Below are 56,318 nucleotides of genomic sequence, written 5' to 3'. Positions count from 1 at the left end.
ACTGAATTCGCCTGCATCGAATGTGTCATGACCTGCCTCGAGTTCTGCGATGGCATCGTGTGATGCTGATACAGAGCGAACGCGGGCTTACCGCTTTTGGTTCCGAACGCGCTTCATCCAAAATGATTTGTGAGAACCGGCAGCCGGCAGGTTCAAGCCGCGGCGGCGGAACATTGGGACTGCCTGACGGTTAGCGGTCCCTGAAGCCGGAGCATGACAGTGGGCCCCGGCGCAAATCGAGGACTTTAGTCATGTCTCTAGGCACCATTCTCGTCATTATTTTGATTCTGATTCTGCTCGGCGTCATTCCAAGCTGGGGCCATAGCGCGAACTGGGGTTACGGCCCGTCAGGTATCGTCGGCACCATCCTGGTTATCGTGGTCATTCTTCTGCTGCTCGGCAGAATCTGACCATGGCCAACGTGCGCCGAGAGGTGCGCGAGACAAGGAATCCGGCGGTGACAACACCGCCGGACGAGCGCAAAGAACGACGACCTCGAGCCGTGAGCCGCGCGGACATTGTTTCGTTCTCTTTGGTTGCATTATTGATTATCAGCGTCATTGCCGTTCTGTACGTCGCGCGGGCCTTCTTCCTGCCCACGGTCACCGCCCTGGTGATCGGAACGATGCTCTCCCCCGCCGCAAAATTTCTGGAGCGATACGGAATCCCCCGATCGGTCTCGGCGGTCCTTATCGTGTCCGCGACCTTTGCCGGGCTCGCCTTCATGATCGCGCTGATCTCCGCGCCGGTGATGGAATGGTCGACGCGGCTTCCGGAGCTTGGCCCATCGCTGAAGGACAAGTTTCACGTCTTCGACCGCCCGCTTGCGTTCTGGCATCAGTTGCAGATGCTGTTCGGAGCAACGGCCACGCCCGGGGAGCCAACTTTTTCTCTTCCGAAGATCGAATGGGTCCAGCCGACGCTGGAATTCCTCTCTCCGACGCTCACCGAAATCCTGCTGTTCTTCGCGGTTCTCGTGCTTTTCATTGCAAGCTGGCCCGACCTGCGCCGCGCCCTGGTGCTGAATTTCACCGATCGTGACGAGCGGCTGCGCGTCTTGCGTATCCTGAACGAGATCGAAAGCAATCTCGGCGGCTATCTTCTGACTGTGACGCTGATCAATATGGGCCTCGGCATCGCGACGGGACTGATCTGTGCCGCCACCGGAATGCCCAACCCTGCGGGTCTCGGCGCACTCGCCGCAACGCTGAACTACATTCCGATCATCGGTCCGATCGTGACATTTCTCGTCCTCGCCGCGGTAGGTGTCATCACATCATCCACTCTCGCCGGCGGATTGGCGGCCGCAGGCGGCTTTGCTGTGGTGGCCTTTATTGAGGGGCATTTCGTGACCCCGTCGATCATCGGCCGGCGGCTGGCGCTGAATGCGCTCGCGGTCTTCATCGCACTCGCTTTCTGGACCTGGCTGTGGGGGCCGATGGGGGCGTTTCTGTCGTCGCCGATCCTGATCGTCGGCCTCGTCCTCAAGGAGCACTTGATGCCGGTCAAAGACACCCAGTTACCGGAGGGGTAAGCGATGGAACCTTCGCATCCGCGGTGCGTTTCCGCACCGAGCATGCGGCTATCGGGAGTTTTAGATGTCTAGCACCGACGGTGAAGACGCAATGAAGAACATGACGGACAAAGCCACCTATGAACGCCTTCAGAAGGATGTAGACGCCGTGAAAAATGATATCTCAGCACTCGCAGACCAGATCTCGGATGTTCTCGAAGCATTCAAGGGCGACGCCCGCAAGCAGGCCAAACGGGCCTACAAGCAGGCACGATCGGAGGTCGATTCCGTGATGTCCGATGTCGGCAAGCGCGGAAGCGAAGCACTGGACGCGGCGCAGGAGTATGCCGGCACGCTTGAGGAATCCCTCGAAGATGCGATCACCCAGCGCCCCCTCGCCGCCGTTGGCCTGGCCGTCGGGCTCGGCTTCCTGATCGGGGTGACGTGGCGCCGTTGATGTCAGCAAATTTCTGGCGCTGCCGTGCCCCGCCGGCGGCGCCGATGCATGCTTTCGTTGACGGATATTGATCGGATTCTCGATGCTTCAGAAATTCATGGATGACTTCCGGGAGAGCACCGGCAGCGCATTACGGCTTACCTCGCTGGCGATTGCCGTTGCGGTCTGCCTCTTCATCACGACGGCGTTCCTGTGTGCGGCCGCCTTCGTCTTCGTGCTTCAGAAATACGGCCTGCTGCAAGCTTGCTTCGCGGGAGCCGGAGTGTTTTTCGTGGCGACGATACTGGCTGCGATCAGCTATGCCGTGCGCAAGCGGCAGATCAGGAAGCGGCCCGTTGAGGCGGCGAAGTCCACCATGCAGACAGCGCTCAGCGATCCTATGGTGCTCGCCGCCGGTTTGCAGATCGTGCGAACGATCGGACTCAAGCGCATCATTCCGCTGATCGCGGTCGGCGGCATTGCGCTGGGCGTAATGGCGAGCCGCCGCGCAGCTCCCGACGATGAACCCGAGGAAGGGTAAACCGGGATATCGCAAAATAAAAAAGAGCGCCATCTGGCGCTCTTTTTTATGCCGATTTAGCGGAGGATCAGGTAATGCAGCGCCCAGGCGCAAGCTGTTTCGCAACGGCGGTGAGAACGCTTACAACGGGCTCGCACGCAACAGGGCGTGTCCCCGCGGACGATCCCCTGCCTGTACCAACTGTCGAGGGAGCCTTGCGCACGGCCTCAGCGGCGTCACCCGAAGGCATCCGCACCATGACCGAGGAGTCGGTCATGCCGGGGACCTTGAAGGAGATCGTCACGCCGCCCGGAACAGCCGCCACAGGATCGCGATCGCCCTTGGCCGAACGATCCACGTTGACCGCCATCGATTCACCGGCCGGCATGGTCGCCGCCGCCTCGCCGCGCTGAACCGGACCAAGCAAATCGTTTCCTGCCGAAACTTCAAGATGCACGGCACCCAGTGCCAGCACCGCGGCCACCACTCCGAGAGTTCCAGAAGCCATGTTTGACATCTGCCGCCCCTACGTTGCCATGCCGCACGATCGCGGCTTTGGGATTCAACGTGGTCCGCCCGGCTTTCGTTCCGGGCTCCGCAGCGCACCGCCGGAGAAAAAAGTTTTGAGCGACCGGGAACGCTTTCGTGTGACGGGCGTCATTCCCGAAGCCGGTCAATCCCCCTGCCCCTAATCGACCGGCTCACGGGGGTGTGGTCGTGGTGATGCCGACCGCACCCCTTTCTTTTTTCTCGCTGGAATGCGGTCATACAAAAAGCCGGAACACGGGATGTCCGCGTTCCGGCTTTCTGTCGCATTCCGTGGTGCTCGATGCCTGATGTCTCAGGAAGCCGCCGCCTTGGGCCGGCTGCGCGAGTTACGCTGGAAGAACAGCGCTTGGCTTGCCACAGCCGACACCATGGCCGGCTGGAACGGTTTCGAGATCAGGAAGGCCGGTTCAGGCCGCTCGCCGGTGAGAAAACGTTCGGGATATGCGGTGATAAACACCACCGGCACCTCGAAGTTCTTGAGCAACTCGTTTACGGCATCGAGCCCCGAACTGCCGTCGGCGAGCTGGATGTCAGCCAGGATAAGACCTGGCTTCTTCGAGTTCGCCAGCGCAACGGCGTCGGTGTGGGTCCGTGCCACGCCGATGACATTGTGTCCGAGGTTCTTGACCAGGCTCTCCAGATCCATCGCGATGAACGTCTCATCTTCGATGATCAGCACATCGGTCGCGATTTCCGCGGCCAGTTCGCGGCCGGCGGTATCCGCCAGTTCACGAACATGTGTGATTTCCGTATCGAGGATGTGAGCCACTTCCTCCTCCGAGAAGCCTTCGAGCGAAAGCAGCAGGAAGGCCTGACGGGGAAGCGCCGTGAGATTCGTAAGCCGCTGTTCGGAGGCCTGCGCAGGGCCCCTGTCGGCGCTCTCGTTCAAGGACACGGAATTCCAGATCTGCGTGAAAAGCCTGAACAATCCCACGCGCGGCCCGAATTTTTCTTCCAGCAGCGAGGGGTCTTGCAGCAGGGCTTCAAGCATGGCTGCGACATAGGCATCTCCCGAAGCCTGGCTTCCGGTCAAAGCGCGGGCATACCGTCGCAACAGTGGCAAATGTTCAGCTACGAGCTGAGAACGAGACATACCCCCTCCAATCGGTCTTAAATTCAGGTTTGGCCCGGCAACGCGACTGAAGCGACCGCCGGTTCCCCCGCTTCGGACTATCTACGCATAAATCGGAGAAAAGTTCCTCCCGGTCGGAACTTTCCGCTTACCCCCCCGTTTATGACTGGATCAGGCGGGCTAAAGCTTCGCCGGGGGACAAAAACTCCCGTGTTTCTAGCTAGTTAGCTCATGGGGAAAAACGGATAAAGCCAATGAAAGATCAAAAGCCGCCGTCAAGCAGGCCACCGGGCAAGCCGGGAGGGCTGAATTCCGAAATTCAATCCAGGATCGGACATCAGTTGCGCGCCATGTACGACGATGTCGTGCGTCAAGGCGTACCGGATCGCTTTGCCGATCTGATTCGTCAGCTTGATTCACAAGAGGCGGCTTCACAGATATCCGGAGAACCGACAAAAGATGGGAGGGACTAATGCCTCTCACTGACTCACTTCGCGACGATATTCTCGCCACCGTTCCGAGTCTGCGTGCGTTCGCTATTTCGCTGAGCGGCAATGCCGATCGCGCGGACGACCTCGTGCAGGAAACGCTGCTGCGTGCACTTGCGCATATCGACTCGTTCCAGCCGGGATCGAATCTTCCAGCGTGGCTGTTCACAATCCTGCGCAATCTGTTCCGCTCGGACTATCGCAAGCGGCGGCGTGAGGTTGAGGATGCCGATGGCAGCTATGCCAAGACGCTGAAGTCCCAGCCGGCCCAAAGTTCGCATCTGGAGTTCGAGGAATTCCGGACGGCGCTCGACAAGCTTCCGCAGGATCAACGCGAGGCGCTTATTCTCGTCGGTGCATCCGGCTTCTCTTATGAAGATGCCGCAGCCATCTGCGGTTGCGCGGTCGGCACGATCAAGAGCCGCGTCAATCGCGCACGCTCGAAGCTGAGCGCCCTGCTCTACGTCGACGGTGCGGAAGACTTCGGCCCGGACAACACCATTCGCGCCGTCATCGGCGGAGGCGGCGGCTAGGCCGTCACCTCAACAGACAGAAAAAGCGGCCACCTGAGGTGGCCGCTTTTTATTGTTTGCGATTCAGTTGAGGCCACCAAAGGCCCAAATCAGGATCAGAACGGGAATAGGAATCCCGAGAAACCACAACAGCAGATATCGTCCCATCATACTTTCCTTTGCGTGACAGCGTTTGCTGCTTAATTCGTCGCGGGAAAGTTTGTTCCTCTGCCGGCCGGGTCAGCGCTTCTTCTTCACCGGCTTGGCTATGCGCTCGGTACGGTCCATTTCAGCCTCGTCCACCACCGTCGCCATTGGCGCCGTGAGTTCGTAGACGTAGCTGACATCCGTGAAGTAGCGCTTCGACGTGCCACCCAGCGCTTCCGGCGCAACCCGGTCCAGAAGCACCAGCCCGAACTCGCTGTCGGCGCGGCGCGTCGCCGCGCTGGTGTTGAATTCCTCCCAGCGGAAATGAAAGACCGGGTCGGGTTCGTCCGACACCGTCCAGCCCGCGACAATATGCGGATGCTTGCCGACCAGCGACAGGCCCTCATCCGCATGCGATGCCAGTTCAAAGAAAAGCAGCGACAGGCTTTGCGCCGCGCGGGCGCTGACGGTGATATCCGGCCCTGTAAGCGCAATGCGATCCGCATGGGGAATCGCACGCGACTCGAACAGTCCCTTGAGTTTGACGCCCTGCCACTGGCTTTCACTAAGCAGTGACACGACATGCGACATGGCGTGAATGCGGCCGATCAGGAGCTCGCGTGCAACGTCGATGTCGGCGCCGTGACGCATCGTGCGGGTCACGATCGACTGAATTACCGCAAGGATGTTCTTCACGCGATGATTGAGCTCATCGATGACGGCCGTGAGCCGCCGCTCGAAGTCGATGCGGGTCTGGATCTCCCGGCTGAGCCGGATGTTGTTGTAAGACACGTATCCGAACAGGCCGCAGAAAATGAGGGTCAGCGCTGCGCCGATCAGCATGACAATGCCTGCCAGCTCCTGGGCACGCGTCGCTGCGTTCGTTTTCGCGTAATAGATCAGCGTCCAGTCCCGCGCGCCGAACGAAACGACCCGCAGCAACGGCGGATTGTCCGCATCAAGTTTCAGCGGAACCGATTTGACGTTTCCTTCCGCATCGGCGGTCAGATTGTCCGAGGCATTTCGTGGATCACGCAGCGCCACCGAGAACAGCGACAGTTCCTCATTGGTGAGCATCAGCGGCGCCAGCCGATAGGATATGGTCAGAAAGCCTGCAACGGTGGGGCTCGTATCCGCCCGCACCGGCGAGGCCAGCACGATGCCCATGGGGCCACCGGTACGCAGCAGCACGAAGGGATCGGACGAGACCGGCCTGTCCTCCTCCACCGCACGGTTGAACATCGGCGCGATCACCGGATGGTTGTTCAGCATGCGACCGCCGAAGGTCTTTGTTTCATCGTTCTGCGGCTCGACATCCATCACGACGGTCGCCGGATCGGGTACCGCCTCCGGATTCAATGGCGTGTCGTTGAAGTTCCGGATTGTCGGGTTCGGAAAACCGGCAGCCTTCAGTTCGTTCTGGGCCCGGCCGAAATCGGCGCGCGGGATGCGAGCCACCCAGCTTGCGACAAGAAAATCGGTCTTGAAGGCATAGATCGACGACCGCAGCGGCTGCAATGCATTGGCCATATTGGTCGAGGGCGACCGGAACAGACCGACCGCAACCCGCGCCAGCAATTCGCGCTCGCTCAGACGTTCCTGAACCAGGCTGGCGTGGGTATCGACCGCGCGCGCAAGGTCGCTCCGGCCGAGCGACAGCTCCTGATCGTAAACCTTCATGGCGACGAGACCGGAGAGGACCAGCCCGATGATCGCCATCAGTCCGATGATGAAACCGAGACGGAGCACGCAGTTACTCGAAAAGCGGGGATGAAAATGACCACCGGCAACCAACGCGGCTTTGGTGGAAACGGTAATCGAATGCGGATACCGAACTGATAATCATGGGTGCTCTGATGCTGCCGGTCGTTGGGCGCAATCCGGCCCGGCCTGAATGTCTCGCGAATGGATTAATGTAAGCGTCGCCAAGTGGTTCCCGGAGCGGGAAAATATACCTGTCGTCGCTTATGGTAAATCTGCCACCGCCCCGGTGAGTGACGCAAACAGCATTGGGCTAGCTCACGACCAGCGCCAGCCCAGTAACAACTGCGACGATTCCGAGCAGAATCGCGCCAAGAAAGATGCCGCTATAGTCTCTGCCAGGTGCTGTGAAAACGGACTGCTTCATGCAGGGCTAACACACCGCCCGCGCAAGCGTTCCTGAAAATATCCATGCGTCAGGACTGTCCTGTGGGAAAACGGGTGTCCGGTTCCGGTTCAATTAACGTTCTCTGGAACCGCTGCCCGAAGACCGCCCTTCGCCTCAATAAAGCGGATGATGCGGTCCAGCCCCTCGCTCTTTTTCAGATTTGTCATGACAAAGGGCCGCTCACCCCGCATGCGCTTCGCATCGGTGTCCATCTTCTCCAGCGATGCGCCGACATGGGGCGCGAGGTCGATCTTGTTGATGACCAGCAGATCGGATCGCGTGATGCCGGGGCCGCCCTTGGACGGAATCTTGTCGCCTGCTGCAACGTCGATAACGTAAATGGTGAGATCAGCAAGTTCCGGCGAGAAGGTCGCCGCGAGATTGTCGCCGCCGGATTCGATCAGCACCAGATCGAGATCCGGGAACTTGACCCGCATGTCGGCCACTGCCGCGAGATTCATCGACGCGTCCTCGCGGATCGCCGTATGCGGACAGCCGCCGGTCTCGACGCCCGCGATGCGATCCGGCGTCAACGAACCCGAGCGGACCAAAAACTCCGCATCCCATTTGGTGTAGATGTCGTTGGTGATGGCCGCGATCTCATAGCGCTCGCGCATCGATTTGCAGAGCAGATCCATCAGGGCGGTCTTGCCCGATCCGACTGGTCCGCCAATACCGACGCGCAACGGTCCGTTCATGCTGGTGCTCATAGGGACATCTTTCTCAAGACCGGAACAGCCGGGTGTATTGCGTTTCATGGCGCATGCTGGCGAGATCGGCACGGAACGTCGCGCTGCCGAGATCGTCCAGCGAACCCAGCGAGGATTTTTCCGCCGTCGCGGCGATCGCGCCTTCAAGCGCGGCGAGCACGTGCTGACTGTCGGTCTGTCCGAGAGGGATAAGACGCACGCCCGCCGAAATCCAGTTCGACGTCGCGGCGTGGAGAAACGCATGCAGCGTCGAGCTGAGCGAAATGCGGTGTCCCGCCGCGAGCACGCCGACGGCAACCGGATAGGTGATCGGGCCGGTCACATGCGATGACAGCAGGTCCAGTGTATCGCAGTACCAGGCCGAACGGGCGATCTCGACAAAGGCACGGCCCTGCGCCGTTGTTTCCAGATGCCGCTCGCGCGACGGTGTAAAAGCCGCGGCAAGTTCTGCAATCTCGCCCAGTACCAGCCCCTCGCCCGCCTCGGCGGCGCGCCAGGCGTGGCACAGAAACAGGCCGTCGCAGAATCCGGCTCCCTCCAGCAGCATCGCCGCGAGCCAATCCTGCAATGTCTGTCTGTCGGTGATATCACCGGCCTCAATCGCCCACTCGATACCGCTGGAATAGGAGAACGCCCCCACCGGAAACGACGGCGACAGCCATGTCATCAAGCGGAAGAGCGCAGCCGATTCCTCTGCCTCAGTTGCGATGCCATCCCGACCGCGATCATTTGTGGTCATGAGCATGGGAGTGACCGTGGTGATGATCGTGGTCATGCTTGCCGTGACCATGATCGTGATGTGCGTGATCGTGGTGACCATGATCATGATGGCCGTGGTCATGATGATCATGACCGTGCGACGCATGACCGCCGCCGGAATATGCCCCGCCTTCGGGATCGAACGGCGCTTCGATGGCGATGACGCGCGCGCCGAGGCCCCGCACCATATCCTCGATCACATGATCGCGCCGGATGCGAAGCCCCTTGCCGACAATCTGTGTCGGCAGATGGCGATTGCCGAGATGCCACGCGACGCGGACCAGATGATGCGGATCGGTGCCGCGAATTTCCACCAGAGGCTCCGGCGCCGCCACCACCTCGACCAGCCGCCCGTCTTCCAGCACCAGCGCATCGCCGCCGCGCAGCGCCACCGCTTCCTTCAGATCGAGCAGGAACTCCAGTCCGCGCGTGCCGGTCATCGCCATGCGGCGCCGGTGCCGATCGTCGAAACCGAGGACCACGGTATCGGCGGCCTCGGTCCAACTGCCGGGCGGATGAACCTGCGTCGCGCGGATCATGATGTGAGCTTCTGCACTTCGCCGCCGATAATGACTTCGATGTTGGTCGGCGAGGCCTTGAACGGGCCCGAGAGCGCGCGCCACGCCTTCAAATGCGGCGTGAGGCGATGCGCTGCGAGATCGTCATGACTTTCCCACCGCTCCACGAACACGAACGTATCCGGATCGGACACGCTGCCGTGGAGATCATACGCGACGCAGCCCTTCTCCTTGCGCGTCTCGGCGATGCAGTCCTTCGCACCGGCGACATAGGCCGCGCGGTGCTCGGGCTTTACCTTTGTGGTCGCAACCACGTAGATCATCGGACTTCCACATTCGCTGGCGTGATGACTTCGATCTTCGGCGGCGCTGCGAGGCAATTCACGACCACGCGTCCGAATGTCTTCATGTGCTCGGCCTTGCGATGCGGCACCAGCGCCTCGGCATTTTCCCATTGCTCAACGAACACGAGCTTGGTGGGATCGGTCACGCTCTCATGCAGATCGTAAGCGATGTTTCCGGCTTCCTTGCGGGTCTCGGCGATGCAGGCTTTCGCCGCAGCGATCATGTCCGCACGCGTTTCAGGCTTGATGGTCAAAGTCGCAACAACGTAGATCAAGGGCATCCTCCCGGATTTTGCTATTTCAGGCCGGGGACCCTAGTACATGAAATAGCGCTGCGCCATGGGAAGCACCTCCGCCGGCGCGCAGGTCAGCAATTCGCCGTCGGCGCGCACCTCGTAAGTTTCGGGATCGACCTCGATATTCGGGGTCGCGCCATTGTGAATCATGCTCTTCTTGGAGATGCGGTCGCGGGTGTTTGAAACAGCATACAGCTTCTTGTCGATGCCGAGCTTCTTGGCCAGCCCGCCCGTAATCGCCGCTTTCGAGGTGAAAATCACCGACGATGCGGTCAGCGACTTGCCGTAGGCGGCGAACATCGGCCGGTAGTGCACCGGCTGCGGCGTCGGGATCGACGCGTTCGGATCGCCCATCGGCGCGGCAACGATCGAGCCGCCCTTGACGATGCAGTCCGGCTTCACCCCGAAGAACGCCGGCGACCACAGCACGAGATCGGCCATCTTGCCCTTCTCGACCGAACCGATCAGCTTCGACACGCCATGCGCGATCGCAGGGTTGATGGTGTATTTGGCAATGTAGCGCTTCACGCGGAAATTGTCGTTGTCCTTGCCCTTGTCTTCCGGCAGCGAACCGCGCTGCTTCTTCATCTTGTCGGCGGTCTGCCACGTGCGGATGATGACTTCACCGAGACGGCCCATCGCCTGACTGTCCGACGACAGCATCGACAGTGCGCCGAGATCGTGAAGGATGTCTTCCGCAGCAATGGTTTCCTTGCGGATGCGGCTTTCGGCAAATGCCAAATCTTCTGCGATCGACGGATCGAGATGGTGGCAAACCATCAGCATGTCGAGATGCTCATCGATGGTGTTGCGCGTGAATGGCCGCGTCGGATTGGTCGACGACGGCAGCACGTTTTTCAGACCGGCGACCCTGATGATATCCGGCGCATGGCCACCGCCCGCGCCTTCGGTGTGGAAGGCGTGGATGGTGCGGCCCTTGAACGCCTTGATGGTGTCCTCAACGAACCCTGACTCGTTCAGCGTGTCGGAGTGCAGCATCACCTGAATGTCGTAGTCGTCGGCGACCGAGAGGCAGTTGTCGATGGCGGCGGGCGTGGTGCCCCAGTCTTCATGCAGTTTCAGCGCGCAGGCGCCCGCCCTGATCATCTCGACCAGAGCAGCGGGTCGTGAGGCGTTACCCTTTCCTGAAATGCCGAGATTGACCGGAAACGCGTCGAACGACTGGATCATCCGCGCCATATGCCACGGCCCCGGCGTGCAGGTGGTGGCGAAGGTGCCGTGCGACGGCCCCGTACCGCCACCCAGCATCGAAGTGACGCCGCTCATCAGCGCGTGCTCGATCTGCTGCGGACAGATGAAATGGATGTGGCTGTCGAAACCGCCTGCGGTGAGAATCTTGCCTTCGCCCGCAATGATGTCGGTGCCGGGGCCGATCACGATGGTAACGCCGGGCTGGATGTCCGGATTGCCCGCCTTTCCGATGGCGGAGATCATTCCATCCTTGATCGCGACGTCGGCCTTGACGATGCCCCAGTGGTCAACGATCAGCGCATTGGTAATGACGGTATCGGCCGCGCCCTGCTTATTGGTGATCTGGCTTTGGCCCATGCCGTCGCGGATCACCTTGCCGCCGCCGAATTTCACTTCCTCGCCATAGACGGTGAAATCCTTCTCGACCTCGATGATGAGATCGGTGTCGGCGAGCCGAACCTTGTCGCCGGTGGTGGGGCCGAACATAGCGGCATAGACGGAGCGGGAAATTTTGGTGGCCATTAACGTGCCCCTGCCTTGAAAATGATGCCGTTCACAGCTTGCCCATCACGTCGCCGCGGAAACCGTAGATCGTCCGTTTGCCCGCGAGCGCAACAAGATGGACCTCGCGGGTCTGACCCGGCTCGAAGCGAACAGCAGTGCCCGCTGCAATATCGAGCCGCATGCCGCGCGCTTTCTTGCGGTCGAACTTCAGCGCCGGATTGGTCTCGAAGAAATGATAGTGCGAGCCGACCTGGATTGGCCTGTCGCCGGTGTTCGCCACGGTCAGCGTCACCGTCTTGCGGCCGGAATTGAGTTCGATATCGCCGTCCTTGATGAAGAGTTCACCGGGGATCATTGTCGGGCTTTCTCCGTCCAGAATTCATCGGGCATTTCAAAGTAACTTTTATGCTTGGAAACATACTCAAACAGCTTAACGCCCATCTGCTGCAGCAAGTCCAAAAAGCCGTGTTCGAGCTCGAATATCCTATTCAATTTATCTTCGTTCAGAGATTTCACGCGATCCCAGCGAGCTTGGTCGTCATACCAATCAACATCAGCGCCAATGATCGAAACTGCATCTTCGAAACGGACGCGCATCTCATCTGCACCAATTTTCGTGAGTGCGCCGGGCAAATAAGGAGTAAAAACACCACTCGAATTTGTGAAGAACTGCTTTATTCCACCATTGTAAGCTTCCAACTGGAGGCGATACACCGAGAGGTAAATGGCCTCTGGTTCCGACAACCCTTCGACTGAAGACTCGAACATGAAATTCTCATGTAGAACTGCGAGCCTGTGATCCGCTTCCGATGGACTGATCATGCAAAATTCCAGAGAAAATCACCGTATCGGTTCGTGAACGGTGACCAGCTTCGTCCCGTCGGGGAACGTCGCTTCGACCTGAATGTCGTGAATCATCTCGGCGATGCCATCCATGCACTGCTCGCGGGTGATGACCTCCGCACCGGCCTTCATCAGGTCGGCGACGGTGCGGCCGTCGCGTGCGCCTTCAATGATGAAATCCGAGATGATCGCAATCGCTTCAGGATGATTGAGCTTCACGCCTCGTTCGAGGCGGCGCCGCGCGACGATGGCGGCCATGGAAACCAGGAGCTTGTCTTTTTCGCGAGGAGACAAATTCATGCGGGCAGTATCCGGTTTATCTGAATTCTAGTTAAGCCAGAGTCGCGGCAAGCCCGATGGGCTCACACGTTCCAGCACTTTCATCATATCGGCGCGAAGCCGCGCCGCATCCTGGGCGCAGAAACGCGCCATTGCAAATCCGTTCCACGCCGAAACGCCAACTTCCGCACCGAACGCATCGGACACCTCGCGAATATGCTCAACGACAGCCTCGTCGCCGGGCACGATCAGCGCCGTTCCGATGGCGATGCCACCGTTCGCGACCGCGCGACTTGCCAGCTTCCCCGAAATGTCACCGTCGAGCCGGATGGTTTCGGCGAAAGCGAGTCTGCCGCCGATCCGTAGCCGCCAGCGGTCGGTGAAGCTGCCGTGCGCCATGACCTCGCCCATGGCGGCGCGGCCAAATACAACGATTTCGCAGAGCAGAAGCGATGCGCTCTGTGACAGATCGATGTCGATCCGCCGCATCACACGCGCCCGATCGAACAGGATGGTTTCCTGCGGCAACCACGCCAGACGCGCATCATCGCCCGCGCGCAGCGCGATATTCACCTCCGCCTCTGGTCCATGGGAGCGGTAAATCTTTTCGGCGGCTGCGGTGGTCACGGTGAGATGTGCCCCGTCCCCGGCCGCGATACCGATGTCGAAACGGTCGCCACCCGCGATGCCGCCCGCCGTGTTGACGAACACCGCCGACAGACCCTGCTGCTCCGGTGAGGGAAACCGCACGCGGAGCGAGCCTTCTTCATGCAACTGGCGGCGGCGCGTCGCGCCGTCCTTGAGATGCACGTCGAACTTCACCCTGCCGACCGCTCGGTTGGCAGCGAACATCTCCGCTTCTGAGGCACTTGTCCTGCTCTGCATCCGCCCCGGCCAGTTCAGGTCACGCGATCCCGCTTCACAGCGCCATCTGGCGGCTGATTTCGGCGGGATCGAGATTGCTGCGGTCGCAGGTGAACTTCACCGCGCCGCGGTCCATAACCGCGAAATTGTCGCCGAGCTCGCAGGCAAAGTCGAGATACTGTTCGACCAGAACGATGGCCATGGTGCCCAGGCTGCGCAGATAGGTAATGGCGCGGCCGATGTCCTTGATGATCGAGGGCTGGATGCCCTCGGTCGGCTCGTCCAGCAGCAGCAGTTTCGGCCGCATCACCAGCGCACGGCCGATCGCGAGCTGCTGCTGCTGGCCGCCGGAAAGGTCGCCACCTCGCCGCCCCAGCATGGTGTTCAGAACCGGAAACAGCGAGAACACGTCGTTCGGAATGGTGCGGTCTTCACGCTTGAGTGGCCCAAAGCCGGTCTTGAGATTTTCTTCGACGGTCAGCAGTGGAAATATCTCGCGGCCCTGCGGCACGAAGCCGATGCCCTTACGTGCACGCTCATAGGGCTTCAGCGGGCCAAGATCCGCGCCATCGAAGGTGATCGAGCCGTCCCTGATCGGATACTGGCCGACCATGGCGCGCAGCAAACTGGTCTTGCCGACGCCGTTGCGACCGAGCACACAGGTCACCTTGCCGGGCTCGGCAGTCAGCGACACGCCGCGCAAGGCCTGCGCCGCGCCGTAGTAGAGAGTGATGTTTTTTACGTCGAGCATGGCAGTATCGCCTCCGTCGATCTTCCCATTCTGGTTCCCTCCCCCCTTGCGGGGGAGGGACAGGGTGGGGGGTAAGCCGCGAAACCTGAGCGCCGTTTCACCCCCCTCCCCAACCCTCCCCCGCAAGGGGGGAGGGAGAAGTTTCGAGGTGCACGCAAATAATGTTGCGAAGCCTGAAACATCACCGCCCCAGATACACTTCGATGACGCGTTCGTTGTTCGAGACCTGATCCAGCGTGCCTTCCGCGAGAACCGAACCTTCATGCAGGCATGTGACGCGAACGCCCAGTTCGCGCACGAACGTCATGTCGTGCTCGACGACGACGACAGTCTTTTCCTTGTTAATCTCTTTGAGCAGTTCGGCGGTCTGGTGGGTCTCGACGTCCGTCATGCCCGCGACCGGCTCGTCGACCAGCAACAGTTTCGGGTCTTGCGCCAGCAGCATGCCGATCTCGAGCCATTGCTTCTGCCCGTGAGACAACGCACCCGCGAGGCGGTCGCGCGAATCCTTGAGGCGGATGGTCTCAAGCACGCGCTCGATACGCTCGCTTTCATCCGGCGTCTCGCGCCAGAACAGCGTGCCACGCACCCGATGATCGACATTCAGCGCCAGCAGCAGATTGTCCTCGATGGTCTGGCTTTCGAACACCGTCGGTTTCTGAAACTTGCGGCCGATGCCAAGCTCGGCGATCTGCGTCTCGTCAAGACGTGTCAGATCGGTCTTGCCGTCGAACAGTACGTCGCCTTCGTCCGGCCTGGTCTTGCCGGTGATGATGTCCATCATCGTGGTCTTGCCGGCGCCGTTGGGTCCGATGATGGCCCGCATCTCACCCGGCGCGATGGTCAGCGACAGGTTGTTGATGGCGTGGAAGCCATCGAACGAGACGTGCACGCCGTCGAGGTAGAGCATGGCCGAGGTTGCGCGGGTGTCCATGACATTCATATGCCCTACTCCGCTAAACCAGGTTTGAGGCCGGGCTTGCTCACACCGTCTTCCGCCGCAGCGCTGGCCTCATCGGCAGCAAGCTGCTCACGGCGGCCCGCCCACCAATCCTTGACGGTGCCGACGATGCCTTTGGGCAGCAGCAGCGTGACCAGAATGAACAACGCACCGAGCATGAACAGCCAGTACGGCGCGAGGACGCCAGACGTGAACACCGTCTTCGCGTAGTTGACGACGATCGCGCCGAGCGCAGCGCCAGTCAGTGTGCCACGGCCGCCGACCGCCACCCAGATGACGGCTTCAATGGAGTTGCCCGGCGCGAATTCGCCGGGATTGATGATGCCGACCTGCGGCACATACAGCGCCCCCGCGACGCCGGCCATGCAGGCCGACAGCGTGAACACGAACAGTTTGTAGTTCTCGACGCGGTAACCCAAAAACCGCGTGCGGGATTCCGCGTCGCGGATCGCGATCAGCACCTTGCCGAGCTTGGATGTGACGACGGCACGGCAAATCAGGAATGCGAGGGCCAGCGCGATACAGGACAGGATGAACAGCACGGCGCGTGTTCCCTGCGCCTGCACATTGAAGCCGAGGATGTCCTTGAAATCGGTCAGGCCGTTGTTGCCACCGAAGCCGAAATCATTGCGGAAGAACGCCAACAGCAGCGCGTAGGTCATCGCCTGGGTGATGATGGAGAGATACACGCCGGTGACGCGCGAACGGAACGCGAGCCAGCCGAAGCAGAACGCCAGCAGCCCCGGCACCAGCAGCACCATCAGCGCGGCGAACCAGAACATGTCGAAGCCGTACCAGTACCACGGCAGCGCCTTGTAGTTCAGGAACACCATGAAGTCCGGCAGCACCGGATTGCCATAGACGCCGCGTGAGCCGATCTGGCGCATCAGGTACATGCCCATCGCATACCCACCGAGCGCGAAGAACGCGCCATGGCCCAAAGACAGGATACCGCAATAGCCCCAGATCAGATCGATCGAGAGCGCGAGGATGGCGTAGCAGAGATACTTTCCGAACAGCGCCATCAGATAGGTCGGCACCTGCAACGGCGACGACGCCGGCAACAACAGGTTCGACAGCGGCACAAAGATGCCGACGGCGGCGACGATCAGCAGGAAGATCGTCGCGCTTTTGTTGAGCGAGCGGGTGAGCAGATACGGCATCATGCTTCCACCGACCGGCCCTTGAGCGCGAACAAGCCGCGCGGCCGCTTCTGAATGAACAGAATGATGAGCACCAGAATGGCGATCTTGCCGAGCACCGCTCCTGCCACCGGCTCGAGGAACTTGTTGGCCATACCGAGGGTCAGTGCTCCGACCAGGGTGCCCCACAGATTTCCGACGCCGCCGAACACCACCACCATGAACGAATCGATGATGTAGCTCTGACCGAGATTGGGACTGACGTTGTCGATCTGCGACAGCGCCACGCCCGCTATGCCGGCGATGCCCGAGCCGAGACCGAACGTCAGCGCATCGACGCGCGAGGTGGCGATGCCCATCGAGGCCGCCATGCGGCGGTTCTGCGTCACGGCGCGCATCTCAAGCCCGAGACTGGTGAAGCGCAGCATCCCGAGCAGAATGAAGAACACGGCGATAGTGAAGACCACAATCCAGAGCCGGTTGTAGGTGATCGTCATCTGGCCGATCTCGAACGCGCCGCTCATCCACGACGGATTGCCGACTTCGCGATTGGTCGGGCCGAACATGGTACGGACCGCCTGCTGGAGCACCAGCGACAGTCCCCATGTCGCGAGCAGTGTCTCCAGCGGGCGGCCGTAGAGGAAGCGGATGATGGTCCGCTCGATGACGACGCCAATGAGTCCCGCCACAAGGAAGGCGAGCGGCACGGCGATCAGCAGCGAGTAGTCGAACAGAGCGGGATAACTGGTGCGGATGACTTCCTGCACCATAAAGGTCACGTAAGCGCCGATCATCACCATCTCGCCATGGGCCATGTTGATGACGCCCATCACGCCGAATGTGATGGCGAGACCAATGGCGGCGAGCAGCAGCACCGAGCCAAGCGACAGGCCGTACCAGGCATTCTGCGCCGTCGCCCAGATCGCGAGCTTGCCCTGGATCGAACTGATGGCAGCGGCGGAGGTCCGCCCCAGCGCGGACGACGGATCGAACGACAAACCTGTCAGCAAAGCCAATGCTTCCTGATCGCCGCGATCGCGGATCACCGAGATCGCCTCGAGCTTGTCGGCTTCGGAGGCCTTCGGATCGAACAGCACGATCGCGGCCTTGGCTTCGGCAAACGCCCGCTTCGCGCCGCCGTTGGTTTCCTTCTGCAATGCGCCTTCGATGACCGGCAGGAAAGCCACGTCATGGGTCTTGAAAACAGATTGCGCCGCCTGAATGCGCTTCGCGGGGTCCGGCGACAGCAACGTCAGTCCGCCGAGCGCGGCGTCCACCGTGCGGCGCAGACGATTGTTGAGGCGCACCGCTACGGCGCCCGATGGCGCAGTCGCGGCTTCACCGGTCGCGGCGTCAGTGACCTTGCCGCTCTTGTCCTTGACGAAAACCTTCCTGCTCTGCGGATCGGCCAGCAGGCGGCCGTCCTGAAGTGCGTCGATGATCGGGAACGCAAGCGGATTGCCGCTGGTCGCGAGCGCACCGACGGCGGCTTCGGTATCGGAAAATGAATCGTTGGCGAACTGCGCGACCGCGTCTTCAAAGGGACCGGCCAGCACCGGCATGCCCGAGACGATCATCAATATCAGCACAATAGCCGCCGCACGGCAGCGATGAAGAACTAAGGAAAACACCTGACAACCCCGGCAGAGGTGAGAGGAAGGCGGCGACTGCCGCCGCCTTCCGGTCGTTTCAGATCAGAGCGTGATGGGTGCATCGCGCCGCGTGACGCTGCTCAGGAGCCCTGACCACCGCACTTGTTGGTCTTGGTGTTGAAGTTGCCGCACTTCTTGCCGACCCAGTCGCCAATCAGGTCCTTGGAGCCCTCAAGCTCCTTCGACCATGCATCGCCGGCCACGAGGCCAGGGGTCTTCCACACCACATCGAACTGGCCGTCGGCTTTGATTTCGCCGATGAACACAGGCTTGGTGATGTGATGGTTCGGAAGCATTTCCGACACGCCGCCGGTGAGGTTCTTGGCCTTGGTGCCGGGAAGAGCGTCGATCACCTTGTCGGCGTCGACCGAACCGGCCTTCTCGACGGCCTTCACCCACATGTTGAACCCGATCACATGCGCTTCCATCGGATCGTTGGTCACGCGCTTCGGATTCTTTGTGTAGGCCTGCCAGGCCTTGATGAAGGCCTCGTTCTCTGGCGTCTTGATCGACTGGAAGTAGTTCCAGGCGGCGAGATGGCCGACCAGCGGCTTGGTGTCGATGCCAGCGAGTTCCTCTTCGCCGACCGAGAACGCAACGACCGGAATGTCGGTCGCCTTGATGCCCTGGTTGCCGAGTTCCTTGTAGAACGGAACGTTGGCGTCGCCGTTGATGGTCGAAACCACTGCCGTCTTCTTGCCAGCCGAACCGAACTTCTTGATGTCGGCCACGATGGTCTGCCAGTCCGAGTGACCGAACGGCGTGTAGTTGATCATGATGTCTTCAGCCTTGACGCCCTTCGACTTCAGGTAGGCTTCAAGGATCTTGTTGGTGGTGCGCGGATAGACGTAGTCGGTGCCGGCCAGAACCCAACGCTGCACCTTCTCTTCCTTGGCGAGATAGTCGACCGCAGGAATCGCCTGCTGGTTCGGCGCCGCACCCGTGTAGAACACGTTGCGCTCGCTCTCTTCACCCTCGTACTGCACCGGGTAGAACAGGATCGAGTTCAGTTCCTTGAACACCGGCAGCACGGACTTGCGCGACACCGAGGTCCAGCAGCCGAACACCACGGACACCTTGTCCTTGGTGATCAGTTCGCGGGCCTTTTCCGCGAACAGCGGCCAGTTGGACGCTGGATCGACAACGACGGCCTCAAGCTTCTTGCCGAGAACGCCGCCCTTCTTGTTCTGCTCATCGATAAGGAAAAGCACCGTATCCTTCAGCGTGGTTTCGCTGATGGCCATTGTTCCGGAAAGCGAATGAAGGACGCCGACCTTGATGGTCTCCTGCGCCTTGGCCGCGCCGACCGTGGCGAGACCCAAAAAAAGACCTGCAGTTGCGGCCAGCCATTTGCGGCGGCTGAACGGTGCAACTGCGACGCTGCTGAAATGCGTAGTCATGCGATGTCATCTCCCTGACGCAGACGTGAAACGCTGTGCGACGGCCTTCGGCCGCCGGCGTTAAGGGAATCGCAAGAACTATGCCATGGGACAGATTTGCCTAACCTTTTGATTTTGCAGATCTAAATTCGGTTTCGGATCGCCCCGGATGACGCCTGCCCGTTTTTCAACCAGTTAAACTGACCTCCCTTTCGGCATTTGCATAAAAAATAATCAAAAATTATGCATTGTCTACAATTCAAGCAGGAAGCGGCCCGACAGGTCCGCCCCTACCAATTCCAGGCTCCTGCTGCCGCCCTCCGGTCGATTTCACCTTGAAAGCGCCGTGTTCCTGTTCCATATGAGCGCTACGACCTTGAGAATCATCAGGTCCTTGCGAGCCGCGTGTACTGATCCCGTTTACGGTTTCTGGCTTGCCCCTTCAGCTAACCAAAACCGACGCCCCAGACACGCGGGTGTCTCCGACACCCGCCCGCACCCGGCATCCGCTGGGCGCGCGCTGCGACTCATAGAAAGATACCCTTTTGACCTCCTTTCAGGATTTCGGCCTCGCCGATCCCATCTCGCGTGCACTTAAAGAAGAAAATTACGTCACGCCCACCCCTATTCAGGCTCAAACCATTCCCATCGCGATCACCGGACGCGACGTCATCGGCATCGCGCAGACCGGCACCGGCAAGACCGCGTCGTTCGCGCTTCCGATCCTGCATCGCCTGCTGGAAAACCGTATCAAGCCGCAGCCCAAGACCTGCCGCGTGCTGGTGCTGAGCCCGACCCGCGAACTCTCCGGCCAGATCCTCGAAAGCTTCAACGCCTACGGCCGGCACATCAAGCTGACCTCGGCGCTGGCGATCGGCGGCGTCCCGATGGGCCGCCAGGTCCGCTCCGTCATGCCCGGCATCGATGTCATGGTGGCGACACCCGGACGTCTGCTCGACATGGTACAGGGCAACGCCCTGAAACTCGGACAGGTCGAGTTTCTGGTGCTCGACGAAGCCGACCGCATGCTCGACATGGGTTTCATCAACGACATCCGCAAAATCGTCGCCAAGCTTCCGACGAAGCGTCAGACGCTGTTCTTCTCGGCGACCATGCCGAAAGACATCGCCGATCTCGCCGATCAGATGCTGAACAATCCAGCGCGTGTCGCTGTGACGCCGGTGTCTTCCACCGTCGAGCGCATTACGCAGAAGGTCCTCCAGGTCGATCATTCCGCGAAGCCCGCCATTCTGGCGCAGATCCTCAAGACCGAGCAGGTCAACCGCGCGCTGGTGTTCACCCGCACCAAGCACGGCGCCGACAAGGTCGTGAAAGGCCTCGTAAAGGCGGGGATTCCTGCTGAAGCCATCCACGGCAACAAGTCGCAGAACCACCGCGAGCGCGTGCTGGCGGCATTCCGCACCGGCGACATCCGCACGCTGGTCGCAACCGATATCGCCGCGCGCGGCATCGACGTCGACGGTATCAGCCATGTCATCAACTTCGACCTGACCAACGTGCCGGAAACCTACGTTCACCGCATCGGCCGCACCGCGCGCGCCGGAGCTGACGGCACCGCGATTTCGCTGGTGGCGGGCGGTGAGGAGCTTGGCTATCTGCGCGACATCGAAAGGCTGATCAAGGTCACCCTGCCGAAGGAAGATCGCCGTACGCCGGGACAGCAACAGCGCCCGGCCGCAGCCGCGCCCGCGCAGCATCACCGTCCGGCACGGTCAGGTGGTCACAGCCACAACGGACATAGCCCGCGTGCGAACGATGGCGCCCCCGGATCGAAGGGTCCGCGCCGCCGCCGTCGTCCGGGTGGAGCCGCCCCCGCGCAGGCAAACCGCTTCGAGGGCAATCGCCACGAGCAGTCCCGGCCGGCACAAGCCGGCAAGAGCGAGGGTATTCAGGGCGTCGCCTTCTTGCATCGTGAAAGCCGTCCGGCGCAAAATCAGCCCAATCGGAATCAGCGCCCGCAGCGGTCCTGAACCGGACCCGCGGACAGAATTAGCGAACTTGATTAGAAGGACTTGGAGACCCCTATGGCCAAAGAAGAGTTGATCCAGTTCGAAGGACTGGTGACCGAAATTCTTCCCGACGCACGCTATCGCGTCCAGCTCGATGCCGGACATGAGATCGTGGCCTACACCGCCGGGAAGATGAAGAAGAACCGCATCAAGACGCTGGCAGGCGACCGGGTGACCATCGAAATGTCACCTTACGATCTCGAGAAGGGCCGCCTGATTTTCCGTCACAAGGACGAGCGTCCCGGCGGCGCCGGCGGCCCACCCCGCGGCACCCCGCCACGCGGACAGTTTCGGCGCAGATAAGCGGGTTTCTCCGCATCATACGGATCGCGCATGGCACGCGTCATGCGCGATCTCCTGCTTCTGGAGCACGCTGGACGGGCATCAAAAATCCGCACCCGTCAGGATTGTTTCGGGGCCCATTTTCACGTAATATTGAGATATCGATCTTCGGCCGGACGACATAGCTATCCACCGGTACAGCCGGTTTAGACGCTGACGACCTCATCCAAATTTCGATCTCACCAGCCCATTTAGACGTGGGCTTTGACTATATCTATCTTGAGAAGGACTACCTGCGTGAGCATGGGAACAGTGAAGTGGTTCAACGCGACTAAGGGTTACGGTTTCATTCAGCCTGACGATGGCGGAAACGACGTGTTCGTTCACATCAGCGCCGTCGAGCGCGCTGGTCTGGGAACGCTGCGTGAGGGCCAGAAGATCAGCTACGAAATCGTTGCCGATCGCCGTTCGGGCAAGTCGTCGGCCGACAATCTCCGCGCCGCCGGCTAACTGAAATTTCTGCGGCTCACGCTGCGGAGTTTCGGATAACGAGAACCAGAACATCCAAAGGCCGTGCGGTTCGCACGGCCTTTTTGTTTTACGTTGTTGGAAGGCGTTTGCGGTCAGCTTGTATAGGTGACCGTGTCGGACTGGCGAGGCCGGGTGTAGCAGTTCTCAGACAGCGGCACGGTGGTCTGGATGATGTATCCGGTGATCGGTGTGAAGGTGTAAGTCACCTCACTCCAGATCAACTGCGTGTTCGCGACAAGAAGATCGGCCGGGATCGTTGTGATGACTGTATCCTTGGGATAGCCGGTCGTGACCGTGACAGAGCTGGCGCCGCTGACAGCGCCGGAGTAACTCCAGACCACCTTCGCATTCTTCGATGCATCGATGCTGACCGCGGAGATTCTCTGGGTCATCGTCGCCGGCGTGACGGCATACGGCGTCATGATGGCGCTGCCCATCTTGAAGAAGTTCGAGATGTCCGTGGACGATACTTTCGTGCCCTGCGAGACAAGGTCGGACAACGTGCGCGCGGTCAGCGTTACCTTGCGATCTACGGCCACGCCGCTTGAAACGTCGATCATTCCGAACAGCAGCGTCAGCATCAGCGGCACAATAAAGACGAATTCGACCGCAGCCACGCCGCGCTTGTCCTTGCCGAACCGGAGTACAAGCTGCCGGCTGCTGCGGACGTATTTGAAAAGCGAAATCAGCTTCATGATCGTTCGTCCATCAAGGTTCGACGCGGAACGCAGCAGTCGCTGCCAGGAGGCGTTTGCTGTTGGACGTGTTGCGTCCGATATTCGCGATGTTGTAGCCGAGCCCGGTCACGAACATCGGCCACTGATAAAAGGCGCGAACGACAACCGTGGCCGCGCTACCGGCGGGCGCCGTCTGATAGGTGAAGTTGTTGACGAAATTTCCCGATCCATCGATCGGGTCGGTGATGTTGACTGTCGTGCCCTCGGCGTATGATTTCACATCGACGTAAACGTCGGTGCAGGTAAACATTATACTGACGCGGTTGCAGAGATCCTGCTTGAACTGGGCCTGGGTCATGCCGGCATCCTGCGCCTGGTGCGTCAACATCAGGCGCGCCGAATCCTGCGTGCCTGTCTCCAGAATCTGCGCGGCGAAAAACACCAGCGCCGTCTCAATGACAGCGAACAGCAACACGAAGAAGATCGGTGCGACGAACGCGAATTCGACGGCGGCGGAGGCTCGCCGGTCGCGGCGAAACCGGCGCAGTGCCTTGTTTATTGCGTTCATGGATGTCGCGGGCGGGCGCATCGGGCTATCCTCGGCATGCAGCGGGAAATAACTACCGCCGAGAATAGACGACAGAGATTGTCGAATGCTTGCTCCTGATCAGAACAACATGCGGCGCGGAGTTAACCGGTTGTTAACGAATCAGCCGGTGCCTGGTCTCAGGGGCGCGCGCCGGCGGTGGTGGCCTGGTTGTTCAGGACGTTGGTCTGGCCGAGAGCGGTCTCGAAGTAAGACCGCCCGTCGCCGAGGGTCACACGCCGCTGGCAGTCGGGCGTGCAACTGTAAGACTCACGCTCCAGACCGCGGTAGACAGTGACCATCTTGTCCGCAGGGCCTTCAACCTGGATGGAACGGCTGGCCAGAACCTCACCGGCACGATCCATGGCGATCATGTTGGTTGAGCCGTAACCCTTGCCGGTCACAACCACCATCCCGCCGGGCTGAACGTTAACGTCCGCGATCAGGGGGTTTCCGACCACGATGGTCGCAACCTTCTCGGGCAGCTTCACCACCTTTGCCTGATCGACGAAGACCGCAACGGATTCATCGCCGGTTCCGGCGAACGTCGCGATCGGACACATCAGGAAACCGGCAACGAGAAAGCGCAGCGCTACGGCTTTATGCGCGTAACGGTGCGAGACATTGATCGACATACTTTACTCCGGGGCGTGTACAAGCCGGCAAAAGCGATACGCAGCGGTGCCGGCGCCCGACATGGCAAATCTGACGTTAATTGATGAATGAACTGCAAACAGCGCATGAATGAAGATCGCGTGCCTTTACCGCGCCGGGCACTTAACAACGGGAAATCACCGCAATTTGCCCAGTGCCGTTAAACCGGCATTTACCGTCAGCAAGAAGATGCGGATACCTCAGGCTTTCAGCAATCGAATTAACTGCGTTGCAATTCCTGCTGCGTAGGTTGACGCCATGGTCACGGTGGTTTCCGCCCCCGCAACGGCCAGAGTTCTACAGCCACGTGTACAAATGGAGTTATAGATGACCAAGCTCGTTGCTCGCTTCGTCAAGGACGAATCCGGCGCCACCGCGATTGAGTATGGCCTGATTGCTGCGGGCATTGCGCTCGCAATCATCGCCGCCGTGAACGGCCTCGGCACCACCCTGAACACGAAGTTCACCAACATCAACGCCTCGATCAAGTAATTGATCGCGTCGGGATGAAGAAAAGGCTTCGGGAAACCGAAGCCTTTTTTGTGCCCGGATCATTCCGACGGAAGTCCAGTAAAGCGTATGAAGCCGTCTCCCGCCGAGAAACGCACTAATTTCGGGCACCTCTTCATGTCGCTTTCCCGCGATGAGCCGACCCGGCTGGTTTGTGGGGCCCTGGTCCTTGCCTTGTTCGCGGTTCTGTTCCGGATCGCCAGCATCTGGCCCGGCGCGTTTTAATATTGTTCATTTCTGCCGGTTAGCCTGCGGTGTCGCTCAATCGGACCGAGAGGAGCGGATTTGACATTCGCCTCCCATCCGGCCGCGAGTTCGCGATGCGAATGTTAGAATCGGACCACCAGTTCCCGCGGCTCAATCTGTCAGACCCGGCAAACCCATGATCCTTGATCTCGCGCGCGTCTTCCTGTTTCCCGCATTGATGGCCTTCGCCGCGGCAAGCGATCTCTTCACAATGACGATCCCCAACCGGATTTCGCTGCTGCTGGTGGCGGGCTTCTTTGTTCTGGCCGGTTTCAGCGGCATGCCGCTGTCCGAAATCGGCATGCATGTGGCGGCGGGCCTGACAGTGCTGGTCATCGCCTTCGCCTGCTTCGCTTTCGGTTGGATGGGCGGCGGCGACGCCAAGGTCGCAGCCGCAGCCGGGCTCTGGTTCGGGTTTCCGCCGCTCGCCAGCTATCTGGTCTATGCCTCCCTGTTCGGCGGCGCGCTGACGCTCCTGATGCTTCAGTTCCGGCAATGGCCGCTGCCGTACTCGCTCATTTCACAGGAATGGCTGCAACGGCTCCACCGCAAGGACAGCGGCATACCGTACGGCATCGCCCTCGCACTCGGCGCGCTGATGATCTATCCCGAGACCGAATGGATGAAAGCCGTCGACCTCACCCGCTTCATCGGCCACTGAACCTTCGCCGTTCAGACTCGGCAAATCCGTTTCCGCCACACAACATGCTGGTGACACTTGCGGACTTGAGAGCCGCAGCACGTCGGCAACGTCTCATTAACGCGATTTAGATACGCCTCATTAACCATGCTTTGACGTTTAGCTGGTCAAATCCGACCACAGCGACAGGTCCGTCGCGGCGTGATGTGGAAAGTGAAAGCGTATGAATACCGCGCGGATTGTCGTCCTGGCCATTGCCGTCTGCGCCGGCGGCGCTGCTGCATATCTTGCAAGCGGCTCCGATCCGAAGCCGGTCGCAGCGCCAACGACAATGGACACCACCGACGTTCTGGTTGCCCGCATCGACATTCCGCTCGGTCAGACCGTCACGCCTAACGATATCGCATGGCAGGGCTGGCCTTCCGCGACGGCAAGCTCCAGCTTCATCCGCCGCAACGACCAGCCCGAGGCAATGACCCAGATCGTGGGATCGATTGCACGTTCGCCGTTCCTTGCGGGCGAACCGATCCGTGAAACCAAGCTCGTCAAGGGCAACGGCTCCGGCTTCATGGCGGCCATCCTGCCGAGCGGCATGCGCGCGATTTCAACGGAAATTTCGCCGGAAACCGGCGCCGGGGGCTTCATCCTGCCCAACGACAAGGTCGACGTCATTCTCACCAAGCGCGAGAGAGTCGCCAGCCGCAGTGGCACAAACGACGTCATCAACTCTGAAATCATCCTGAGCAACATCCGCGTTCTCGCCATCGACCAGACAGTCGGAGAAAAGGACGGACAGAAGGTCGTGGTCGGCAAGACCACCACCCTCGAGTTGAAACCCGATCAGGCCGAAACGCTGGCGCGTGCGCGCCAGGCGGGCACCTTGTCGCTCGCGTTGCGCAGCCTGGTCGACGCCAACCGCAACGACATCAACATCGACGACGGCACCAAGAGCGACAGCGTCAATGTCGTTCGCTACGGCGTCACCACGACAATGACGACACGGAAGTGATCGAGAGGACGGATACGATGAGGCGAGAGGGACATCAGGCACCTGTACGGACCTTCATGGTGCGTGCCCTGTCGTTTGCCGCGGTTTCCGCGCTGACGCTGAATCCGGCCCTGTCGCCGGTGATCGCGAGCGACTACCGCACGCCGGCAGCCGCGGCTGTCGCGTCGAATGGCGGCCAGTTGAATGCGCGCTTCCTTCCGCTCGGCATCGGAAAGTCCGTCGTTATCGACCTGCCGCGCGACATCAAGGACGTTCTGGTTGCGGACCCCAAGATCGCCAACGCCGTGGTCCGATCGGCGCAGCGCGCCTACATCATCGGCGCCGCCGTCGGTCAGACCAACATCGTTTTCTTCGACACGTCCGGTCAGCAGATTGCCGCTTACGATATCGCGGTGACGCGCGATCTCAACGGTGTCCGCGCCGCACTGAAACAATCGTTCCCGCTGTCCGATATCCGGATTGAAGGCGTCGGCGACGGCGTCGTGCTGTCGGGTTCGGCAGCCAGCCCGGTCGAGGCGCAGCAGGCGCAGGAAATGGCGGCACGTCTGGCCGGCGGCCCGGACAAGGTCGTGAACAGCATCGCGGTTCGCGGGCGCGATCAGGTGATGCTCAAGGTCACCGTGGCTGAAGTTCAGCGCGACATCATCAAGCAGTTGGGCGTCGATCTCAGCGCCACGATGAACTACGGCACCGCGGTCGTGAACTTCAACAACACCAATCCGTTCACCGCATACGGCCGCCCGCTGGTCGCCGGCAACAGTCTGGTTGGCGCGGCCGGATCGGCGACAAATCTGCTTGGACAGCGCGTTCCGGCGGTCACCGCGACGCTGCGCGCGATGGAAAGCGCCGGCGTCGTCCGCACGCTCGCGGAACCGAACCTCACCGCGATTTCCGGCGAATCCGCGACCTTTGTCGCGGGCGGCGAATTCCCGCTTCCCAAGGGTTATACCTGCGACCCTGTCTCGCGGGCCTGTACCACCCAGATCGATTTCAAGAAGTTCGGTATTACCCTGAACTTCACGCCGATCGTGCTGTCCGAAGGCCGGGTCAGCCTGCGCGTGCTGACCGAAGTCTCCGAACTGTCGCCCGACAACTCGATCACCCTCGATCAGTCGGGAAACACCCTGACCATTCCGTCGGTCAAAACCCGCCGCGCCGAAACCACGCTTGAAATTCCGTCGGGCGGCTCGATGGCGATGGCCGGCCTGATCCAGGAACAGACCAAGCAATCCATCAACGGACTGCCCGGACTGGCGCAGTTGCCGGTGCTCGGAACGCTGTTCCGCAGCCGCGACTACGTCAACCGCAACACCGAACTGATGGTGCTGGTGACGCCCTTCGTAGTCCGCGCGGTCGCGCAGAAGGATCTGTCGCGTCCTGACGACGGCTTCGCCGACGCTGCGGACCCGCAGTCGGACCTTCTTGGCAACATCAACCGCATCTACGGCGTTCCCGGACGCGCGGAGCCCGGCCGCAAGTATCGCGGCACTTACGGCTTCATCACCGACTGAGATGGGACAAGGATAGTAACGATGACGATGCGAGTACCCAATCTCAAGCGCAGCCTGCGCGTCGCGGTCGCCCTTCTCGGGGCGTCTGCCGCGTTGGGAGCCTGCACGCACACCGATCAGGATACGCCGACGAGCAGCATCCCGAACGATTACCGCCAGCGCCATCCCATCGTGGTTCAGGAAGCGAACCGCACGACCGAAGTCTTCGTCGGCACCGGCCGCGGCGGCCTCACCGCTGCGCAGCGCTCGGATATTGCCGGTGTCGCCGAGACCTGGCTACGCGAAGGCACCGGCGGCATCATCATCGATATGCCGGCGAATACGCCTAACGCACGCGTGGCGAACGATTCTTTGCGTGAGATCCAGGGCATCCTGGCCGCCGCCGGTGTGCCGCCGCGCGGCATCACCGTCAGGAGTTATCGTCCGGCCGATCCCCGGCAGTTTGCGACAATCCGGGTCAACTATCCGCGGATCGTCGCGGATGCCGGTCCCTGCGGCGTTTGGCCGGAAGACCTCGGCCCTTCCATCAAGAACAAGAGCTATTACGAAAACCGGCCGTATTACAATCTGGGCTGCGCAAGTCAGCGCAATCTTGCAGCGATGGTCGACAATCCGTCCGATCTCGTCCAGCCGCGCGCCGAAACGCCGGCCTATACACCTCGTCGCAACGTCGCCTTCGACAAGTACCGCAAGGGCAACACGACGACGACCGCATATCCTGAAGCCGAGAAGGCCAAACTGAGCGAAGTAGGCAAATGATTAGTTACGCGCGCCAGGATCAGGAGGACGGGGCGGCCTCGACCGCCGCCGAGGAGCATATCGCGCCAGCGCCGCGCGTGTCCGTCCAGGCCTTCTGCGAAACTGTTGAAACCGCGGCAGCCGTACAGGCTGCCGGCGAAGACCGGCGGCTGGACAAGGCGCATCTCAAGATTCAGATGGGCGGCATGGCGGCTGCCATCGAGGCGTACCGCACAGCGCCGACCCCCAACGTGATCCTGCTCGAGACCGAGGGCCGCAACGACATCCTTTCGGGCCTCGATCAGCTTGCAACGGTTTGCGACGCCGGTACGCGGGTGATCGTGATCGGCAAAGTCAACGACGTCGTTCTCTACCGTGAACTCGTCCGCCGCGGCATCAGCGACTATGTCATCGCACCGGTTGCGCCGCTCGATGTCGTCCGCTCGATCTGCGGCCTGTTTTCGGTTCCGGAAGCCAAGGCCGTCGGACGGATCATTGCCGTGGTCGGCGCCAAGGGCGGCGTGGGCGCATCCACCGTGGCGCATAACGTTGCGTGGGCGATCGCACGCGATCTGGCGCTGGATTCGGTGGTCGCCGATCTCGATCTGGCCTTCGGCACCGCGGGCCTCGATTACAATCAGGACCCGCCGCAGGGGATTGCCGACGCCGTGTTCTCTCCCGACCGCATCGATACGGCTTTTGTGGACCGGCTGCTCTCCAAGTGCACCGACCATCTCAGCCTGCTCGCCGCGCCTGCGACCCTCGACCGGGTGTACGATTTCGGGGCGGATGCGTTCGATTCGATCTTCGATACGCTGCGCACGACGATGCCCTGCATCGTTCTCGACGTTCCGCATCAGTGGTCCGGATGGACCAAGCGCGCGCTGGTCGGCGCCGACGATATCCTGATCGTCGCGACCCCCGATCTCGCCAATCTGCGCAACACCAAGAACATGTTCGATACGTTGAAGGCCGCGCGGCCCAACGACAGGGCACCTCTGTACTGCATCAATCAGGCCGGTGTTCCCAAACGGCCCGAGATCAACACCAGCGAATTCGCGAAGGCTATCGAAAGCCCGCCGATCGTGACCATTCCGTTTGAGCCGCAAATCTTCGGCGCAGCTGCGAACAATGGACAGATGATCGCGGAAATCGCCGCCAATCACCGCACATCCGAGATGTTCTTGCAGATCGCGCAGCGCCTGACCGGCCGTGGCGAAGCCAAGAAGCCGCGCAATTCGTTTCTGGCACCTCTGCTCGGAAAGCTCCGGGCCAAATAGACTTTCGCGTGGAGTACCGTCGTGTTTGGTAAGCGTAGCGGATCAGAAGTCGATGGCCGGGGGACTCAGCCCGCGGACCGTGGGCACGTGACAACACCGGCCGCCGCAAAGCCGGCGGTGGCGAACGTCACATCGCCGCCGCTGTCGCCTGCCCGCACCTCCACACCCGCTCCTGTCGTCGAAGCACGGCGCTCGGACACCTACTATCAGGTCAAGGCCACGATCTTCGGGGCGCTGATCGAGGCCATCGACCTCGCACAGCTCGCAAAGCTCGACGTCGAGTCCGCGCGCGAGGAAATCCGCGACATCGTCAACGAGATCATCGCGATCAAGAACATCGTGATGTCGATCGCCGAGCAGGAAGAACTGCTCGACGACATCTGTAACGACGTTCTCGGTTACGGCCCGCTCGAACCGCTGCTCGCGCGCGACGACATCGCCGACATCATGGTGAATGGCGCCGGCACTGTCTTTATCGAAGTCGGCGGCAAGATCCAGAAGACCGGCATCCGCTTCCGTGACAACCAGCAGCTTCTCAACATCTGCCAGCGCATCGTCAGCCAGGTCGGCCGCCGCGTCGACGAATCCTCGCCGATATGCGACGCCCGTCTCGCCGACGGGTCGCGCGTCAACGCGATCGTGCCGCCGCTGGCCATCGACGGCCCCGCGCTCACCATTCGTAAGTTCAAGAAGGACAAGCTGACGCTTGATCAACTGGTCAAATTCGGCGCGATCACGCCCGAAGGCGCTCAGATCCTGCAGATCATCGGCCGGGTGCGCTGCAACGTGCTGATCTCCGGCGGCACCGGCTCAGGTAAAACCACGCTGCTGAACTGTCTGACCAACTACATCGACGAGGACGAGCGCGTCATCACCTGCGAAGACGCAGCGGAACTTCAATTGCAGCAGCCGCATGTCGTGCGCCTCGAAACGCGTCCGCCGAACATCGAAGGCGAAGGCCAGGTCACCATGCGCGACCTCGTCAAGAACTGCCTGCGTATGCGGCCGGAACGTATCATCGTCGGCGAAGTCCGCGGACCCGAGGCGTTCGACCTGTTGCAGGCGATGAACACCGGCCACGACGGATCGATGGGAACGCTGCACGCCAACAATCCCCGCGAAGCCCTGTCGCGCTGCGAATCCATGATCACCATGGGCGGTTACTCTCTGCCGTCGCGCACCATCCGCGAGATGATCTGCGCCTCGATCGACGTGATTGTACAGGCAGCCCGCCTGCGCGACGGCTCGCGCCGTATCACCCACATCACCGAAGTGATGGGGATGGAAGGCGACACCATCATCACCCAGGACATCTTCCTCTACGACCTGATGGGCGAAGATCTGAACGGCAACATTATCGGCCGGCATCGCTCGACCGGCATCGGACGTCCGAAGTTCTGGGAACGTGCCCGCTACTACAATGAGGAAAAGCGGCTCGCCGCGGCGCTCGATGCAGCCGAAGTTGCAGAGGTATAGGAGCGCCCATGAACATGCAGGCGCTGGCACTGGCTTTCCTCTCCGCCGTCACGGTGGGCGGTCTCGCATGGGTTTTCATCTATCCGCTACTCTCCGGCGAGAAGCAGACCGAGAAGCGCGTCCAGTCCTTTGCGCGCGCCGAACCTGCATTGCGCATCGACGACCGGTCGCGCACGCGTCGCGTAGCTGTCGAAGACTCGATCAAGGAGCTTGAACAGCGGCTCGCCGAGTCCAAGAAGATTTCGATCGAGAACCGTATCTCCCAGGCGGGCATGAGCTGGACCAAGCAGCAGTTCATGATCGGCTCGGGGGTTCTCGGCGCGGCCGCTCTGATCGGGTCCTATCTTGCAGGCGCGCCCCCACTCGCATCGCTGGGCTTTGGCTTGGGCGCAGGCTTCGGATTGCCGCGCTGGGTGCTGGGCTTTCTCAAGAAGCGCCGTGAAACCAAGTTTCTCGATGCCCTGCCGGACGCCGTCGACGTCATCGTCCGGGGCATCAAGGCCGGCCTTCCGCTGTTCGATTCGATCAAGGTCGTTGCCGCCGATGCGCCGGAGCCGCTGCGCAGCGAATTCAATGCGATCATCGAAACCCAGACCATCGGCATGCCGCTTGGCGACGCCTGCCAGCGTCTTTACGACAGAATGCCGCTGCCGGAAGCCAACTTCTTCGGCATCGTGATCGCGATTCAAACCAAGTCGGGCGGCAACCTGTCGGAGGCTCTCGGCAATCTCTCGAAGGTGCTTCGCGATCGCAAGAAGATGAAGGCCAAGATTCAGGCGATGTCGATGGAAGCCAAGGCCTCGGCCGGCATCATCGGCGCGCTGCCGCCGCTCGTGATGCTCATGGTCTACATCATGACGCCCGAATACATCTCACTGCTCTGGACCCATCCGACCGGACGGCTGATGCTGGCGGGCTGCGTGCTCTGGATGTCGACCGGCATCATGGTCATGAAAAAAATGATCAACTTCGATTTCTGACGAGGAACCATGGTCGATCTTCTCATCGAAAAGTTCCACGACGCCAGGTTCATGACGATGCTGATGGCGGCGATCGCCGCCGCAGCAGCAGCCTACGCAGTTGTGGCGCCGATGTTCGCCGGCGACGGACTGGCCAAGCGCATGAAAGCCGTCGCCAGCGAACGCGAGCGGATGCGCCAGCGCGAACGCGACCGGCTCAACCGCAACGAGAAAGTTTCGCTGCGCCAGACGCCGAAACAGGTTGTCCAGCGGGTGGTCGACGATTTCAACCTCGGCAAGTGGGTGGCTCAGGAGGAAGCGCGCGACAAGCTGGTGATGGCCGGCTATCGCGGTCAGGCGCCTTACGTCACGTTTCTCTTCTTCCGCCTTGTCATGCCGATCGTGTTCCTGATCTGCGCCATTCTCTATGTGTTCGTGATCTCGAACATGCAGCAGCCGACGGCGATGAAAATCGGCATGTGCCTGGGCGCGACATGGCTTGGCATGCAGGCGCCCATGCTGTTCCTGAAGAACGCCATTACCAAGCGCCAGTTGTCGATCCGGCGCGCATTTCCGGATGCGCTCGACCTGCTGCTGATCTGCATCGAATCCGGCATGTCGATCGAAGCGGCGTTTCGCCGGGTGAGCCAGGAGATCGGCAGCCAGTCGATCGCGCTGGCGGAGGAATTCTCGCTGACGACCGCGGAACTCTCGTATCTCCAGGACCGCAAGATGGCCTACGAGAACCTCGCCAAGCGGACCGGCACGGAGGGCGTGAAGTCCGTCTGTCTGGCCCTGCAACAGTCGGAGCGCTATGGCACGCCGCTGGGACAGACGCTGCGCGTGATGGCTCAGGAAAATCGCGACATGCGCATGAACGAGGCCGAGAAGAAGGCGGCCGCCTTGCCGCCGAAACTGACCGTGCCGATGATCGTGTTCTTCCTGCCCGTGCTGTTCGTGGTCATTCTCGGCCCGACCGGCATCAAGGTCTCGGAATACATGAAGTGATGTGAGCGGCGCCGGTCAGGCGCCGCGACATCGTTCAGCCTCAAGACAGCAGAAATGAAGCGTGGCCTATGAACGGCTGGGCTCTGCCACGGCCGTTGTGCGCGGACCTCGTCCGCCGCCATCGCGGCTGAGCATCTGCTTCAGATAGGCGACATTGGCTTCCGCCTCTTCAGCGGGAAGGTCTGCCTTCACGATGGTTTCGGCTTCCGCGAAGCGTCCCTGAAGCCCGACCACCAGTCCAAGATTCTGGCGAACGCGGGAATCCGCCGAGCCGCGATTATAGGCCCTGCGCAGCACCGACTCGGCCTTGGGCAGATCCTTGGACAGAACATAGGACATGCCGAGATTCGACAGCACCGATGGCTCTTCCGGGGCAATCTTCAGCGCGCTCGCGTAATAGCGGCGAGCCTCCTCGTGATTGCCGAGCTGATCGAGCGTCGTTCCCTGCACCGACAGAATGCGCCAGTCAGGATTTGCCGGCGTATGGGCACGGGTCAGGATGTCGAACGCCTGCTGAAAATTTCCGTTGTCCGCCAGCGCGCGGCCATAGGCTGCCAGCAACGATTTGTTGCCAGGGTTGGCGATGGTCGCCTGCTCCAGCACCGCAACGGCCTGCTGGCGCTGCCCGTTCAAACGCAGGGACTGGCCATATTGAAGCGCGGCCGCGGCGTCGCGCGGATTGGCACGGTAGCGTTCGCCGTAAGCCTCGATCTCATCGCGCGAAGCAACACCCGGCCCTGCTTCGGCACGGGCATTGAGCGATCCGGTAATATCGGGCGAGCGCGCGGTCTGGCAGCCGCCAAGGCTGGTCGCGAGGAGCGCTGCGACCGCGGCGGACCCAAAGTACCTGGCGAAACGGGATGGATTACGCATGACGCTTGGACTCGCTATCGAGGTTTGGCGAAGCCGGATGACGCCAGCAATAGACTGTTAACCCTAATGGCTGGTTAATTCCCCCGAGCGGCGACGGTGCCCGCCCCTGCGCCTCCCGATCGGAAAGACATGTAAAAACACGATCTTGGGCCTGCTGCGCAGTGCGGCCGCGCTGCTATAGTGAGCATCTGTCACGCACCCTGTCCGGGAACTCCATGCATCCAGCCTTCCAGAACGCCTCATCCGCCGTCCCCATTACCTTTGCCACCAAATCGACCTGGGACGCCGTCAGCGCTACCCTTCCCGCCGCGGCCCGGCGGTTCGCGGCGGCCAATGCCTTCACCGCAAAGCCCGGCCAGTATCTCGCGCTGCCGGCGGAGGATGGATCGCTCGCCCATGTCGTGTTCGGCATAGAGGATGCCTCCAGCGAGTGGCGCGATCTTTTCCGGCCGGGACAATTGCCCGGCCTGCTGCCCGCGGGCACCTACAGTTTTACGAATCAGCCGCACGACACCCGGCTTGCAGCGCTTGCCTTTGCGCTCGGCAGTTACCGGTTCAATCGCTACCGCAAGAACGATGCACCCGGCGCACGACTCGTCCCGCCCGACGGCATCGACATGGTTGAACTGACGCGCATGGCGGACGCCGCGGCACTGGCGCGCGATCTCATCAACACACCCGCCAACGACATGGGGCCGGACCAACTCGCGCAGGCCGCACAGGCGCTCGCCGAAAAGTTCGGCGCGGCCTATAGCTGCATTATCGGCGACGACCTGCTGAAACAGAATTTCCCGCTGATCCATGCGGTCGGCATGGCATCGACCCGCGCGCCGCGCCTGATCGACATCACGTGGGGCGACGCATCGCATCCGAAAGTGACGCTGGTCGGCAAGGGTGTCTGCTTCGACACCGGCGGGCTCGATCTCAAGCCGTCGAGCGGCATGCTGATCATGAAGAAGGATATGGGCGGCGCAGCCAACGTGCTCGCGCTCGCTCAGATGATCATGGATGCGAAACTCAAGGTTCGCCTGCGTGTTCTGATTCCCGCTGTCGAGAATTCTGTCGCGGGGAACGCCTTTCGCCCGCTCGATATTTTTCCCTCGCGCAAGGGCGTCAATGTCGAGATCGGCAACACCGATGCAGAGGGACGCCTCGTGCTCGCCGACGCACTGGCGCTGGCTGACGAGGAGAAGCCCGATCTGCTGATTGATCTTGGCACACTGACCGGTGCTGCGCGCGTCGCGCTGGGGCCTGACCTGCCGCCGTTCTACACAAACGACGAAACGCTCGCAGCCGACGTCGCGCGCCACGCCCGCACCGAGAACGATCCGCTGTGGAGGATGCCGCTGTGGATGCCGTACGATTCGTGGCTGGATTCCAAGACCGCCAATCTCAACAATGCGCCGGGCGGCGCATTCGCAGGGTCGATCACCTGCGCGCTTTTCCTGAAGCGCTTTGTCGAAAGTGCCAAGAGCTGGTTGCACGTCGATATCTACGGCTGGACGCCCTCGGCGAAGCCCGCCCGTCCCGAAGGCGGCGAATGCCAAGCCGCGCGCGCGATCTACAAATTGTTGAGCGAGCGGTATGGCTGATCTCCCCCGCGACCCCAGGCTCACACCCGCACGGCCTGATCTTGCCGCGAAGCATCTCGAAGGCAAGGTGACAGCGGCGCGATTCGCCGAAGGGATCGAGTTTGAAGTCTTCGATCCCATTGCGCCGGTCCGGCGCGAGCCCTCGCACGACGCAGCATTGGACACCGAGGCGCTGAAGGGCGAGCGCGTCGTCATCTACGATCGCGATGCGGAAGGATGGGCGTGGGGCCAGCTCAAGACTGACGGCTATGTCGGATGGCTCCCCGACAATGCGCTGGTTCAGCCGCGCTCGACACCCACGCACAAAGTCACGGCGCTGCGCACCTTCGCGTTTCCGGGACCTTCGATCAAGCTGCCGCCGGTAGAAAGCCTGCCGCTCGGCGCATATATCGAAGTCGTGAAGACCGAGGGCGGCTTCGTCATCACCAGCCAGCGGCATTATCTGCCTGCGCAGCATGTGGCGCCGCTTAACACCAATGAGATGGATTTCGTTGCCATTGCGGAACGCTTCGTCGGCACGCCCTATCTGTGGGGCGGCAGGACGAGCCTCGGCATCGATTGTTCGGGACTGGTCCAGACCTCGCTCGCCGCCGCGGGCATCGCCGCGCCGCGCGACAGCGACATGCAGGAAGGCGCTTTGGGAACGGCGTTGCCACCGTCGCAATGGCATGATCTCAAACGCGGCGATCTGATCTTCTGGAAGGGCCATGTCGCAATCGTGCGCGATGGCAGCACCATCGTCCACGCCAACGCGCACCACATGGCGACAGCCATCGAGCCGACAGACGTAGCCATCGCGCGCATCAAGGCCGAAGGCAGCGACGTGACCAGCATCAAACGGTTGCGCTAACTTTCACAAATCCGGCACGATGTTCGGCGCGGCTTCGATGTTGAACGCTGCGGCGAACAGCGCGCGCGTATAATCGGATTTCGGATTCTTGAAGATATCCGCCGCGGCACCTTCTTCCACCACCTTGCCGTGACGCATCACGATCAGGTTGCTCGCCAGTGAAGCCACCACGCGCAGGTCATGCGAAATGAACATGTAGGTCAGGTCACGCTTGCGTTGCAACTCGCGGAGCAGATCGACCATCTGCGCCTGGAACAGCATGTCGAGGGCGCTGGTCGGCTCGTCCAGCACCACGAAGTTCGGCTCCAGCACCACGGCGCGTGCGATACTGATGCGCTGACGCTGGCCGCCGGAGAATTCATGCGGATAACGGAAGCGCGTCGCGGGATCGAGACCGACATCCTTCAGCGCCTTGATCACCCGTGCCTCGCGTTCGTTCTCGCTCAGCGACGGCTGATGCACACCCAAGCCCTCAGCAACGATGTCGCCGACCGACATGCGCGGGCTGAGCGCCCCGAACGGGTCCTGAAACACGATCTGCATGTCACGCCGGACCGGACGCATCTCCTTGAACTTCAGGCCCTGAATATCCTTGCCGAGAAACACGATCGGCCCGTTCGATGAAATCAGGCGCAGCAACGCGAGGCCGAGCGTGGTCTTGCCCGAACCCGACTCGCCGACCACGCCGAGCGTTTCACCCTTGCGCACCCTGACACTGACGCCATCGACCGCCTTGATGTGGCCGACGGTCTTGCGCAGCAGCCCGCGCTTGATCGGAAACCAGACCTTCAAATCATCGGACGACATCACCACCGGCGATTCCGGCCGCGGCGGCGCGGGATCCGGCTTCGGCTCCGCCGCCAGCAGCGCCTTGGTGTAAGGATGCTGGGCCGCGGTGAAGACCTGTTCCACCGGCCCCTGCTCGACAATCTTGCCGTTGTTCATGACACAGACCACATCGGCGATACGCCGCACGATGCCGAGGTCGTGGGTGATAAACAGCATGCTCATGCCGAGGCGCTCGCGGATATCGGCCAGGAGCTTGAGAATTTGCGCCTGCACAGTGACGTCAAGCGCAGTGGTCGGCTCGTCGGCGATCAAAAGGTCAGGCTCGTTCGCCAGCGCCATCGCTATCATCACGCGCTGGCGCTGTCCGCCGGACAACTGATGCGGATAGCTGGCGAGGCGCGTTTCAGGTTCCGGAATGCCGACCTGCGTCAGAAGCTCAAGTGTCCGCGCCCGTGCCGCCGCGCCGCGCACGCCGCTGTGCAGATAGATCACTTCGCTGATCTGCGCCTCGATGGTGTGCAGCGGATTGAGGGACGTCATCGGCTCCTGGAAAATGATCGAGATGTCGTTACCGCGAATGCCGCGAATCTCGTTCTCGCTCATCTTGAGCAGGTCCTGCCCCTTGAAGCGGATGCTTCCGCTCGGATGATGCGCCGTGGGATACGGCAGCAACTTCAGCACAGACAGCGCGCTGACGGATTTTCCCGAACCGGATTCCCCGACCAGCGCCACGCACTGTCCGCGCTCGACCGAGAACGAAATCTTGTCGACTGCAATACTTTCATTGCCGGCCTGACGGAACGCCACAGACAGGTCGCGGACATCGAGCAGGGGCTGGTTGATGGAATCCAACATGGCCTTACCTGAACGTCTTGCGCGGGTCGAAGGCGTCGCGAACGCCCTCGCCGATGAAAATCAGAAGCGACAGCATGATCGCGACCGAGAAAAAGCCGGTGAAGCCGAGCCACGGCGCCTGCACATTCGATTTGCCCTGCGACAACAATTCGCCGAGCGACGGCGAACCCGGCGGCAGACCGAAGCCGAGGAAATCCAGCGCCGTCAGCGTCATCACTGACGACGAGACGATAAACGGCAGGAACGTCATGGTCGCCACCATGGCGTTCGGCAACAGATGCCGGAACATGATGGTGGCGTTCGAGACACCCAGCGCCCTTGCCGCCTGAATGTACTCGAAGTTGCGCCCGCGCAGGAACTCCGCGCGCACGAGGCCCACCAGCGACACCCAGGAGAACAGCAAAAGAATTCCGAGCAACACGAAGAAGCCAGGCACCAGCACCGATGACAGGATCAAGAGCAGATACAGCGACGGAATCGCGGTCCACACTTCGATGAAGCGCTGGAAACCAAGATCGACCCATCCGCCGAAATAGCCCTGCACACCGCCGGCGGCGATGCCGATCACGGAGGAAATGATCGTCAGCGTGAGGCCGAACAGCACCGAAATCCGGAAGCCGTAGATCAGGCGCGCCACCACATCGCGGCCCTGATCGTCGGTGCCGAGCCAGTTATACTCAAGGTCGCGGCAACCGCGCAGGCCCTTCTTCTCGACCACCGCCTTGCATTGCGCCTCGGTGAGCATCCATGTTGGCTTCGACGGCGCCGGCGTCGGCAGATCGAGATTATGCGTGCTGTAGGAATAGCGGATCAGCGGCCAGATCACCGTGCCGTTCTTTTCCTTGATCAGTTTCTGCAGATACGGATCGCGGTAGTCCGCAGCCGTCTCAAAGTCCCCGCCGAATGCGGTTTCGGGATAGGTCACGAAGGCCGGGAAATACAGTTTGCCGTCGAACTTGATCAGGAACGGGCGATCGTTGGCGATCAGTTCTGCGAACAGCGAGACAAGAAACAACAGTGCGAAAATCCAGAACGACCAGTAGCCGCGCCGGTTGGACTTGAAATTGCGCCAGCGGCGCTGGTTGAGCGGCGATATGCCGAGCGGGTGGCGCGACGGCGGCACGGCTTCGCCCATCGGCGACAAGGCCGTGGTCTCGACGGGCGGGACGGGGGCGATCGTCATACCTCGCGCGCCTCGAAATCGATCCTGGGGTCGATCCACATATAGGCAAGATCAGAAATCAGATTCACCACAAGACCGACCAGAGAGAAAATGAACAGCGTACCGAACACCACCGGATAATCGCGATTCAACACGCTCTCGAAACCAAGCAACCCGAGGCCATCGAGCGAGAAGATCGTCTCGATCAGCAGCGAGCCGGAGAAAAACGCGTGAATGAACGCACTCGGAAAGCCGGCGATCACGATCAGCATTGCGTTGCGGAAGATGTGACCGTAAAGCACCTGCGTTTCGCTGCACCCTTTGGCGCGCGCGGTCATCACATACTGCTTGCGGATCTCATCGAGAAACGAGTTCTTGGTCAGCAGTGTCATAGTCGCGAAGGCGCCGAGCGCCATCGAAACCAGCGGCAGCGTGATGTGCCAGAAATAGTCGGTGATCTTCTGGTACCATGGGAATTGCGACCAGCCGTCCGAGGTCAGCCCGCGCAGCGGGAAGATGTCGAAGAACGATCCGCCTGCGAACAGGATGATCAGCAGAATTGCGAACAGGAAGCCCGGGATCGCGAAGCCTATGATAATGATGCCCGATGTCCAGGTATCGAATTTCGAGCCGTCCCGAATGGCCTTGCGGATTCCGAGCGGGATCGAGATCAGATAGGTCAGTAGCGTCATCCAGATGCCGAGAGACATCGAAACCGGCAGTTTCTCTTTGATGAGCTGGATCACGCTGACGTCACGAAAGTAGCTCTTGCCGAAATCGAAACGCGCGAAATTCCACAGCATCAGCGCGAAGCGTTCCGGCGCAGGCTTGTCGAACCCGAACTGCTTTTCGAGGCTCTTGACGAAATCCGGATCGAGCCCCTGCGCACCGCGATACTTTGAAGACACCGCATCAGCCGACGCCCCGGCCTGCGGCCGCGAGGCGAAATCGCCGCCGGACGATCCCGAAATGCGCGAGCTGGCTCCGGTGTCCGAGCCGGAAAGCTGAGCGATCACCCGCTCAACCGGGCCGCCGGGGGCGAACTGCACCACAACGAAAGACACGAACAGGATGCCCAGCAGTGTGGGAACCATCAGCAGAATGCGGCGGGCAATATACGCGGTCATGGATTACTTCGCCTGCACGGGCTTGGCCTGCTCGGGCTTCTTGGCTTTTGCCTCATCGAACCACCACAGGTCAGGCGCGCCGACGCCAGTGGCGTAACGCGGAATGTTCGGAGGATGGGCGAAGACATCCCAATAGGCAATGCGATGGCTGGCGGAATACCATTGCGGCACCCAGTAGCGTCCGGCGCGGAACACGCGGTCGAACGCGCGGCAGGCGATGCGCAATTCGTCGCGATTCTCGGCCGCGATGATGCGCTCGATCAGCGCATCGATGGCGGGATTCTTGATGCCCGACAGATTCTGCGATCCCTTGACGTCGGCGACCTGTGACGAAAAGAACGTCCGCATCGCATCACCCGGCGTCGATGACATGCTGAAGCGCTGTATCGCGACATCGAAATCGAAATCATCGACCCGTGCACGGAACTGCACCGGATCGACCAGCCGCACGCTGGCGTCGATGCCGAGGACGCCGAGGTTCTTGATGTAGGGCGCGTGGTGCGCCTGAAACGCAGGCTCCTCGAGCAGAAACTCGACCCGGAAAGCATCGCCATTCGGCAGCCGGCGCTTGCCGTCCTTGATGACGCATCCGGCGTCCTGCAACAGCTGCGACGCCTTGCGCAGCAGGGTCCGATCCTGCCCCGATCCGTCGGTGATCGGGGGCAGGAACGGCGCGCCGAACACCTCGTCAGGCACCTGACCGCGGAACGGCTCAAGCAGTTTGAGCTCTTCCGGCGGCGGCGGCCCCTCCGCCATCAGGTCAGAGTTCTGGAACGGCGAGACAGTGCGCGCATAGGCGCCGTACATGATGGTCTTGTTGGTCCATTCGAAATCGAACGCCTGGATCATGGCTTCCCTAACGCGCGGGTCCTTGAACTGCGCGCGGCGCGTGTTCAGGAACCAGCCCTGCGCGCCCGACGGTGTGTCGTCCGGCAGCAGCTCCTGCTTGACGCGGCCGTCCTTGATGGCGGGGAAATCGTAGCGCGTGTTCCAGATGCGTGCCGTGAATTCCTCGCGATAAAGATAATTCCGGCCGGTGAAGCCTTCGAACGCGACATCGCGGTCGCGGTAGAACTCGTAGCGCACGGCGTCGAAGTTGAAGGCGCCGCGCGACACCGGCAGATCCTTCGCCCACCAGTCCTTGACGCGCTCGTATTCGATATAACGTCCCACCTCGAAGCGGCCGACCTTGTAAGGCCCGGAGCCGAGCGGAATATCAAGAGTGGATTCGTCGAACGCTTTCCTGTCGTAGTACGCCTTCGAGAAAATCGGCAATCCCGCGGCATATAGCGGCACATCGCGGCCGCGCTTTGCCGCGAATGTCACCGTCAGCGTGGCGTCGTCGCCAGCTTCCGCTTTGATCATGTCGCGGAGCTGCTGCTGAATGATCGGATGACCTTTCTCCTTGAGGATCGTCAGGGAGAACGCGGCGTCCTTCGCGGTGATTTTGCTGCCGTCGTGGAATCGCGCCTCAGGCCGCAGCGTGAACCGATATGTCAGCTTGTCCGGCGAAATCCGCACCGACCGCGCGACCAAGCCGTACATTGCGTCCGGCTCGTCGCTGGCGCGCACCATTAGCGCCGCGAAGGTCTGATCCATGCCGATCGCGCCATCCCCCTTGAGAATAAAGCTGTTCAGCGAGTTGAACGTAAAGAACGACTGATTGTAGGCGCGCGACGACGGAACGGTCGAGAACACGCCGCCCTTCGGTGCGCCGACATTGACGTAATCGAAGTTCTTGAAGTCCGCCGGATATTTCAGATCGCCGAAGGCCGACATGCCGTGGCTATCGGGGGCGGCCTCGATGCCGGATTGAGCCATGGCCGACAGCGGCGACCACGCCGCAGCCATCGCGCTGCCGCCAAGGACCAGAACCCGCCGCCGCGAAAGGCCGCTCAAGAACGCTTGCCGATCTTGTCGGCCTTCTCTTTGTCGAACCACCAAAGCGCCGGCAGACCGGAGCGGCCGTATTTCGGAAGCTCCGCGTGGCTGAAGCGATCCCAGCGCGCGTAGCGGGAGAATCCGTAGGTGAATTGTGGCACGACATAATAGTGCCAGAGCAGCACACGATCGAGCGCCTTGGTCGCCGCAACCAGCGTCTCACGGTCCTTCGCGAAAATGATCTTGTCGATCAGCCTGTCGACGACAGGATTCTTGATGCCGACGGTGTTGCGCGAGCCGGGAATGTCGGCCGCCTGCGAGCCCCAAAAATCGCGTTGCTCGTTGCCCGGCGAGAGCGATTGCCCCCAGATGTCCGAGATAATGTCGTAGTCGAAATTCCGCACGCGGTTCTGATACTGCGCGTCATCGACTGTACGCACATTCACGGTGATGCCGAGCCGCTCCAGCGACGGCTTGTAGAACAGCACGATGCGTTCGAACGATGGATTATCCAGCAGAAATTCGACCGCGACCGGCGTACCGTCTTTTTTGACCAGCTTGCCCTCGCGGACTTCATAGCCGGCTTCGCGCAGAAGCCTTGTAGCGTTGCGAAGATTATCGCGCACCTTCTCCGGATCGCCGCCCACCGGATTTTCGTAAGGCTTGGCGATCACTTCCGGCGGAATGTCGCCGTAGACCTCCTTGAGAATTTCAAATTCTCTCTGAACCGGAACGCCGGAGCTGGCGAGTTCAGTGCCTTCGAAGTAGCTGTTGATGCGTTTGTACTGGCCGTAGAACAATTGCTTGTTCATTTCCTCGAAATCGAACGCATAATTGAAGGCGCGGCGCACGCGCTTGTCCGCGAACAGTTCACGGCGGATGTTGAACGCAAAACCCTGCATCCGCCCGGAATCGTTGATCGGAAATTCTTCAAGGACGACGCGCTTCTCGGTCACGGCGGGAAAATTATAGGCCGTTGCCCAGCTCTTGGCGGAGGACTCGATGATCCAGTCCGCCTGGTCGGCCTTGAAAGCTTCGAGCGACACCGTTGTGTCGCGGAAGAACTCAAACCGCATCTCGTCGAAATTGTTCTGGCCAACGCGCGTCGGCGCCTTCTCGCCCCAGTAATTCTTCACCCGCTCCAAGGTGACGGAGCGGCCCGCGACAAAATCCTTGATGGCATAGGGCCCGGAGCCGAGCGGCTTCTCCAGCGTCGTCGCGCCGATGTCGCGCTTGCGGCCTTCGCTGTCATTGCCTTCCCACCAGTGCTTCGGAAGCACCGTCAGTTCACCGACGATGGTCGGAAGCTCGCGATTGCCGGGCGCGTCGAACGTGAACTTGATGTCGTGCGAGCCGACCTTTTCCGCCTTCACCACATGCTTGTAGTAGGACGAATACATCGGACTGTATTTCTTCAGCGACTCCAGCGAGAACACCACGTCTTCCGGAGTCACCGGCTTGCCGTCATGCCACTTCGCGTCCTTGCGAAGACGATAGATCACCCACGAATGATCGTCGGGATGCGATACCGACTCCGCCAGCAGACAATATTGGGTGGTCGCCTCATCCAGAGACCGCGCCATCAGCGTCTCGTAGATCAGCCCGACCGCGGGCGCGATCGTTCCCTTCACGCCGGCGACAGCGAGATTGAAGTTGTCGAACGTGCCGATGGAAATCTGCCGGGCGATACCGCCCTTCGGCGCATCCGGATTGACGTAGTCGAAACGCTTGAAGTCGGCGGGATATTTGATGTCGCCGAACAGCGACAACGCATGTTTCCATTCCGGAGCGGTCTGGGCCTGCGCGGAAGCCACCACGTCCAGCCCTGCCGCTTTCAGCATCGGAACCGTGGCAACAAACGCACCGCTCTGAAGAAGATCGCGTCGGGAAATGCTCAAATTCAATGTTCCTGTTGCTGATCGAAAAACAGATGCCGAGGCAACGTCTTGGCCGATTATGTCGGTTTTTGGATATGACGCCAGCCCGTTGCGGCGCGTTCTTTGCGGCGAAATGTCCGGCTCGAAAACAGCAGCAATTGCAACGCAAAACGGCCAGGCGAACCTGGCCGTTTTAGGATTAAATTTCTGTCACGCGCCGAGCTTATTTGCTGGCGGTCGGCAGCGGCACCGGGGTGTCGGCCAGCGTGCGCAGGTAGGCGATCAGATCCGCGCGCTCGCTGTCCTTGCTGATGCCCGCGAAGCCCATCGCGGTGCCGGGGATAAAGCCCTTCGGGCTGGCGATGAACTTGTTGATGGCATCGTAGGTCCACTTGCCGCCCTTGCCCTTCATGGCAGCGGAGAAGTTGAAGCCGTTACGGCCATGGCCGATCTCGTCGTCGATGACGCCGTAAAGATTCGGACCGACCTTGTTCGGGCCGTTCTTCTCGAAGGTGTGGCAGGCGGCGCACTTCTTGGCCGCGGCAGAACCCTTCTCGACAGAGGCGGTCTGGAGCAGTTTCTCGATCGGCTCGCTCGGCGCAGCCGCGGCAGCCGGACCGGCGCCTTCAGCTTCCTTGATCGCGATTTCAAAGCCGGGCTTTTCTGGCTTCTTCGGCGAGAAAATCGCGTTGGCAGCCATATTCATGGAGAGCAGAACGAGGCAGGTGGCGAGCACCGCACCCATGATCTTGTTGAGTTCGAAGGAGTCCATTTTCGATCAGGCCCCGAGCCGGAAAGTCGATACATTTAGCCGCGCAGAGCGACCTTGGATTGCTACCGGGAACAGGCGTGCAGCGCAATACAGGCAGCGGGATCGAGATAACGGTTTGCCTGCCTTCTGGCAACCCGTATAAACGCGCCGACCCCTTGAAAACACCGTCATTTTCCTCGCCAACCCGGCCGTCCCGCCAGCGTCCCCCATGAAAGAAACCCGCGCCCTGGTGCTGATTCCCGCCCGCATGGCTGCGACCCGGCTGCCGGGAAAGCCCTTGCTGGACATTTCCGGTCTGCCCATGATCGTCCATGTCGTGCGCCGTGCGGACGCCGCGCGAATCGGCCGCGTGGTTGTGGCGACCGACGCACCGGAGATCGCCGAAATTGTCACGGCGCATGGTGGCGAGGCCGTCATGACCCGCGCAGATCATCCGTCCGGGTCCGACCGGATTTTCGAGGCGCTTCAGACCATCGATAGTGCAGGACAGATCGACACCATCATCAATGTGCAGGGCGATCTGCCCACCATCGCGGCCGAGGACATTCGCGCCGTGCTGGCGCCGCTTGCCGATCCCGAAGTCGATATCGCCACGCTGGCCGCCGTGATCGCCAAGGACGAGGAACACACCAATCCGAACGTGGTGAAGGTCATCGGATCGCCGCTGAGCGCGGCCCGTTTACGGGCGCTGTATTTCACGCGGGCGACGGCTCCCTATGGAGACGGCCCGCGCTATCACCACATTGGGCTTTACGCCTATCGCCGGAGCGCGCTGGCGCGGTTCGTCGCCCTGCCGCCCTCGCCGCTGGAGACCCGGGAAAAGCTCGAACAGCTTCGCGCCCTCGAGGCCGGCATGCGGATCGACGTGACGGTGGTTGACACGGTGCCGCTGGGCGTCGATACGCCTCACGATCTTGAGACCGCGCGGCAAATGCTGGCAGGCAAAGCACAATGACCAAATCGATGAAAATCGCCTTCCAGGGCGAGCCCGGAGCCAACTCGCACATCGCGATTGCGGAAGCCTTTCCAGACGCCACGCCGCTGCCTTGCGCCACCTTCGAGGATGCACTGGCGGCGATCTCGTCGGGCGAAGCCGGCCTCGGCATGATTCCGATCGAGAACTCGCTGGCTGGCCGCGTCGCAGACATTCATCACCTGCTGCCGCAGTCGGGACTGTTCATCGTCGGCGAATGGTTTCTGCCGATCCGCCATCAATTGATGGGTCCGCGCGGCGCAAAGCTTGACGGCATCAAAACGGTTGAAAGCCATGTCCACGCCATCGGGCAATGCCGCAACATCATCCGCAAGCTCGGCATCAAACCGATTGTCGCGAGCGACACAGCGGGCGCAGCGCGCCTTATCGCGGAGCGCGGCGATAAGAGCTGCGCGGCAATTGCCTCGCGTCTTGCTGCGGACATCTATGGTCTCGACATTCTGGCCGAGGACATCGAAGACGAAGCTCACAATACCACGCGCTTTGTCATTCTGGCGCGCGAGCAACTCTGGGCCGCGCAGGGCTCCGGCCCGTTGGTGACGACTTTTGTTTTCCGGGTGCGCAACCTTCCGGCGGCGCTCTACAAGGCGATGGGCGGCTTTGCCACCAACGGCGTCAACATGACCAAGCTCGAGAGCTACATGGTGGAAGGCAACTTCTTCGCCACGCAGTTCTATGCCGATGTCGACGGTCACCCGGACGACAAAAACCTCGCCTATGCACTGGAAGAACTTAAATTCTTCTCGAAAGAGCTGCGGATCGTCGGGGTCTATCCGGCGCATCCGTTCCGCGTCGCATTCACGGAAAAGGCAGCGGAATAAGCAAACACGTGCGCTCGCGCTGACGAACAGCCAAACGCAAAACGCCGTAACCACGCGCATCCGGGAGGCAATCGCCTATGCTACGCATTTGGGGCCGCGCCAATTCGGTCAATGTGCAGAAAGTTCTGTGGTGCTGCGCAGAGCTCAACCTGCCCTTTGAGCGACTCGACGCTGGAATGCAGTTCGGCGTCAACGACAAGCCCGCTTATCTCGCAATGAATCCCAACGGCCGCGTGCCTACAATCGAGGACGGCGATTTCCAGCTTTGGGAATCCAATGCCATCATACGCTACCTGGTTCTCCAGTATGCGCCGACAAATTCTATTTATCCTGCCGCGCCGAAGGACCGGGCCCGCGTCGAGCGCTGGCTTGATTGGGCGCTCACGACATTACAGCCGGCCGAACGGCCTGTATTCTGGGGCTATATCCGCACGGCACCCGCTCTGAGGGACAGCGCCGCCTTGCAGGCGAACGTGGACGCAGTCGCTGCCCTGTGGGCCATGCTTGACCGGCACCTCGCAAGCCGCAGCTTTGTCGAGGCGGAGCAGTTCACCCTCGCAGATATCGTGCTCGGAGCCTATGCGCGCCGATGGTTCGGAATTACAGAAATTAACCCGCCGCCGATGCCGAACCTGGAGCGTTGGTATGGCAACCTGCAAGAACGCGACGGCTTTCGGCGGTACGTCTCGCCGCCTCTGAGTTAAGGCGTCTCCAAACAGAATCCCCGTCTCAAGCCGCCGCCTGTTTGCCGATGCCGAACGCATCCGCCAGCAGACTGTATGAACGCTTGCGTGCATCGTGATCGTAGGTCGCAGTGATCACCATCACCTCGTCGGCCTTGCAGGTCTCGATCAGCGGCGTGATTTTCTCCATCACCGTCTGCGGTGAGCCGACGAACAGCCGCGAGCGATTGCGCGCAATGCTGGCGCGCTCGGCGTCCGAGTAGGGATAGGCCTGCGCCTCCTCGATGCTCGGCAGCGGGCGATACTGCCCGCGATCGCGCAGCAGACGATTGAGATCGGCGGACGATGCCAGCCGGTCTGCCTCTTCATCCGTCTCCGCCATGATCACGGCAATCGCCAGAATGGCATACGGCGTTTCGCGCCAGTTCGACGGCTTGAAATGGGCACGATAGTGAATCATCGCATCGGCCGCATCGTGCGAGGCGAAGTGATGCGCGAACGCGAAGCCCATGCCGACCTGAGCTGCAAGCTGCGCGCTGTAGTCGCTCGATCCCAGCAGCCAGATCGGCGGCAGCGGCGCATCCTCGGGCATCGCAATCACGTTGTGATAGGGATGGCCGTCGGGGAAGTTGCGCGTCTCCCATAACGTCAGTTCGACAAGGCGCTCGATGAAATCGTCGCCGCCGCGCGGATCGAATCGCTGACGCAGTGCATGCATCGTCGTCTGATCGGTGCCGGGCGCGCGGCCGAGACCGAGATCGATGCGGCCGGGAAACAGCGCTTCCAGCATCTTGAACCGTTCGGCGACCATCAGCGGCGCGTGGTTCGGCAGCATCACGCCGCCGGAGCCGACACGGATGCGCTGCGTCGCCGCTGCGATCTGCCCGATCATGATCTCAGGCGCGGGGCTCGCAACCGAGGAAAGACTGTGATGCTCCGCCAGCCAGTAGCGCGTGTAGCCGAGGCGGTCAGCATGCTTCGCCAGATCGATGCTGTTGCGCAGCGACTGGGAAGGTTTGGTGCCGGTGGTGACGACCGAAAGGTCGAGAACGGAAAGCGGGGTCATGAAGCCAAATTAGTCACTCGCAGGCGCCTGACAACGCGTCGCCCGGGCATGCCATCGAGCCGGTTGCCAAAACCGAGTGGGCAAATATATGACGGATTGATTAAGCCCATGAATATCTGCCCACTACAAACACGCTGTTTCATCCGAAAAATGCGCTAAATTGCCGGTTTCGTTGGAAAAATATCGAATCTTTTGCCTCCACGGCATTCGGCGGCCGCCTTCATCCTTTCGGCAAATGGCACACATTGGGCAATTTCCCACGGTCAAAGCCTAACGGATGGGCTGTCGGAAACGCGGTCTTTCGCATATTTTGTCCGGAATGGCGAAACGGTGACGAAGTCCGGCCCAAAGGGCGGAATGAAGGCGCACCCAGTTCGCAGAGGCCGCTGCCCATTCCGGCCCCGCGCCGCCATCGAGATGTGGAGTTGAGAAGCGTGACGAGCGAAGCAACCGCCCCGGCCGGATCGCACGGGCAAAAACGTCCGGCGATTTCCTTCGAGTTCTTTCCGCCCAAGACGGAAGAGATGGAGCGCAATCTCTGGGAAGTCATCAACCGGCTTGCACCGCTGACGCCGAACTTCGTTTCGGTGACCTACGGCGCCGGCGGCTCGACCCGCGAACGCACCCATTCGACCATCGCGCGCATCCTCTCCGAGACCAAACTCACGCCCGCCGCGCATCTGACCTGTGTCGACGCCACCAAGGCCGACATCGATGACGTGGTCGCGCGCTATCATGACGTTGGCGTCCGCCACATCGTGGCGCTGCGCGGCGATCCGGTGAGCGGCATCGGCAATGCCTACACCGCGCATCCCGAGGGCTATCAAAGCTCCGCCGATCTCGTCGCCAGCATCAAGCGTCATCATCCCGATATGGAAGTCAGCGTCTCGGCGTATCCCGAGAAGCATCCCGAAAGCGCTACGCTCGAGGCCGATATCGACGCGCTGAAAGCCAAGGTCGATGCCGGCGCGACCCGCGCCATCACCCAGTTCTTTTTCGATAACGATCTCTACTTCCGTTATCTCGACCGCGTCCGCGCCGCCGGCATCACGATTCCGATCGTTCCCGGAATCCTGCCGGTGCAGAACTTCAAGATGGCGTCCAATTTCGCCAAGCGCGCCGGCGCAACAATGCCGGAATGGCTGTCGGCAAAATTCGAAGGACTCGACGACGATGCCGACACGCGCCGTCTGGTCGCGGCGACTGTCGCCGCCGGTCAGGTGCAGAAGCTCGCCAAGCACGGCGTCGAGAATTTTCACTTTTATACGATGAACCGTGCGGATCTTGTGTTCGCCATCAGCCACCTTCTGGGAATTCGTCCCAACGGTGCGCAGAAAGCCGCGTGATCCCATGACGAAAAAAACATCTCCGGTCGCCGAACAATTCCGCGCGCTTGCCCGCGAGAAAATCCTCGTGCTCGACGGCGCGATGGGCACCATGATCCAGGGGCTTCAGTTCGACGAAGCGGCCTTCCGCGGCGAGCGCTTCAAGGACTTCCATCGCGACGTCAAGGGCAACAACGATCTTCTCATCCTCACCCAGCCGCAGGCGATCGAAGATATCCATTTCGCCTATCTCGACGCCGGCGCGGACATCGTCGCGACCAACACTTTCTCGTCGACCTCCATCGCGCAGGCCGACTACGACATGGTCGACCTTGCCTATGAACTGAATCGCGACGGCGCCAGGCTGGCGCGCAACGCCGCCAACCGTGCAACCGCGAAGGACGGCAAACCGCGTTTCGTCGCAGGCGCTCTCGGCCCAACCAACCGCACCGCGTCGATTTCGCCGGACGTCGCCAATCCCGGCTACCGCGCCGTGACCTTCGACGACCTGCGCATCGCCTACAGCGAACAGATCAACGGATTGCTCGACGGCGGCGCGGATATCCTGCTGGTCGAGACCATTTTCGACACGCTCAACGCAAAGGCGGCGCTCTACGCCATCGCCGAGATCACCGAAGCGCGCGGCATCCATGTGCCGGTGATGGTGTCCGGCACCATCACCGATAAATCAGGCCGCCTGCTGTCGGGCCAGTTGCCGGAAGCATTCTGGTATTCGGTCCAGCACGCCAATCCGATCACCATCGGCTTCAACTGTGCGCTGGGCGCGGAAGACCTGCGCGCGCATATCGCCGATATCGGCCGCGTCGCGGACACGCTTGTTTGTGCTTATCCGAACGCGGGCCTGCCGAACGAATTCGGCCAGTACGACGAGAGCCCGGACTACATGGCGCGCCTGGTCGGCGAGTTCGCGCAGGCCGGTCTGGTCAATGTGGTCGGCGGCTGCTGCGGCACCACGCCCGCACACATCAAGGCGATCGCGGAGGCCTGCGCGCCGCACAAGCCACGCATCGTTCCCGAAATTCCGCCGCTGCTGCGATTGTCGGGACTGGAGCCATTCAACCTCACCTCCGACATTCCGTTCGTGAATGTCGGCGAACGCACCAACGTCACCGGCTCGGCCCGCTTCCGAAAGCTGATCAAGAACGGCGATTACACCGCCGCCCTTCAGGTCGCGCGGGATCAGGTCGAGAACGGCGCGCAGGTCATCGACGTCAACATGGACGAGGGCCTGCTCGACTCCAAGCAGGCGATGATCGACTTCCTCAATCTGGTCGCCTCGGAGCCGGACATCGCCCGGGTGCCGGTGATGATCGACTCGTCGAAATTCGACGTGATCGAAGCCGGCCTGAAATGCGTTCAGGGCAAGCCGATCGTCAACTCGATTTCCATGAAGGAAGGTGTCGACAAATTCCTGCATGAAGCGGGAATCGCGCGCCGTCACGGCGCGGCCGTGGTCGTGATGGCCTTCGACGAAGTCGGGCAGGCCGACACCTTCGAGCGCAAGATCGAAATCTGCAAACGCGCCTACGACCTCCTGGTCGAGAAGCTCGATTTCCCGCCGCAGGACATCATCTTCGATCCGAATATTTTCGCCATCGCCACCGGTCTCGAAGAGCACAACAATTACGGCGTCGATTTCATCGAAGCCACGCGCTGGATCCGCCAGAACCTGCCGCATGCGCATATTTCCGGGGGCGTTTCGAACCTCTCATTCTCGTTCCGCGGCAACGAGCCGGTGCGCGAGGCGATGCATTCGGTGTTCCTGTATCACGCCATCAAGGCCGGCATGGACATGGGCATCGTCAATGCCGGGCAGATGGTGATCTATGACGATATCGATCCCGAACTGCGTCAGGTCTGCGAGGACGTCATCCTCAACCGCGATCCCGGCGCATCGGAGCGATTGCTTGAACTTGCGGAAAAATTCCGCGGCCAGGGCAAGCAGGTCAAGGAGCAGGATCTCGCCTGGCGCGAATGGCCGGTGGAGAAGCGCCTGAGCCACGCGCTGGTCAACGGCATCACCGAATACATCGACGCCGACACAGAAGCCGCGCGCCTCACGGTGGAGCGGCCGCTGCATGTGATCGAAGGCCCGCTGATGGACGGCATGAATGTCGTCGGCGACCTGTTCGGCGCCGGCAAGATGTTCCTGCCGCAGGTGGTGAAGTCCGCCCGCGTCATGAAGCAGGCGGTCGCCTATCTGATGCCGTTCATGGAAAAGGAAAAGGCCGACAACCTTGCCGCCGGCATTGCCGGTGACGGCCGTAACTCCGCCGGCAAGATCGTGCTCGCCACCGTGAAGGGCGACGTCCACGACATCGGCAAGAACATTGTCGGCATCGTGCTTCAGTGTAACAACTTCGAGGTCATCGACCTCGGCGTCATGGTGCCCGCTGCCAAGATCATCGAGACGGCGAAGGCCGAGAACGCCGATATCATCGGCCTTTCCGGCCTGATTACGCCCTCGCTGGACGAGATGGTGTTCATGGCCTCCGAACTGGAGCGTCAGGGGCTCGACCTGCCGCTGCTGATCGGCGGCGCGACCACCAGCCGCGTGCATACCGCGGTGAAGATCGATCCCGCCTACAAGCGGGGCCCGGTGGTGCACGTCAACGACGCCAGCCGCGCGGTCGGCGTGGCGTCCTCGCTCCTCTCGGCCGAGAAGCGCGAGGACTATGCCCGCGAGGTGCGCGCCGATTACGCCAAGATATCGAATGCGCATTTCAAGGCGCAGCAGAACAAGAACCGGCTGTCGCTCGACGCCGCGCGCGCCAATGCGCATGTCATCGACTGGACGAAGACCCAGCCAAAGAAGCCGGCGTTCATCGGCATCAAGAGCTTCAGCGACTATTCGCTTGAAGAACTTGCGGAGTACATCGACTGGACGCCGTTCTTCCAGACCTGGGAACTGACCGGGCGCTTCCCGGCCATTCTCGACGATCCGAAGGTCGGCGAAGCCGCACGCGCGCTCTATGACGACGCCCGCAAGATGCTCGACCGCATCGTCAAGGAAAACTGGTTCAAGGCCAGCGCCACCATCGGCTTCTGGCCCGCGAATGCCGAAGGCGACGACATCGTTCTCTACAGCGACGAGGCGCGCACCAGGCCGCTGACCACGCTGCATACCCTGCGCCAGCAGCTCGAGAAGCGCGAAGGCCGCAAGAACGTCGCGCTGTCGGACTTCATCGCGCCGGTCTCAAGCGGCGTACCGGATTACATCGGCATGTTCGTGGTCACCGCGGGCATCGGCGAGGACGTGATCGCGGATCGTTTCAAGAATGCCAATGACGACTACTCGTCGATCCTGGTGAAGGCGCTGGCGGATCGTCTGGCGGAAGCCTTTGCCGAGCGGATGCATCAGCGCGTGCGCAAGGAGTTCTGGGGCTATGCGCCGGACGAGACATTAAGCACCGACGAACTGATCCTCGAACAGTATGCCGGCATCCGCCCCGCGCCGGGCTATCCGGCCCAGCCCGATCACACCGAGAAGGCGACGCTGTTCCGCCTGCTCGATGCAGAGCGCACCGCAGGCGTGACCCTGACCGAGAGCTTTGCAATGTGGCCGGGTTCGTCGGTCTCCGGTCTCTATTTCAGCCATCCAGAAAGCTATTATTTCGGTGTCGGCAAGATCGAACGCGATCAGGTCGAGGATTATGCCGAACGCAAGGGGATGACGCCGGAGGAAATCGAGCGCTGGCTGGCGCCGATCCTCAATTACATTCCATCGCGTGATGCACGGCCCGAGTCTGACGAGGCTGATGTCGCGGAATTGCCGCTGGCCAAGCATCCTCCGGGCTGCGGCTGCGCGATGCATCTGCGGATGAACGGCAAGCCGGTGGCGGATGCCGTCGCGCGCTGAAGTTGATTCAACTTCGCTGTATCTACCGCTTGATGTCGCGCGGCCTGCGATCGCGTTATATTGATATGTTCCCGGAACTCACGCGCGTGTGACATCAACTGTTGCAGAACCTGGAACCCCCTCCCGCATGAGGCGTTGGTGCGCCGCAAGCTTCAACCTCACAAAAGGAGAGATCATGAGCAAGGTGAGCTTTTTCGCCGCCGCTGCGGCTGTAACCGCTTTGGTCGCCACTCCGGCCCTCGCGCAGGACACGGCAAAGCCGCGCGCTGCGATGCAAGGCAAGAGTGACAAAGCCAAACAGATCAAGCCTATGAAGCACAGTGCCATGCACAACAAGCATATGAAGCACAGCGCCCGTATGCACGGCCGTCACGAGGCCTACATGCGCTCCGCCGCCGTGGACAATCGGAATGATTGGGATCGCGGCTGGGATAACCGCGGCTTCTGGCCGGGTGCCGTTGCCGCCGGCGCAGTGGGAACCGCGGGTGCCGTCGCAGCCGGTGCCGTGAATACTGCAGGCGCCATTGCCACCGCGCCGTTCGGCGGACCGTATCGCGAGGGCTATGCCTATCGTGACACTTACGCCTTTGGTCCGGGCTATGTGGACACCACCTACACCTACAACGGCATAGCGATTCCGCAGTCGTCGAATTATGCGGCGCGAAATGGCTTCATGTGTCAGCCGGGCACCTTCATCAAGGGCACGCGGAACATCTGCCAGTAACGTTTGATCGCGATTTAAATTGAACCAACAAGCGGTGGGCGGAATCACTCCGTCCACCGCATTGGCGTGTCAGTTCGGCGGCGCCAGGGGCTGCACGATATCCTGGAACGGCTGCAACGCTTCGCAGGTCTCCGCATGACGATCGAGCGCCGGATAGCGCGCCGCATCGAACATCCCGGCATGGGCTTCCCGCGTGAAACGGATGACGCAGGCCACCGCAATGTCGGCGTGGGTAATGTTGTCACCAAACCAGTATTGCGTCTTGTGCCGCGCGCGGTCCTCCTCGAGGCTCGCGAATACACCGGCGATCTGCGAGCGGCAGCGCTCGACCCAGCGTTTCGATTCCTCGCCGCGCAAGACACGCTCGTAAAGCAGGCTGACAGCCTTGTCGCCGAGGCCCGTGGCCAGCGCGCAGATGTGCAACACCTCGCGCCGGACGTGACCGCAATCGGGAATCAGAGCGCGCGACGGGCCTGATATCTCGTCGAGATAATCCAGGATGGCCGTGCTCTCGATCAGCACCTCGCCGTCGTCCAGCACCAGCGTCGGCGCCCGCATCAGCGGATTGTAGAGCGCGATCTTCTCGGCATCGCCGAAAGTCGACCACGGCGTGTGCTCGAACGGAATGCCATAGAACCGCAGTGCGAGCGCGACCCGGCGCACAAAAGGAGAGTCGTACTGGCCGATCAGATTCATCAGGTGATCTCCGCCTCGCGATACTAGTCTGCTTCCGAATCGGAGGCGAGCACGCCCTTCACCGCCTGTGACCAGCCCTTGAGTTTGCGCGTGCGCGTCGCGTCCGACATGTTCGGCTTGAATCGCCGCTCCAGCCGCCATGAATCGGCAAACCGCGCGGGCTCCGGATAGACGCCGGCGCCAAGTCCCGCGAGATAGGCCGCGCCCAGCGCCGTGGTTTCCTGAATCATCGGCCGGTCCACCGGCGCGTTGAGCAGATCGGCGAGGCGCTGCATGGTCCAGTCCGACGCCGTCATGCCGCCATCGACGCGCAGCACGGTGTTGGTCTCTTTCGCCTCCGGCCAGTCGGCGCGCATCGCTGCCCACAGGTCGTAGGTCTGGTAACACACGCTCTCCAGCACGGCATGCGCCAGCTCAGCGGGGCCGGTGTTGCGGGTCAGGCCGAACAGCGCACCGCGCACCCGCGGATTCCAGTACGGCGCGCCGAGGCCGACAAACGCCGGCACCAGATAGACCGACTGCATGGTATCGTTTTCATCCGCGAGCGGTCCCGTTTCGCTCGCATGCTTGATCAGACCGAGCCCGTCGCGCAGCCACTGCACCGCCGAGCCCGC

At 61.3% G+C, this 56,318-nt stretch carries 58 protein-coding genes (2 of these 58 only partly in view); 26 read left to right on the top strand and 32 right to left on the bottom strand.

Annotated features, from left to right (window positions below; genetic code table 11):
• Positions 1-29: the 5' portion of a L,D-transpeptidase gene (locus AC1RM7_RS20790; RefSeq protein ID WP_024919592.1), read on the bottom strand. The gene continues 799 nt to the left of window position 1, outside the view; only the first 29 of its 828 coding nucleotides appear in the window; the start codon lies at positions 27-29; the stop codon falls past the left edge of the window.
• 222 nt (positions 30-251) lie between these two features.
• On the opposite strand from AC1RM7_RS20790, the gene AC1RM7_RS20785 reads away from it, so the two are divergent.
• The 4 genes from AC1RM7_RS20785 to AC1RM7_RS20770 all read left to right on the top strand — a co-directional run bounded on the left by AC1RM7_RS20785 (position 252) and on the right by AC1RM7_RS20770 (position 2,490).
• On the top strand, positions 252-410 hold the full coding sequence (locus AC1RM7_RS20785) for a DUF3309 family protein (protein ID WP_006022707.1): 159 nt from the start codon (positions 252-254) through the stop codon (positions 408-410).
• A 2-nt stretch (positions 411-412) separates the two neighbouring features.
• Complete coding sequence (locus AC1RM7_RS20780) at positions 413-1,534, top strand: AI-2E family transporter (RefSeq protein ID WP_024919593.1); 1,122 nt, start codon at positions 413-415, stop codon at positions 1,532-1,534.
• A gap of 64 nt (positions 1,535-1,598) precedes the next feature.
• Positions 1,599-1,970 (top strand): ElaB/YgaM/YqjD family protein, encoded by a 372-nt coding sequence (locus AC1RM7_RS20775; protein WP_006022709.1) that lies wholly within the window; start codon positions 1,599-1,601, stop codon positions 1,968-1,970.
• Between the two features lie 82 nt (positions 1,971-2,052).
• Positions 2,053-2,490 carry a hypothetical protein gene (locus tag AC1RM7_RS20770; protein ID WP_006022710.1) on the top strand — a complete coding sequence of 146 codons (438 nt, stop codon included), beginning with the start codon at positions 2,053-2,055 and terminating at the stop codon, positions 2,488-2,490.
• A 67-nt stretch (positions 2,491-2,557) separates the two neighbouring features.
• Here the strand turns inward: AC1RM7_RS20770 and AC1RM7_RS20765 are convergent, their stop codons facing one another.
• Together AC1RM7_RS20765 and AC1RM7_RS20760 are read right to left on the bottom strand one after the other, a co-directional pair.
• Complete coding sequence (locus AC1RM7_RS20765) at positions 2,558-2,977, bottom strand: hypothetical protein (RefSeq protein ID WP_244434424.1); 420 nt, start codon at positions 2,975-2,977, stop codon at positions 2,558-2,560.
• Between the two features lie 333 nt (positions 2,978-3,310).
• A complete protein-coding gene (locus tag AC1RM7_RS20760) occupies positions 3,311-4,111 on the bottom strand; it encodes a response regulator (protein WP_006022712.1) in 801 nt (266 codons plus the stop codon).
• 233 nt (positions 4,112-4,344) lie between these two features.
• On the opposite strand from AC1RM7_RS20760, the gene AC1RM7_RS20755 reads away from it, so the two are divergent.
• Positions 4,345-4,563 (top strand): NepR family anti-sigma factor, encoded by a 219-nt coding sequence (locus AC1RM7_RS20755; RefSeq protein ID WP_081710749.1) that lies wholly within the window; start codon positions 4,345-4,347, stop codon positions 4,561-4,563.
• Positions 4,563-5,111: a sigma-70 family RNA polymerase sigma factor gene (locus AC1RM7_RS20750; protein ID WP_006022713.1), complete on the top strand. Its 549-nt coding sequence runs from the start codon at positions 4,563-4,565 to the stop codon at positions 5,109-5,111. The genes AC1RM7_RS20755 and AC1RM7_RS20750 overlap by 1 nt, the downstream gene beginning before the upstream one ends.
• A 219-nt stretch (positions 5,112-5,330) precedes the next feature.
• Here AC1RM7_RS20750 and AC1RM7_RS20745 read toward each other — a convergent pair whose 3' ends face one another.
• The 16 genes from AC1RM7_RS20745 to urtA all read right to left on the bottom strand — a co-directional run bounded on the left by AC1RM7_RS20745 (position 5,331) and on the right by urtA (position 19,621).
• Positions 5,331-6,986: a CHASE domain-containing protein gene (locus AC1RM7_RS20745; RefSeq protein ID WP_024919594.1), complete on the bottom strand. Its 1,656-nt coding sequence runs from the start codon at positions 6,984-6,986 to the stop codon at positions 5,331-5,333.
• 468 nt (positions 6,987-7,454) lie between these two features.
• Entirely contained in the window at positions 7,455-8,096 is a 642-nt protein-coding gene (gene ureG, locus AC1RM7_RS20740) for an urease accessory protein UreG (protein ID WP_024919595.1), read from the bottom strand.
• A 13-nt stretch (positions 8,097-8,109) separates the two neighbouring features.
• Entirely contained in the window at positions 8,110-8,871 is a 762-nt protein-coding gene (locus AC1RM7_RS20735) for an urease accessory protein UreF (protein ID WP_081758563.1), read from the bottom strand.
• Positions 8,822-9,394, bottom strand: coding sequence for an urease accessory protein UreE (locus AC1RM7_RS20730; RefSeq protein ID WP_024919597.1), 573 nt, complete (start codon positions 9,392-9,394; stop codon positions 8,822-8,824). Before AC1RM7_RS20730 ends, AC1RM7_RS20735 begins: the two co-directional genes overlap by 50 nt.
• Positions 9,391-9,696 carry a putative quinol monooxygenase gene (locus tag AC1RM7_RS20725; RefSeq protein ID WP_006022718.1) on the bottom strand — a complete coding sequence of 102 codons (306 nt, stop codon included), beginning with the start codon at positions 9,694-9,696 and terminating at the stop codon, positions 9,391-9,393. Before AC1RM7_RS20725 ends, AC1RM7_RS20730 begins: the two co-directional genes overlap by 4 nt.
• The gene (locus tag AC1RM7_RS20720; RefSeq protein WP_006022719.1) at positions 9,693-9,992 is read right to left on the bottom strand and encodes a putative quinol monooxygenase; all 300 of its coding nucleotides are present in this window, start codon (positions 9,990-9,992) and stop codon (positions 9,693-9,695) included. The genes AC1RM7_RS20725 and AC1RM7_RS20720 overlap by 4 nt, the downstream gene beginning before the upstream one ends.
• A gap of 39 nt (positions 9,993-10,031) precedes the next feature.
• Positions 10,032-11,747 (bottom strand): urease subunit alpha, encoded by a 1,716-nt coding sequence (gene ureC / locus AC1RM7_RS20715; RefSeq protein WP_024919598.1) that lies wholly within the window; start codon positions 11,745-11,747, stop codon positions 10,032-10,034.
• Between the two features lie 31 nt (positions 11,748-11,778).
• Positions 11,779-12,084, bottom strand: a complete 306-nt coding sequence (locus tag AC1RM7_RS20710) for an urease subunit beta (RefSeq protein WP_024919599.1) — start codon at positions 12,082-12,084, stop codon at positions 11,779-11,781.
• The gene (locus AC1RM7_RS20705) at positions 12,081-12,497 is read right to left on the bottom strand and encodes a DMP19 family protein (RefSeq protein ID WP_160166465.1); all 417 of its coding nucleotides are present in this window, start codon (positions 12,495-12,497) and stop codon (positions 12,081-12,083) included. The genes AC1RM7_RS20710 and AC1RM7_RS20705 overlap by 4 nt, the downstream gene beginning before the upstream one ends.
• 72 nt (positions 12,498-12,569) lie before the next feature.
• Entirely contained in the window at positions 12,570-12,872 is a 303-nt protein-coding gene (locus AC1RM7_RS20700; RefSeq protein WP_002714442.1) for an urease subunit gamma, read from the bottom strand.
• A 27-nt stretch (positions 12,873-12,899) separates the two neighbouring features.
• On the bottom strand, positions 12,900-13,736 hold the full coding sequence (locus AC1RM7_RS20695) for an urease accessory protein UreD (RefSeq protein ID WP_024919601.1): 837 nt from the start codon (positions 13,734-13,736) through the stop codon (positions 12,900-12,902).
• A gap of 34 nt (positions 13,737-13,770) precedes the next feature.
• The gene (urtE, locus tag AC1RM7_RS20690) at positions 13,771-14,466 is read right to left on the bottom strand and encodes an urea ABC transporter ATP-binding subunit UrtE (RefSeq protein WP_006022723.1); all 696 of its coding nucleotides are present in this window, start codon (positions 14,464-14,466) and stop codon (positions 13,771-13,773) included.
• Positions 14,467-14,647: 181 nt separating this feature from the next.
• Positions 14,648-15,409 carry an urea ABC transporter ATP-binding protein UrtD gene (gene urtD, locus AC1RM7_RS20685; protein ID WP_006022724.1) on the bottom strand — a complete coding sequence of 254 codons (762 nt, stop codon included), beginning with the start codon at positions 15,407-15,409 and terminating at the stop codon, positions 14,648-14,650.
• Between the two features lie 5 nt (positions 15,410-15,414).
• Positions 15,415-16,593 (bottom strand): urea ABC transporter permease subunit UrtC, encoded by a 1,179-nt coding sequence (urtC, locus tag AC1RM7_RS20680; protein WP_024919602.1) that lies wholly within the window; start codon positions 16,591-16,593, stop codon positions 15,415-15,417.
• Complete coding sequence (urtB, locus tag AC1RM7_RS20675; RefSeq protein ID WP_051472484.1) at positions 16,590-18,146, bottom strand: urea ABC transporter permease subunit UrtB; 1,557 nt, start codon at positions 18,144-18,146, stop codon at positions 16,590-16,592. Before urtB ends, urtC begins: the two co-directional genes overlap by 4 nt.
• A gap of 155 nt (positions 18,147-18,301) precedes the next feature.
• A complete protein-coding gene (gene urtA / locus AC1RM7_RS20670) occupies positions 18,302-19,621 on the bottom strand; it encodes an urea ABC transporter substrate-binding protein (protein WP_006022727.1) in 1,320 nt (439 codons plus the stop codon).
• Positions 19,622-20,145: 524 nt separating this feature from the next.
• Between urtA and AC1RM7_RS20665 the strand changes: the two genes are divergently transcribed.
• The 3 genes from AC1RM7_RS20665 to AC1RM7_RS20655 all read left to right on the top strand — a co-directional run bounded on the left by AC1RM7_RS20665 (position 20,146) and on the right by AC1RM7_RS20655 (position 22,422).
• Complete coding sequence (locus AC1RM7_RS20665; RefSeq protein WP_024919604.1) at positions 20,146-21,591, top strand: DEAD/DEAH box helicase; 1,446 nt, start codon at positions 20,146-20,148, stop codon at positions 21,589-21,591.
• Positions 21,592-21,645: 54 nt separating this feature from the next.
• Positions 21,646-21,933, top strand: coding sequence for a translation initiation factor IF-1 (infA, locus tag AC1RM7_RS20660; protein ID WP_006022729.1), 288 nt, complete (start codon positions 21,646-21,648; stop codon positions 21,931-21,933).
• A 276-nt stretch (positions 21,934-22,209) separates the two neighbouring features.
• A complete protein-coding gene (locus AC1RM7_RS20655) occupies positions 22,210-22,422 on the top strand; it encodes a cold-shock protein (protein WP_002714433.1) in 213 nt (70 codons plus the stop codon).
• A 113-nt stretch (positions 22,423-22,535) separates the two neighbouring features.
• On the opposite strand, the gene AC1RM7_RS20650 is transcribed toward AC1RM7_RS20655, so the two are convergent.
• From AC1RM7_RS20650 to AC1RM7_RS20640, 3 genes are all read right to left on the bottom strand, one after another.
• Positions 22,536-23,138: a TadE/TadG family type IV pilus assembly protein gene (locus AC1RM7_RS20650; RefSeq protein ID WP_024919605.1), complete on the bottom strand. Its 603-nt coding sequence runs from the start codon at positions 23,136-23,138 to the stop codon at positions 22,536-22,538.
• Between the two features lie 13 nt (positions 23,139-23,151).
• Positions 23,152-23,709 carry a TadE/TadG family type IV pilus assembly protein gene (locus AC1RM7_RS20645; protein ID WP_006022731.1) on the bottom strand — a complete coding sequence of 186 codons (558 nt, stop codon included), beginning with the start codon at positions 23,707-23,709 and terminating at the stop codon, positions 23,152-23,154.
• Between the two features lie 137 nt (positions 23,710-23,846).
• Complete coding sequence (locus AC1RM7_RS20640) at positions 23,847-24,341, bottom strand: pilus assembly protein N-terminal domain-containing protein (protein ID WP_006022732.1); 495 nt, start codon at positions 24,339-24,341, stop codon at positions 23,847-23,849.
• Between the two features lie 346 nt (positions 24,342-24,687).
• Between AC1RM7_RS20640 and AC1RM7_RS20635 the strand changes: the two genes are divergently transcribed.
• The 9 genes from AC1RM7_RS20635 (at position 24,688) to AC1RM7_RS20595 (ending at position 33,737) form a co-directional block, all read left to right on the top strand.
• The gene (locus AC1RM7_RS20635) at positions 24,688-24,852 is read left to right on the top strand and encodes a Flp family type IVb pilin (protein WP_006022733.1); all 165 of its coding nucleotides are present in this window, start codon (positions 24,688-24,690) and stop codon (positions 24,850-24,852) included.
• A 400-nt stretch (positions 24,853-25,252) separates the two neighbouring features.
• Positions 25,253-25,777 (top strand): A24 family peptidase, encoded by a 525-nt coding sequence (locus AC1RM7_RS20630; RefSeq protein ID WP_006022734.1) that lies wholly within the window; start codon positions 25,253-25,255, stop codon positions 25,775-25,777.
• A gap of 202 nt (positions 25,778-25,979) precedes the next feature.
• The gene (gene cpaB, locus AC1RM7_RS20625; RefSeq protein ID WP_006022735.1) at positions 25,980-26,765 is read left to right on the top strand and encodes a Flp pilus assembly protein CpaB; all 786 of its coding nucleotides are present in this window, start codon (positions 25,980-25,982) and stop codon (positions 26,763-26,765) included.
• A gap of 17 nt (positions 26,766-26,782) precedes the next feature.
• Positions 26,783-28,276 (top strand): type II and III secretion system protein family protein, encoded by a 1,494-nt coding sequence (locus AC1RM7_RS20620; RefSeq protein ID WP_492837415.1) that lies wholly within the window; start codon positions 26,783-26,785, stop codon positions 28,274-28,276.
• Positions 28,277-28,297: 21 nt separating this feature from the next.
• Positions 28,298-29,035, top strand: coding sequence for a CpaD family pilus assembly protein (locus AC1RM7_RS20615; protein ID WP_024919607.1), 738 nt, complete (start codon positions 28,298-28,300; stop codon positions 29,033-29,035).
• Positions 29,032-30,294: a CpaE/TadZ family protein gene (locus tag AC1RM7_RS20610; RefSeq protein ID WP_006022738.1), complete on the top strand. Its 1,263-nt coding sequence runs from the start codon at positions 29,032-29,034 to the stop codon at positions 30,292-30,294. The genes AC1RM7_RS20615 and AC1RM7_RS20610 overlap by 4 nt, the downstream gene beginning before the upstream one ends.
• A 21-nt stretch (positions 30,295-30,315) precedes the next feature.
• Entirely contained in the window at positions 30,316-31,770 is a 1,455-nt protein-coding gene (locus AC1RM7_RS20605; protein ID WP_024919608.1) for a TadA family conjugal transfer-associated ATPase, read from the top strand.
• A gap of 8 nt (positions 31,771-31,778) precedes the next feature.
• Complete coding sequence (locus tag AC1RM7_RS20600) at positions 31,779-32,750, top strand: type II secretion system F family protein (protein ID WP_024919609.1); 972 nt, start codon at positions 31,779-31,781, stop codon at positions 32,748-32,750.
• 9 nt (positions 32,751-32,759) lie between these two features.
• A complete protein-coding gene (locus AC1RM7_RS20595; protein WP_006022741.1) occupies positions 32,760-33,737 on the top strand; it encodes a type II secretion system F family protein in 978 nt (325 codons plus the stop codon).
• Positions 33,738-33,803: 66 nt separating this feature from the next.
• Here AC1RM7_RS20595 and AC1RM7_RS20590 read toward each other — a convergent pair whose 3' ends face one another.
• Positions 33,804-34,610, bottom strand: a complete 807-nt coding sequence (locus AC1RM7_RS20590; protein ID WP_024919610.1) for a tetratricopeptide repeat protein — start codon at positions 34,608-34,610, stop codon at positions 33,804-33,806.
• Between the two features lie 215 nt (positions 34,611-34,825).
• Here AC1RM7_RS20590 and AC1RM7_RS20585 point away from each other — a divergent pair, with 215 nt between their 5' ends.
• The gene (locus AC1RM7_RS20585; RefSeq protein ID WP_024919611.1) at positions 34,826-36,202 is read left to right on the top strand and encodes a leucyl aminopeptidase family protein; all 1,377 of its coding nucleotides are present in this window, start codon (positions 34,826-34,828) and stop codon (positions 36,200-36,202) included.
• The gene (locus AC1RM7_RS20580; protein ID WP_024919612.1) at positions 36,195-37,052 is read left to right on the top strand and encodes a C40 family peptidase; all 858 of its coding nucleotides are present in this window, start codon (positions 36,195-36,197) and stop codon (positions 37,050-37,052) included. Before AC1RM7_RS20585 ends, AC1RM7_RS20580 begins: the two co-directional genes overlap by 8 nt.
• A 3-nt stretch (positions 37,053-37,055) precedes the next feature.
• Here AC1RM7_RS20580 and AC1RM7_RS20575 read toward each other — a convergent pair whose 3' ends face one another.
• From AC1RM7_RS20575 to AC1RM7_RS20550, 6 genes are all read right to left on the bottom strand, one after another.
• On the bottom strand, positions 37,056-38,693 hold the full coding sequence (locus AC1RM7_RS20575) for an ABC transporter ATP-binding protein (protein WP_024919613.1): 1,638 nt from the start codon (positions 38,691-38,693) through the stop codon (positions 37,056-37,058).
• 7 nt (positions 38,694-38,700) lie between these two features.
• A complete protein-coding gene (locus AC1RM7_RS20570; protein WP_006022746.1) occupies positions 38,701-39,879 on the bottom strand; it encodes an ABC transporter permease in 1,179 nt (392 codons plus the stop codon).
• Positions 39,876-40,985 (bottom strand): microcin C ABC transporter permease YejB, encoded by a 1,110-nt coding sequence (locus tag AC1RM7_RS20565; protein WP_006022747.1) that lies wholly within the window; start codon positions 40,983-40,985, stop codon positions 39,876-39,878. The genes AC1RM7_RS20570 and AC1RM7_RS20565 overlap by 4 nt, the downstream gene beginning before the upstream one ends.
• 3 nt (positions 40,986-40,988) lie before the next feature.
• Positions 40,989-42,884, bottom strand: coding sequence for an extracellular solute-binding protein (locus tag AC1RM7_RS20560; protein WP_024919614.1), 1,896 nt, complete (start codon positions 42,882-42,884; stop codon positions 40,989-40,991).
• Positions 42,881-44,764, bottom strand: a complete 1,884-nt coding sequence (locus tag AC1RM7_RS20555; protein ID WP_024919615.1) for an extracellular solute-binding protein — start codon at positions 44,762-44,764, stop codon at positions 42,881-42,883. The genes AC1RM7_RS20560 and AC1RM7_RS20555 overlap by 4 nt, the downstream gene beginning before the upstream one ends.
• Positions 44,765-44,966: 202 nt before the next feature.
• Complete coding sequence (locus AC1RM7_RS20550) at positions 44,967-45,515, bottom strand: c-type cytochrome (RefSeq protein WP_006022750.1); 549 nt, start codon at positions 45,513-45,515, stop codon at positions 44,967-44,969.
• 208 nt (positions 45,516-45,723) lie between these two features.
• On the opposite strand from AC1RM7_RS20550, the gene AC1RM7_RS20545 reads away from it, so the two are divergent.
• The 3 genes from AC1RM7_RS20545 (at position 45,724) to AC1RM7_RS20535 (ending at position 48,034) form a co-directional block, all read left to right on the top strand.
• A complete protein-coding gene (locus tag AC1RM7_RS20545) occupies positions 45,724-46,470 on the top strand; it encodes a 3-deoxy-manno-octulosonate cytidylyltransferase (RefSeq protein WP_024919616.1) in 747 nt (248 codons plus the stop codon).
• Positions 46,467-47,330, top strand: a complete 864-nt coding sequence (locus AC1RM7_RS20540) for a prephenate dehydratase (RefSeq protein ID WP_024919617.1) — start codon at positions 46,467-46,469, stop codon at positions 47,328-47,330. The genes AC1RM7_RS20545 and AC1RM7_RS20540 overlap by 4 nt, the downstream gene beginning before the upstream one ends.
• A 77-nt stretch (positions 47,331-47,407) precedes the next feature.
• Positions 47,408-48,034, top strand: a complete 627-nt coding sequence (locus AC1RM7_RS20535; protein WP_006022753.1) for a glutathione S-transferase family protein — start codon at positions 47,408-47,410, stop codon at positions 48,032-48,034.
• Positions 48,035-48,059: 25 nt separating this feature from the next.
• Here the strand turns inward: AC1RM7_RS20535 and AC1RM7_RS20530 are convergent, their stop codons facing one another.
• Positions 48,060-49,079, bottom strand: a complete 1,020-nt coding sequence (locus tag AC1RM7_RS20530; protein WP_024919618.1) for an LLM class flavin-dependent oxidoreductase — start codon at positions 49,077-49,079, stop codon at positions 48,060-48,062.
• A gap of 434 nt (positions 49,080-49,513) precedes the next feature.
• Between AC1RM7_RS20530 and metF the strand changes: the two genes are divergently transcribed.
• The 3 genes from metF (at position 49,514) to AC1RM7_RS20515 (ending at position 55,008) form a co-directional block, all read left to right on the top strand.
• Positions 49,514-50,425 (top strand): methylenetetrahydrofolate reductase [NAD(P)H], encoded by a 912-nt coding sequence (gene metF / locus AC1RM7_RS20525; RefSeq protein WP_024919619.1) that lies wholly within the window; start codon positions 49,514-49,516, stop codon positions 50,423-50,425.
• Between the two features lie 4 nt (positions 50,426-50,429).
• Entirely contained in the window at positions 50,430-54,284 is a 3,855-nt protein-coding gene (gene metH / locus AC1RM7_RS20520) for a methionine synthase (RefSeq protein ID WP_024919620.1), read from the top strand.
• Between the two features lie 175 nt (positions 54,285-54,459).
• Positions 54,460-55,008 (top strand): hypothetical protein, encoded by a 549-nt coding sequence (locus AC1RM7_RS20515; RefSeq protein ID WP_006022757.1) that lies wholly within the window; start codon positions 54,460-54,462, stop codon positions 55,006-55,008.
• Between the two features lie 69 nt (positions 55,009-55,077).
• Here AC1RM7_RS20515 and AC1RM7_RS20510 read toward each other — a convergent pair whose 3' ends face one another.
• Entirely contained in the window at positions 55,078-55,704 is a 627-nt protein-coding gene (locus AC1RM7_RS20510; protein WP_024919621.1) for a glutathione S-transferase family protein, read from the bottom strand.
• 23 nt (positions 55,705-55,727) lie between these two features.
• Positions 55,728-56,318, bottom strand: the 3' portion of a protein-coding gene (gene glpK / locus AC1RM7_RS20505) for a glycerol kinase GlpK (protein ID WP_024919622.1). 918 nt of this gene lie beyond the right edge of the window; only the last 591 of its 1,509 coding nucleotides appear in the window; the start codon falls outside the window, past its right edge; it ends in the stop codon at positions 55,728-55,730.

The organism is Afipia sp. GW822-FHT03D08, from assembly GCF_058801645.1.
The sequence above is the reverse complement of the archived record's forward strand: the minus strand, read 5'-3'. Positions and strand labels throughout refer to the sequence as shown.

Excerpts from the sequence above, each read along its gene's own strand:
- AC1RM7_RS20510 (WP_024919621.1), bottom strand. The coding sequence starts at position 55,704 with ATGAATCTGATCGGCCAGTACGACTCTCCTTTTGTGCGCCGGGTCGCG.
- AC1RM7_RS20595 (WP_006022741.1), top strand. The coding sequence starts at position 32,760 with ATGGTCGATCTTCTCATCGAAAAGTTCCACGACGCCAGGTTCATGACG.
- infA (WP_006022729.1), top strand. The coding sequence starts at position 21,646 with ATGGCCAAAGAAGAGTTGATCCAGTTCGAAGGACTGGTGACCGAAATT.
- AC1RM7_RS20515 (WP_006022757.1), top strand. The coding sequence starts at position 54,460 with ATGAGCAAGGTGAGCTTTTTCGCCGCCGCTGCGGCTGTAACCGCTTTG.
- AC1RM7_RS20735 (WP_081758563.1), bottom strand. The coding sequence starts at position 8,871 with ATGACCACGATCATCACCACGGTCACTCCCATGCTCATGACCACAAAT.
- urtA (WP_006022727.1), bottom strand. The coding sequence starts at position 19,621 with ATGACTACGCATTTCAGCAGCGTCGCAGTTGCACCGTTCAGCCGCCGC.
- AC1RM7_RS20750 (WP_006022713.1), top strand. The coding sequence starts at position 4,563 with ATGCCTCTCACTGACTCACTTCGCGACGATATTCTCGCCACCGTTCCG.
- metH (WP_024919620.1), top strand. The coding sequence starts at position 50,430 with ATGACGAAAAAAACATCTCCGGTCGCCGAACAATTCCGCGCGCTTGCC.
- AC1RM7_RS20540 (WP_024919617.1), top strand. The coding sequence starts at position 46,467 with ATGACCAAATCGATGAAAATCGCCTTCCAGGGCGAGCCCGGAGCCAAC.
- AC1RM7_RS20620 (WP_492837415.1), top strand. The coding sequence starts at position 26,783 with ATGAGGCGAGAGGGACATCAGGCACCTGTACGGACCTTCATGGTGCGT.
- AC1RM7_RS20635 (WP_006022733.1), top strand. The coding sequence starts at position 24,688 with ATGACCAAGCTCGTTGCTCGCTTCGTCAAGGACGAATCCGGCGCCACC.
- AC1RM7_RS20780 (WP_024919593.1), top strand. The coding sequence starts at position 413 with ATGGCCAACGTGCGCCGAGAGGTGCGCGAGACAAGGAATCCGGCGGTG.
- AC1RM7_RS20755 (WP_081710749.1), top strand. The coding sequence starts at position 4,345 with ATGAAAGATCAAAAGCCGCCGTCAAGCAGGCCACCGGGCAAGCCGGGA.
- AC1RM7_RS20545 (WP_024919616.1), top strand. The coding sequence starts at position 45,724 with ATGAAAGAAACCCGCGCCCTGGTGCTGATTCCCGCCCGCATGGCTGCG.
- AC1RM7_RS20730 (WP_024919597.1), bottom strand. The coding sequence starts at position 9,394 with ATGATCCGCGCGACGCAGGTTCATCCGCCCGGCAGTTGGACCGAGGCC.
- AC1RM7_RS20630 (WP_006022734.1), top strand. The coding sequence starts at position 25,253 with ATGATCCTTGATCTCGCGCGCGTCTTCCTGTTTCCCGCATTGATGGCC.
- AC1RM7_RS20570 (WP_006022746.1), bottom strand. The coding sequence starts at position 39,879 with ATGACGATCGCCCCCGTCCCGCCCGTCGAGACCACGGCCTTGTCGCCG.
- AC1RM7_RS20725 (WP_006022718.1), bottom strand. The coding sequence starts at position 9,696 with ATGATCTACGTGGTTGCGACCACAAAGGTAAAGCCCGAGCACCGCGCG.
- AC1RM7_RS20700 (WP_002714442.1), bottom strand. The coding sequence starts at position 12,872 with ATGAATTTGTCTCCTCGCGAAAAAGACAAGCTCCTGGTTTCCATGGCC.
- AC1RM7_RS20645 (WP_006022731.1), bottom strand. The coding sequence starts at position 23,709 with ATGCGCCCGCCCGCGACATCCATGAACGCAATAAACAAGGCACTGCGC.
- AC1RM7_RS20705 (WP_160166465.1), bottom strand. The coding sequence starts at position 12,497 with ATGTTCGAGTCTTCAGTCGAAGGGTTGTCGGAACCAGAGGCCATTTAC.
- AC1RM7_RS20565 (WP_006022747.1), bottom strand. The coding sequence starts at position 40,985 with ATGACCGCGTATATTGCCCGCCGCATTCTGCTGATGGTTCCCACACTG.
- urtB (WP_051472484.1), bottom strand. The coding sequence starts at position 18,146 with ATGATCGTCTCGGGCATGCCGGTGCTGGCCGGTCCCTTTGAAGACGCG.
- AC1RM7_RS20590 (WP_024919610.1), bottom strand. The coding sequence starts at position 34,610 with ATGCGTAATCCATCCCGTTTCGCCAGGTACTTTGGGTCCGCCGCGGTC.
- ureC (WP_024919598.1), bottom strand. The coding sequence starts at position 11,747 with ATGGCCACCAAAATTTCCCGCTCCGTCTATGCCGCTATGTTCGGCCCC.
- AC1RM7_RS20770 (WP_006022710.1), top strand. The coding sequence starts at position 2,053 with ATGCTTCAGAAATTCATGGATGACTTCCGGGAGAGCACCGGCAGCGCA.
- AC1RM7_RS20600 (WP_024919609.1), top strand. The coding sequence starts at position 31,779 with ATGAACATGCAGGCGCTGGCACTGGCTTTCCTCTCCGCCGTCACGGTG.
- AC1RM7_RS20610 (WP_006022738.1), top strand. The coding sequence starts at position 29,032 with ATGATTAGTTACGCGCGCCAGGATCAGGAGGACGGGGCGGCCTCGACC.
- AC1RM7_RS20530 (WP_024919618.1), bottom strand. The coding sequence starts at position 49,079 with ATGACCCCGCTTTCCGTTCTCGACCTTTCGGTCGTCACCACCGGCACC.
- urtC (WP_024919602.1), bottom strand. The coding sequence starts at position 16,593 with ATGATGCCGTATCTGCTCACCCGCTCGCTCAACAAAAGCGCGACGATC.
- urtE (WP_006022723.1), bottom strand. The coding sequence starts at position 14,466 with ATGCTCGACGTAAAAAACATCACTCTCTACTACGGCGCGGCGCAGGCC.
- AC1RM7_RS20775 (WP_006022709.1), top strand. The coding sequence starts at position 1,599 with ATGTCTAGCACCGACGGTGAAGACGCAATGAAGAACATGACGGACAAA.
- AC1RM7_RS20695 (WP_024919601.1), bottom strand. The coding sequence starts at position 13,736 with ATGCAGAGCAGGACAAGTGCCTCAGAAGCGGAGATGTTCGCTGCCAAC.
- AC1RM7_RS20615 (WP_024919607.1), top strand. The coding sequence starts at position 28,298 with ATGACGATGCGAGTACCCAATCTCAAGCGCAGCCTGCGCGTCGCGGTC.
- AC1RM7_RS20760 (WP_006022712.1), bottom strand. The coding sequence starts at position 4,111 with ATGTCTCGTTCTCAGCTCGTAGCTGAACATTTGCCACTGTTGCGACGG.
- AC1RM7_RS20580 (WP_024919612.1), top strand. The coding sequence starts at position 36,195 with ATGGCTGATCTCCCCCGCGACCCCAGGCTCACACCCGCACGGCCTGAT.
- urtD (WP_006022724.1), bottom strand. The coding sequence starts at position 15,409 with ATGAATGTCATGGACACCCGCGCAACCTCGGCCATGCTCTACCTCGAC.
- AC1RM7_RS20785 (WP_006022707.1), top strand. The coding sequence starts at position 252 with ATGTCTCTAGGCACCATTCTCGTCATTATTTTGATTCTGATTCTGCTC.
- cpaB (WP_006022735.1), top strand. The coding sequence starts at position 25,980 with ATGAATACCGCGCGGATTGTCGTCCTGGCCATTGCCGTCTGCGCCGGC.
- AC1RM7_RS20710 (WP_024919599.1), bottom strand. The coding sequence starts at position 12,084 with ATGATCCCCGGTGAACTCTTCATCAAGGACGGCGATATCGAACTCAAT.
- AC1RM7_RS20585 (WP_024919611.1), top strand. The coding sequence starts at position 34,826 with ATGCATCCAGCCTTCCAGAACGCCTCATCCGCCGTCCCCATTACCTTT.
- AC1RM7_RS20650 (WP_024919605.1), bottom strand. The coding sequence starts at position 23,138 with ATGAAGCTGATTTCGCTTTTCAAATACGTCCGCAGCAGCCGGCAGCTT.
- AC1RM7_RS20535 (WP_006022753.1), top strand. The coding sequence starts at position 47,408 with ATGCTACGCATTTGGGGCCGCGCCAATTCGGTCAATGTGCAGAAAGTT.
- ureG (WP_024919595.1), bottom strand. The coding sequence starts at position 8,096 with ATGAGCACCAGCATGAACGGACCGTTGCGCGTCGGTATTGGCGGACCA.
- AC1RM7_RS20640 (WP_006022732.1), bottom strand. The coding sequence starts at position 24,341 with ATGTCGATCAATGTCTCGCACCGTTACGCGCATAAAGCCGTAGCGCTG.
- AC1RM7_RS20765 (WP_244434424.1), bottom strand. The coding sequence starts at position 2,977 with ATGGCTTCTGGAACTCTCGGAGTGGTGGCCGCGGTGCTGGCACTGGGT.
- AC1RM7_RS20550 (WP_006022750.1), bottom strand. The coding sequence starts at position 45,515 with ATGGACTCCTTCGAACTCAACAAGATCATGGGTGCGGTGCTCGCCACC.